Annotated in this window: 51 protein-coding genes and 2 pseudogenes (2 of these 53 only partly in view); 29 read left to right on the top strand and 24 right to left on the bottom strand. The window is 69.4% G+C overall.

What is annotated here, in order from left to right:
* Positions 1–948, top strand: partial view of a glycoside hydrolase family 13 protein gene (locus ACIBHX_RS27245; RefSeq protein ID WP_397070086.1) — the 3' portion only. 561 nt of this gene lie to the left of the window's left edge; the window shows 948 of its 1509 coding nt (coding positions 562–1509); its start codon lies off the left edge, out of view; the stop codon is at positions 946–948.
* Between the two features lie 73 nt (positions 949–1021).
* Positions 1022–1549: a carboxymuconolactone decarboxylase family protein gene (locus tag ACIBHX_RS27240; RefSeq protein WP_397070085.1), complete on the top strand. Its 528-nt coding sequence runs from the start codon at positions 1022–1024 to the stop codon at positions 1547–1549.
* Between the two features lie 7 nt (positions 1550–1556).
* Here ACIBHX_RS27240 and ACIBHX_RS27235 read toward each other — a convergent pair whose 3' ends face one another.
* Complete coding sequence (locus ACIBHX_RS27235) at positions 1557–2762, bottom strand: FAD-dependent oxidoreductase (RefSeq protein ID WP_397070083.1); 1206 nt, start codon at positions 2760–2762, stop codon at positions 1557–1559.
* A 104-nt stretch (positions 2763–2866) separates the two neighbouring features.
* Between ACIBHX_RS27235 and ACIBHX_RS27230 the strand changes: the two genes are divergently transcribed.
* The gene (locus tag ACIBHX_RS27230; protein WP_397070082.1) at positions 2867–3262 is read left to right on the top strand and encodes an ACT domain-containing protein; all 396 of its coding nucleotides are present in this window, start codon (positions 2867–2869) and stop codon (positions 3260–3262) included.
* A 300-nt stretch (positions 3263–3562) separates the two neighbouring features.
* Here the strand turns inward: ACIBHX_RS27230 and ACIBHX_RS27225 are convergent, their stop codons facing one another.
* The 6 genes from ACIBHX_RS27225 to ACIBHX_RS27200 form a co-directional block, all read right to left on the bottom strand.
* Positions 3563–4558 carry a LacI family DNA-binding transcriptional regulator gene (locus ACIBHX_RS27225; protein ID WP_397070081.1) on the bottom strand — a complete coding sequence of 332 codons (996 nt, stop codon included), beginning with the start codon at positions 4556–4558 and terminating at the stop codon, positions 3563–3565.
* Positions 4559–4767: 209 nt separating this feature from the next.
* The gene (locus ACIBHX_RS27220; RefSeq protein ID WP_397070267.1) at positions 4768–5763 is read right to left on the bottom strand and encodes a LacI family DNA-binding transcriptional regulator; all 996 of its coding nucleotides are present in this window, start codon (positions 5761–5763) and stop codon (positions 4768–4770) included.
* Complete coding sequence (locus tag ACIBHX_RS27215; RefSeq protein WP_397070080.1) at positions 5763–7106, bottom strand: GH1 family beta-glucosidase; 1344 nt, start codon at positions 7104–7106, stop codon at positions 5763–5765. The genes ACIBHX_RS27220 and ACIBHX_RS27215 overlap by 1 nt, the downstream gene beginning before the upstream one ends.
* A complete protein-coding gene (locus ACIBHX_RS27210; protein WP_397070079.1) occupies positions 7103–7906 on the bottom strand; it encodes a carbohydrate ABC transporter permease in 804 nt (267 codons plus the stop codon). The genes ACIBHX_RS27215 and ACIBHX_RS27210 overlap by 4 nt, the downstream gene beginning before the upstream one ends.
* A complete protein-coding gene (locus tag ACIBHX_RS27205; RefSeq protein ID WP_397070078.1) occupies positions 7903–8832 on the bottom strand; it encodes a carbohydrate ABC transporter permease in 930 nt (309 codons plus the stop codon). Before ACIBHX_RS27205 ends, ACIBHX_RS27210 begins: the two co-directional genes overlap by 4 nt.
* Positions 8829–10109, bottom strand: coding sequence for an ABC transporter substrate-binding protein (locus tag ACIBHX_RS27200; protein ID WP_397070077.1), 1281 nt, complete (start codon positions 10107–10109; stop codon positions 8829–8831). Before ACIBHX_RS27200 ends, ACIBHX_RS27205 begins: the two co-directional genes overlap by 4 nt.
* Before the next feature lie 149 nt (positions 10110–10258).
* Here ACIBHX_RS27200 and ACIBHX_RS27195 point away from each other — a divergent pair, with 149 nt between their 5' ends.
* Entirely contained in the window at positions 10259–10993 is a 735-nt protein-coding gene (locus tag ACIBHX_RS27195) for a poly-gamma-glutamate hydrolase family protein (RefSeq protein ID WP_397070076.1), read from the top strand.
* Here the strand turns inward: ACIBHX_RS27195 and ACIBHX_RS27190 are convergent.
* Both ACIBHX_RS27190 and ACIBHX_RS27185 read right to left on the bottom strand, forming a co-directional pair.
* A complete protein-coding gene (locus ACIBHX_RS27190) occupies positions 10990–11877 on the bottom strand; it encodes a serine/threonine-protein kinase (RefSeq protein ID WP_397070075.1) in 888 nt (295 codons plus the stop codon). The genes ACIBHX_RS27195 and ACIBHX_RS27190 overlap by 4 nt on opposite strands.
* Positions 11878–11964: 87 nt before the next feature.
* Positions 11965–13719: an N-6 DNA methylase gene (locus ACIBHX_RS27185; protein WP_397070074.1), complete on the bottom strand. Its 1755-nt coding sequence runs from the start codon at positions 13717–13719 to the stop codon at positions 11965–11967.
* A gap of 76 nt (positions 13720–13795) precedes the next feature.
* Between ACIBHX_RS27185 and ACIBHX_RS27180 the strand changes: the two genes are divergently transcribed.
* The 6 genes from ACIBHX_RS27180 to ACIBHX_RS27155 all read left to right on the top strand — a co-directional run bounded on the left by ACIBHX_RS27180 (position 13796) and on the right by ACIBHX_RS27155 (position 20913).
* Entirely contained in the window at positions 13796–14566 is a 771-nt protein-coding gene (locus ACIBHX_RS27180; protein ID WP_397070073.1) for a PP2C family protein-serine/threonine phosphatase, read from the top strand.
* Between the two features lie 169 nt (positions 14567–14735).
* Positions 14736–15722: a CHAP domain-containing protein gene (locus ACIBHX_RS27175; RefSeq protein WP_397070072.1), complete on the top strand. Its 987-nt coding sequence runs from the start codon at positions 14736–14738 to the stop codon at positions 15720–15722.
* A gap of 106 nt (positions 15723–15828) precedes the next feature.
* A complete protein-coding gene (icmF, locus tag ACIBHX_RS27170; protein WP_397070070.1) occupies positions 15829–19059 on the top strand; it encodes a fused isobutyryl-CoA mutase/GTPase IcmF in 3231 nt (1076 codons plus the stop codon).
* A gap of 20 nt (positions 19060–19079) precedes the next feature.
* Entirely contained in the window at positions 19080–19580 is a 501-nt protein-coding gene (gene tpx, locus ACIBHX_RS27165) for a thiol peroxidase (RefSeq protein ID WP_397070069.1), read from the top strand.
* Positions 19581–19628: 48 nt separating this feature from the next.
* Positions 19629–20261 carry a TIGR04282 family arsenosugar biosynthesis glycosyltransferase gene (locus tag ACIBHX_RS27160; protein ID WP_397070068.1) on the top strand — a complete coding sequence of 211 codons (633 nt, stop codon included), beginning with the start codon at positions 19629–19631 and terminating at the stop codon, positions 20259–20261.
* Positions 20262–20301: 40 nt separating this feature from the next.
* Complete coding sequence (locus tag ACIBHX_RS27155; protein WP_397070067.1) at positions 20302–20913, top strand: class I SAM-dependent methyltransferase; 612 nt, start codon at positions 20302–20304, stop codon at positions 20911–20913.
* A 3-nt stretch (positions 20914–20916) separates the two neighbouring features.
* Here the strand turns inward: ACIBHX_RS27155 and ACIBHX_RS27150 are convergent, their stop codons facing one another.
* Together ACIBHX_RS27150 and ACIBHX_RS27145 are read right to left on the bottom strand one after the other, a co-directional pair.
* Complete coding sequence (locus ACIBHX_RS27150; RefSeq protein WP_397070066.1) at positions 20917–21618, bottom strand: flavodoxin family protein; 702 nt, start codon at positions 21616–21618, stop codon at positions 20917–20919.
* A 46-nt stretch (positions 21619–21664) separates the two neighbouring features.
* The gene (locus tag ACIBHX_RS27145) at positions 21665–22453 is read right to left on the bottom strand and encodes an SAM-dependent methyltransferase (protein WP_397070065.1); all 789 of its coding nucleotides are present in this window, start codon (positions 22451–22453) and stop codon (positions 21665–21667) included.
* Positions 22454–22512: 59 nt separating this feature from the next.
* Here ACIBHX_RS27145 and ACIBHX_RS27140 point away from each other — a divergent pair, with 59 nt between their 5' ends.
* On the top strand, positions 22513–23262 hold the full coding sequence (locus ACIBHX_RS27140; RefSeq protein WP_397070064.1) for a helical backbone metal receptor: 750 nt from the start codon (positions 22513–22515) through the stop codon (positions 23260–23262).
* Positions 23263–23298: 36 nt separating this feature from the next.
* Here the strand turns inward: ACIBHX_RS27140 and ACIBHX_RS27135 are convergent.
* Positions 23299–23439, bottom strand: a pseudogene (locus tag ACIBHX_RS27135) (RNA-guided endonuclease TnpB family protein); the annotation flags it as partial.
* A 404-nt stretch (positions 23440–23843) separates the two neighbouring features.
* Between ACIBHX_RS27135 and ACIBHX_RS27130 the strand changes: the two are divergent.
* Positions 23844–24629, top strand: a complete 786-nt coding sequence (locus ACIBHX_RS27130; RefSeq protein ID WP_397070063.1) for a sugar phosphate isomerase/epimerase family protein — start codon at positions 23844–23846, stop codon at positions 24627–24629.
* Positions 24626–25954, top strand: coding sequence for an MGH1-like glycoside hydrolase domain-containing protein (locus tag ACIBHX_RS27125; protein WP_397070062.1), 1329 nt, complete (start codon positions 24626–24628; stop codon positions 25952–25954). Before ACIBHX_RS27130 ends, ACIBHX_RS27125 begins: the two co-directional genes overlap by 4 nt.
* Before the next feature lie 7 nt (positions 25955–25961).
* Here the strand turns inward: ACIBHX_RS27125 and ACIBHX_RS27120 are convergent, their stop codons facing one another.
* The gene (locus tag ACIBHX_RS27120) at positions 25962–26756 is read right to left on the bottom strand and encodes a universal stress protein (RefSeq protein ID WP_397070061.1); all 795 of its coding nucleotides are present in this window, start codon (positions 26754–26756) and stop codon (positions 25962–25964) included.
* 76 nt (positions 26757–26832) lie between these two features.
* Here ACIBHX_RS27120 and ACIBHX_RS27115 point away from each other — a divergent pair, with 76 nt between their 5' ends.
* Both ACIBHX_RS27115 and ACIBHX_RS27110 read left to right on the top strand, forming a co-directional pair.
* Positions 26833–27141, top strand: coding sequence for a hypothetical protein (locus ACIBHX_RS27115; RefSeq protein ID WP_397070060.1), 309 nt, complete (start codon positions 26833–26835; stop codon positions 27139–27141).
* 46 nt (positions 27142–27187) lie between these two features.
* Positions 27188–27724: a phosphatase PAP2 family protein gene (locus ACIBHX_RS27110; RefSeq protein WP_397070059.1), complete on the top strand. Its 537-nt coding sequence runs from the start codon at positions 27188–27190 to the stop codon at positions 27722–27724.
* Here the strand turns inward: ACIBHX_RS27110 and pip are convergent.
* On the bottom strand, positions 27687–28658 hold the full coding sequence (gene pip, locus ACIBHX_RS27105; RefSeq protein WP_397070058.1) for a prolyl aminopeptidase: 972 nt from the start codon (positions 28656–28658) through the stop codon (positions 27687–27689). The genes ACIBHX_RS27110 and pip overlap by 38 nt on opposite strands.
* A 23-nt stretch (positions 28659–28681) precedes the next feature.
* Between pip and ACIBHX_RS27100 the strand changes: the two genes are divergently transcribed.
* Entirely contained in the window at positions 28682–29593 is a 912-nt protein-coding gene (locus ACIBHX_RS27100; RefSeq protein ID WP_397070057.1) for a threonine/serine dehydratase, read from the top strand.
* Positions 29594–30004: 411 nt separating this feature from the next.
* On the opposite strand, the gene ACIBHX_RS27095 is transcribed toward ACIBHX_RS27100, so the two are convergent.
* Complete coding sequence (locus ACIBHX_RS27095; protein WP_397070056.1) at positions 30005–30577, bottom strand: hypothetical protein; 573 nt, start codon at positions 30575–30577, stop codon at positions 30005–30007.
* A 305-nt stretch (positions 30578–30882) separates the two neighbouring features.
* Here ACIBHX_RS27095 and glgX point away from each other — a divergent pair, with 305 nt between their 5' ends.
* The 9 genes from glgX to ACIBHX_RS27050 all read left to right on the top strand — a co-directional run bounded on the left by glgX (position 30883) and on the right by ACIBHX_RS27050 (position 45029).
* Entirely contained in the window at positions 30883–32979 is a 2097-nt protein-coding gene (gene glgX, locus ACIBHX_RS27090; RefSeq protein ID WP_397070055.1) for a glycogen debranching protein GlgX, read from the top strand.
* Positions 32972–35092 carry a malto-oligosyltrehalose synthase gene (gene treY, locus ACIBHX_RS27085; protein WP_397070054.1) on the top strand — a complete coding sequence of 707 codons (2121 nt, stop codon included), beginning with the start codon at positions 32972–32974 and terminating at the stop codon, positions 35090–35092. The genes glgX and treY overlap by 8 nt, the downstream gene beginning before the upstream one ends.
* Positions 35082–36794 (top strand): malto-oligosyltrehalose trehalohydrolase, encoded by a 1713-nt coding sequence (gene treZ, locus ACIBHX_RS27080; RefSeq protein WP_397070053.1) that lies wholly within the window; start codon positions 35082–35084, stop codon positions 36792–36794. The genes treY and treZ overlap by 11 nt, the downstream gene beginning before the upstream one ends.
* 163 nt (positions 36795–36957) lie before the next feature.
* Entirely contained in the window at positions 36958–37935 is a 978-nt protein-coding gene (locus tag ACIBHX_RS27075) for an ABC transporter permease (protein ID WP_397070052.1), read from the top strand.
* Positions 37936–38775 carry an ABC transporter permease gene (locus tag ACIBHX_RS27070; protein WP_397070051.1) on the top strand — a complete coding sequence of 280 codons (840 nt, stop codon included), beginning with the start codon at positions 37936–37938 and terminating at the stop codon, positions 38773–38775. It begins immediately after the preceding gene.
* Positions 38772–40841 (top strand): dipeptide ABC transporter ATP-binding protein, encoded by a 2070-nt coding sequence (locus tag ACIBHX_RS27065; protein WP_397070050.1) that lies wholly within the window; start codon positions 38772–38774, stop codon positions 40839–40841. Before ACIBHX_RS27070 ends, ACIBHX_RS27065 begins: the two co-directional genes overlap by 4 nt.
* Positions 40838–42547: an ABC transporter family substrate-binding protein gene (locus ACIBHX_RS27060; RefSeq protein ID WP_397070049.1), complete on the top strand. Its 1710-nt coding sequence runs from the start codon at positions 40838–40840 to the stop codon at positions 42545–42547. Before ACIBHX_RS27065 ends, ACIBHX_RS27060 begins: the two co-directional genes overlap by 4 nt.
* Before the next feature lie 211 nt (positions 42548–42758).
* Positions 42759–43994: a hypothetical protein gene (locus ACIBHX_RS27055; protein WP_397070048.1), complete on the top strand. Its 1236-nt coding sequence runs from the start codon at positions 42759–42761 to the stop codon at positions 43992–43994.
* A 96-nt stretch (positions 43995–44090) separates the two neighbouring features.
* Positions 44091–45029 carry a hypothetical protein gene (locus tag ACIBHX_RS27050; RefSeq protein ID WP_397070047.1) on the top strand — a complete coding sequence of 313 codons (939 nt, stop codon included), beginning with the start codon at positions 44091–44093 and terminating at the stop codon, positions 45027–45029.
* 337 nt (positions 45030–45366) lie between these two features.
* On the opposite strand, the gene ACIBHX_RS27045 is transcribed toward ACIBHX_RS27050, so the two are convergent.
* Complete coding sequence (locus ACIBHX_RS27045; RefSeq protein WP_397070046.1) at positions 45367–46962, bottom strand: FAD-dependent oxidoreductase; 1596 nt, start codon at positions 46960–46962, stop codon at positions 45367–45369.
* Positions 46963–47105: 143 nt separating this feature from the next.
* Here ACIBHX_RS27045 and ACIBHX_RS27040 point away from each other — a divergent pair.
* Together ACIBHX_RS27040 and ACIBHX_RS27035 are read left to right on the top strand one after the other, a co-directional pair.
* Positions 47106–47246, top strand: a pseudogene (locus tag ACIBHX_RS27040) (Tn3 family transposase); the annotation flags it as partial.
* Positions 47247–47403: 157 nt separating this feature from the next.
* Positions 47404–48603: an MFS transporter gene (locus ACIBHX_RS27035; protein WP_397070045.1), complete on the top strand. Its 1200-nt coding sequence runs from the start codon at positions 47404–47406 to the stop codon at positions 48601–48603.
* A 226-nt stretch (positions 48604–48829) separates the two neighbouring features.
* On the opposite strand, the gene ACIBHX_RS27030 is transcribed toward ACIBHX_RS27035, so the two are convergent.
* From ACIBHX_RS27030 to ACIBHX_RS26995, 8 genes are all read right to left on the bottom strand, one after another.
* Positions 48830–49123: an MTH1187 family thiamine-binding protein gene (locus tag ACIBHX_RS27030; protein WP_397070044.1), complete on the bottom strand. Its 294-nt coding sequence runs from the start codon at positions 49121–49123 to the stop codon at positions 48830–48832.
* 55 nt (positions 49124–49178) lie between these two features.
* Positions 49179–49487, bottom strand: a complete 309-nt coding sequence (locus ACIBHX_RS27025) for a hypothetical protein (protein ID WP_397070043.1) — start codon at positions 49485–49487, stop codon at positions 49179–49181.
* 51 nt (positions 49488–49538) lie between these two features.
* The gene (locus ACIBHX_RS27020; protein ID WP_397070042.1) at positions 49539–50216 is read right to left on the bottom strand and encodes a uracil-DNA glycosylase; all 678 of its coding nucleotides are present in this window, start codon (positions 50214–50216) and stop codon (positions 49539–49541) included.
* Between the two features lie 175 nt (positions 50217–50391).
* The gene (locus ACIBHX_RS27015) at positions 50392–51768 is read right to left on the bottom strand and encodes a M1 family metallopeptidase (RefSeq protein WP_397070041.1); all 1377 of its coding nucleotides are present in this window, start codon (positions 51766–51768) and stop codon (positions 50392–50394) included.
* A 73-nt stretch (positions 51769–51841) separates the two neighbouring features.
* Positions 51842–52741, bottom strand: coding sequence for a carbohydrate ABC transporter permease (locus ACIBHX_RS27010; RefSeq protein WP_397070040.1), 900 nt, complete (start codon positions 52739–52741; stop codon positions 51842–51844).
* Positions 52738–54105, bottom strand: coding sequence for an ABC transporter permease subunit (locus ACIBHX_RS27005; protein WP_397070039.1), 1368 nt, complete (start codon positions 54103–54105; stop codon positions 52738–52740). The genes ACIBHX_RS27010 and ACIBHX_RS27005 overlap by 4 nt, the downstream gene beginning before the upstream one ends.
* A 6-nt stretch (positions 54106–54111) precedes the next feature.
* Positions 54112–55431 carry an ABC transporter substrate-binding protein gene (locus ACIBHX_RS27000; protein ID WP_397070038.1) on the bottom strand — a complete coding sequence of 440 codons (1320 nt, stop codon included), beginning with the start codon at positions 55429–55431 and terminating at the stop codon, positions 54112–54114.
* A gap of 7 nt (positions 55432–55438) precedes the next feature.
* Positions 55439–56686 (bottom strand): ABC transporter substrate-binding protein, encoded by a 1248-nt coding sequence (locus ACIBHX_RS26995; RefSeq protein WP_397070037.1) that lies wholly within the window; start codon positions 56684–56686, stop codon positions 55439–55441.
* A gap of 128 nt (positions 56687–56814) precedes the next feature.
* Between ACIBHX_RS26995 and ACIBHX_RS26990 the strand changes: the two genes are divergently transcribed.
* The gene (locus ACIBHX_RS26990; RefSeq protein ID WP_397070036.1) at positions 56815–57321 is read left to right on the top strand and encodes a PadR family transcriptional regulator; all 507 of its coding nucleotides are present in this window, start codon (positions 56815–56817) and stop codon (positions 57319–57321) included.
* On the top strand, positions 57318–57671 hold the 5' portion of the coding sequence (locus ACIBHX_RS26985) for an ABC transporter ATP-binding protein (RefSeq protein ID WP_397070034.1). It continues 375 nt past the right edge of the window; only the first 354 of its 729 coding nucleotides appear in the window; it begins with the start codon at positions 57318–57320; its stop codon lies off the right edge, out of view. The genes ACIBHX_RS26990 and ACIBHX_RS26985 overlap by 4 nt, the downstream gene beginning before the upstream one ends.

The following is a 57671-nucleotide window of genomic DNA, read 5'->3' as shown; positions in this document are numbered from 1 at the left end:
TTCCGCATCGACTCGGCGGCGCTGCTGTTCAAGAGCGAGAACAGCTACGAGGACCTCGACGAGGTCCACGACGTCTACCGCCGCTGGCGGGAGATCGCCGACTCCTACGGCGAGCGCATCCTGATCGGCGAGGTGTGGCTGCCCGACCAGGAGCGCTTCGCCCGCTACCTCCGGCCGGACGAGCTGCACACCGCCTTCAACTTCGACTTCCTGTCCTGCCCGTGGGACCCGGCCGAGCTGCGCAGGGTGATCGATCTGACGCTGGCCACGCACGCGCCGATCGGCGCGCCGCCCACCTGGGTGCTGTCCAACCACGACGTCACCCGGCCCGTCACCCGCTACGGCAGGGCCGACACCACCTTCGCGCACGGCGGCGCGCTGCATGGCACGCCGTCGGACCTGGAGCTCGGCTACCGCAGGGCGCGGGCGGCCGCGCTGCTGGCGATGGCGCTGCCCGGCTGCGTGTACGTCTACCAGGGCGAGGAGCTGGGCCTGCCCGAGGTCGAGGACCTGCCCGACGTCGTCCGCCAGGACCCGATGTACGCCAGGTCGGACGGCGCCAACCCGGGCCGCGACGGCTGCCGCGTGCCGCTGCCCTGGTCGGGCGAGGAGCCGCCGTTCGGCTTCGGTACGGGTACGCCGTGGCTGCCGCAGCCGGAGACCTGGCGCAAGCTGACCGCCGAGGCGCAGGCCGCCGACCTCGGCTCGATGCTCAACCTCTACCGCTCGGCGCTGGCGCTGCGCCGGGACCTGCTCGGCGACGGCACGCTCACCTGGCTGCCGCTCGGCGGTCCAGGCGTGCTCGCCTTCACCCGCGAGTCAGGGCTGACCTGCGTGGTCAACCTCAGTTCGGAGCCGGTACGGCTGCCGCCGGGCGAGGTACTGCTGGTCAGCGGGCCGCTGGAGGACGGGACGCTGCCCCCGGACACCGCCGCCTGGGTGTCCTGACACAGGCAGCGGACGGACGCCTCCACGAGAGAGCAGACGGCCGCCCGCCAGACGATGGGCCTAGCATCGTCGGATGCCACGTCTGCCGCGCCTGACACCGGACGACCCCGCCTCCCGCGCCCTCTACGACAAGATCGTCGGGGGCCCGCGCGGCACCTCGATGCTCGACCAGGAGGGCGGGCTGGCGGGGCCGTTCAACGCGATGCTGCTCAGCCCGGCGGTCGGCGACGCGCTGCAGGAGCTCGGGGCCGCCATCCGCTACCGCTCCGCGCTCAGCGACAGGGCGCGGGAGCTGGCCATCCTGGTCGTCGCCTCCGCCTGGGACAGCGCCTTCGAGCAGCAGGTCCACGAGCCCATCGCGCGCTCGCTCGGCCTCACGGACGCGCAGCTCACCGCCATCAGGTCCGGCAGGCCGCCCGAGCTCGGCGACCCGGCGGAGGCGGCGGTCGTCCGGGTGGCCACGGCGCTGGTGACCGGGCGGGACCTGGACGACGAGGAGTACGCGCTGCTGCCGGAGAGCGTGGTCTTCGAGCTGACCACGCTCGTCGGCTACTACAGCACCCTCGCCCTCCAGCTCCGCGTCTTCCGCGTCACGGGTTAGAGCTCCGCTAACGGCGGGCGAAGGCGGGGGCGTGTTCGGGACGCGGGCCGTACGCGATCAGCCGTGAAGGGATCTGGCGGAAGCCGGGCACGTGCCTGATCAGGAAGAGGAGCGAGCGGGGCGGCCCGCTGCGGCGGCCCTCGAACGCGGCGACGAACAGCACCCGCTGCAGCAGCTGCTGGGCCGCCTGCACCAGCGCGGTCGGCGGCCACCTGCGCCGCTGGACCCTGGCCAGGTCGCGCACCGTGACCTTGCCCTGGCGCAGCGGCCGGGCAAGCAGTGTGGCGGCGGCGACCGCGTCCTGGAAGGCCAGGTTGATGCCCACCCCTCCGGCGGGCGACATGGCGTGCGCCGCGTCGCCGATGAACAGCAGCCCGTCGGAGTACCAGCGGCGCAGCCGGTTGAGCCGGACGTCGAGCAGGTGCACGTCGTCCATGCTCGCGATGTGCTCGACCCGGTCGGCGAAGCGGGGCATCAGCAGCCGGATCCGCTCGCGGAACCGCTCCACTCCTTCGGCCCGCAGCTGCGCGTCCCGGCCCTTCACCGTGAAGTAGGCGATCTGGTAGTAGTCCTCGCGCACCAGGCAGACACCCGCCTCCGCGTCGCGGAATTCGACCCGCAGCGCCGCGATCTCGTCCCGCTCGCCCTCGAACCGCGGCAGCCGGAACCACCACGTGTCGAACGGCACGGGGAACTCCCGCGGCGCTTCCTCCCGCAGGACCGAGTTGCGCCCGTCGCACGCCACGGTCAGGTCGGCGCGCAGCTCACCACGGTTCGTGCGGACGCCGACCACCTTGCCGCCCTCGCGGAGCAGCCCGGTCACCTCGGTGTTCATCCGCAGCTCGAACGACGGCTCGCGCCGCCCGGCCTCGGCCAGGAAGTCCAGCAGGTCCCACTGGGGGACCATCGCGATGTAGTTGTACGGCGGGGGCAGCCGGCCGAAGTCCGTCAACCTCACCCGGTCGCCCTCGGGCCCGGGCGCGGACAGATCCCCCAGCCGGCTCTGGGGCAGCTCGCGGAACCCCTTGCCCAGGCCCAGCTCGTCGAGCAGCCGGATCGTGGACGCGTGCACGGTGTCGCCACGGAAGTCGCGCAGGAAGTCGCCGTGCTTCTCCAGTACGGTCACCCGGATCCCGGCTCTGGCCAGGAGCAGCCCCAGCATCATGCCGGCCGGGCCGCCTCCGGCGATGGCGACCGTGGTCTTGTCGGTCATGTCATGCCTCAATTCCTCCCTTGATGAATTTCCCTCCTTCGAGAGTACGCCGCGGGCTCGCGCGGATCCACCCACTGTCAGTGCCGGTAAGTAGGCTGTGCCGCGTGTCTTCCAAAGCCCAGCGCCTCGGCGTCGTCCCGTCCGTGTTCGCCGTGGAGCACCTGCCGCACGCCACCTTCCCTGAGGACGACGAGTGGATCGCCCTGGTCCGCGCCCCTGAGGGCCTCACGGTCGTGCGCGAAACCTGGCCCACGGGCTCGGGCGAGCGCTGGATAGGCCTGTACGGCGCAGCCACCGCGCACGGCCTGGACGCCACCGGCATGCTGGCGGCCCTGGTCGGTCCCCTGGGGGAGGCCGAGATCTCCGTCTTCGTCGCCTCCACCTACCACGCGGACCTGGTCCTGGTCCCGGAACACCGCATCGACGAGGCCATCGCCACCCTCGAATCCGCCGGCCACACGGTCGACACCACCCACCTCAAACCCCGCCCCACGCCCTGACACCCCCGCCGCCCCGTCCGCAAGTGCCCGCCCGGGCCTCAGCCCGAGGAGCCTGCATGACTCCTGGCAACGGCGCCCCAACGAGGGAGTGCCGTGTCGCGAGTCAGTCGCCGGGCTTCGGGTCGGGAAGTGTGGATGACGGCTGGCGACGGCGCCCTCCTGGGGTGCCGGTGTCGTGCGTCGCGAGTTGGTCGCCGCGCTTCGGGTGGGGGAGCGTGGATGACGGCCGGTGAAGGCGTCCCGTGAGGGAGTGCGAGGTCGCGGGTCGGGTGCGGGGGTGTGGTCCTGATCCGGGGGCTCTCAGGCGGACTCGCGGAGGATGAGTTCGGTGGGGAGGATCACGGGTGGGGTGGGGGTGCCTTCCAGGTGGGTGAGGAGGAGGGTCACCATGGCGGCCGCCTGCTCCGTGATCGGGTGGCGGATCGTCGTCAATGGTGGGTCGGTGTACTTGGCGGCTTCGATGTCGTCGAAGCCGACCACCGCCACGTCGTCGGGGACGCGGCGGCCTGCCTGGCGCAGCGATTGGAGGGCGCCGACGGCCATGAGGTCGTTGGCGACGAAGACGGCGTCCAGGCCGGGGTCGTCGCGCAGGAGCTGGCGCATGGCGACCGCGCCGGACTCGCGGGTGAAATCGCCCACCGCGACGATCGAGCGGCGGTCCGAGTCGCGCAGGACGTTGCGATAGCCCGCCAGGCGGTCCTGCCCACCGATCATGTCCTGGGGACCGGCGATCGTCGCGATGCGGCTGCGGCCCAGCTCCACCAGCCGCCGCACGGCCGCCTCGGCGCCGCCCACGTTGTCGTTGTCGACGTAGGGGATGTCCACGGGTACGGCGGGCCTGCCGTACGAGACGACAGGGACGCGCAGGCGCGCGAGGGCGGCGGGAAGCGGGTCGGCGCCGTGCATCGAGATGAGCATCGCCCCGTCGACGTGGCCACCGGCGATGTAGCGCTCCACTCGGGCGTGGCTGCGCGCGGAGGAGGCGAGCATGAGCACGACCTGCTTGTCAGCGGCCTCCAGTTCGACGCTGGCCGAGCGGATCACGGTCGAGAAGAGCGGGTCCTCTGAGAAGACCCGGGTCGGCGGCTCGGAGACGACCAGCGCGATCGAGTCCGTGCGCTGGGTGACCAGGCTGCGCGCGGCCGAGTTGGGGACGTAGCCGAGCTCGTCGATGGCGTGCAGGACGGTCTCGCGGATGTGCGGGGCCACGGTCGACAGGCCGTTGACGACCCGGGACACGGTCGCGCGCGAGACCCCGGCACGGGCGGCGACCGCCTCCAGCGTGGGCCGCTTCATCCCGCGATCCCACGGACGGTGAGAGGAGCCACGCCAGGAGCCTAGCCCCCACCGCCCACCCACGCCGCCGCCCAGAACCGCCGGCCCAGCGAGCAGACCGGCAGAGCGGACACCAGGAGCACCGAGTGGCGGGGTGGACTCCGGGAGCGCCGGGCGGCAGGGCTGCTCCTGGGAGCGTCGGCAGCCGGGGGACGGCGACAGGGGGCAGGTCAGGCGGATTCGCGGGTGATCAGTTCGGTGGGCAGGATGATCGGGGTGCCGGGGCGGCCGGCGAGCAGGTCGAGCAGCAGCCGGACCATGGCCGCCGCCTGCTCGGGGATCGGGTGGCGGACCGTGGTGAGCGCGGGCTCGGTGAACCTGGCGGCCTCGATGTCGTCGAAGCCCACCACGGCCACGTCGTCCGGCACCCGGCGCCCCGCCTGCCGCAGCGACTGCAGCGCCCCGATGGCCATCAGGTCGTTGGCCACGAACACCGCGTCGAGCGCCGGATCGTCGCCCAGCAGCTGCCGCATCGCCGCGGCGCCCGACTCGCGGGTGAAGTCGCCGACCGCCACGATCGAGCGCCGGTCGGACCCGTTGAGGACGTTGCGGTAACCGGCGAGCCGGTCCTGCCCGCCGATCATGTCCTGCGGCCCCGCGATGGTGGCGATCCGCCGCCGGCCGGAGGCCAGCAGGTGCCGCACGGCCGTCTCGGCGCCGCCCACGTTGTCGTTGTCGACGTAGGGAAGATCGACGGGTACGGCGGGCCTGCCGTACGACACCACAGGGACGCGCAGGCGTGAGAGGGCGGCGGGGAGGGCGTCGGCGCCGTGCATCGAGATGAGCATGACGCCGTCGACGTGCCCGCCGGCCACGTAGCGCTCGACCCTGGCGTGGCTGCGTGCCGAGGCGACCAGCATGAGGATGACCTGCTTGTCGGCCGCCTCCAGCTCGACACCGGCCGAGCGGATCACCGTGGAGAACAGCGGGTCCTCGGAGAAGACCCGGGTCGGCGGCTCGGAGACGACCAGCGCCACCGAGCCCGTGCGCTGGGTGACCAGGCTGCGTGCGGCTACGTTCGGCACGTAGCCCAGCTCCTCCACCGCGCGCAGCACGGCGTCGCGGATGTGGGGGGCCACGGTGGGCCGGCCGTTGACGACCCGGGAGGCGGTCGCCCTGGACACTCCGGCCCTGACGGCGACCGCCTCCAGCGTGGGGCGCTTGATCACAGCCCGTTCCCCGCGATCACGTCGCGGAACCACAGGGCCGAGTCCTTCGGCGTCCTGGCCTGCGTGGCGTAGTCGACGTGCACCAGCCCGAACCGCTGGTCGTATCCGAAAGCCCACTCGAAGTTGTCCAGCAGCGACCACACCAGGTATCCACGCACGTCGGCGCCCGCCGCGATGGCGTGCCCCACCTCCCGCAGGTGCCCGGCCAGGTAGGCGATCCGGTCCTCGTCGTGCACCCTGCCGCCGGCCACCACGTCGTCGAAGGCGGCCCCGTTCTCGGTGACCATGAAGCCCACCTCCGGGTAGTCGCGCGACAGCCGTACCAGCAGCCTGGACAGGCCGTCGGGCACGATCGGCCAGCCCATCGCGGTGGTCGGCGCGTCGGCCGCGGCGAACCTGATGCCCTCCGAGCCGGGCCAGGCCAGGTCGGCGGGCTCGCCGGGGGCGGCCTGCACCACGCACGGGTTGTAGTAGTTGATCCCGACCAGGTCGATCGGCGCGCTGATGATCTCCAGATCGCCGTCGCGCACCTCGTGCCGGACCTCATCGGGGTAGCTCCCGCGCAGCACCGGATCGAGGAACCGGCGAGTCAGCAGCGCGTGGATGCGGTCGACGGCCGCCGCGTCCGCCTCGCTGGGCACCGAGCAGGGGTCGTTGACCTGCGCCGGAGTCAGCACCGGAGCCGAGTTGACCACCAGCATGAGGCTGCGCGCCCCGAGCTCGCGCAGCCTCCCCGCGGCCAGCCCGTGGGCCAGCAGCAGGTGGTGGGCCGCCCGCTCGGCATCGCCCGCGTCCTTGTGCCCCGGCGCGTGCACGCCGTTGCCGTAGCCGAGGAAGGCCGACACCCACGGCTCGTTCAGCGTCGTCCAGTGCTCGACGCGGTCTCCCAGCCTGTCGTGTACGGCTACCGCGTAGTCGGCGAAGCGGTAGGCGGTGTCTCTGACCGGCCACCCACCCCGATCTTCGAGGGACTGGGGAAGATCCCAATGATAGAGAGTCACATACGGCGAAATTTCGGCTTCTAGGAGTGCGTCTACGAGTTTGTCGTAGAAGGCGAGACCTTTCGGGTTTGCCGGACCTGTGCCGTCGGCCTGGATGCGCGGCCAGGCCACCGAGAACCGGTAGGCCTTCAGCCCCAGCTCGCGCATCAGGCGGACGTCGGACCGGTAGCGGTGGTAATGGTCGCAGGCCACGTCCCCGGTGTCGCCCATGGCGACGTTGCCGGGAGTCCGGGAGAAGGTGTCCCAGATCGACGGGCCCCGCCCGTCCTCGTCGACCGCCCCCTCGATCTGGTAGGAGGCCGTGGCGGCGCCCCAGACGAAGCTCTCCGGAAATCTCATCCCTTAACGGCTCCTTGCATGATTCCGCCAATGATCTGCCGACCGAACAGCGTGAAGACCACCACCAGCGGGAGCGTCCCGAGCGCCGTGCCCGTCAGCCCCAGCACGTAGTCGTTGACGTAGCCGCTGGCCAGCGTGGACAGCGCCACCTGCACCGTCGGGTCGTCCGGGGTGAGCACGACCAGCGGCCAGAAGTAGTCGTTCCAGGCCGACATGAACGTCAGCATCCCCAGCACGGCCGCCGCCGGCCGGGCGGCCGGGATCACCACGTGCCAGAACAGTCCCCAGGTCGTGCACCCGTCGACCCGCCCCGCCTCGAGCAGCTCGCTCGGCAGCGCCTTGGACAGGTACTGCGTCATGAAGAACACGCCGAACGCGTTGACCAGCGCGGGGACGATCAGCGCGTAGGTGGTGCCGGTCCACTCCAGCTTCACCATCAGCATGTACAGCGGGATGATGCCGAGCTGGGTCGGCACCATCATGGTCGCCACCGTGATCAGCAGCAGCGCGCTCCTGCCGCGGAAGCGCAGCTTGGCGAAGGCGAAGCCGGCCAGCGTGGAGAAGAACATCACCGCGATCGAGATGGAGCCCGCCACCAGGACCGAGTTCGCCAGCGCGAGCCCGAACGGCACGGTGTCGAACACCCGGGCGACGTTGGCCAGGAAGTTCCCGCCCGGCCACAGCGGCGGCGGCACGTCGGCCAGCGCCGAGTTGTGCCGCGAGGCCACAACCACGCTGTAGTACAGCGGGAAGGCGGAGAAGAAGGCCACCGCGATCAGCGTCAGATACCGCAGTCTCATCGCATCCGCCTGGTGAGCGCGTAGTTGATGCCCGCCACGACCGCCACGAACAGGAACATCACCCAGGAGGCGGCCGAGGCGTATCCGAAGTCGAACTTGGTGAAGCCCTGCTCGTAGACGAACAGCGCGAGCGTCTGGAACTGCCTGTCGGGCCCGCCGCTGGCGATGCCGCCCCCGCCGCCGCTGCTCGCGCCGTACAGCAGCGGTTCGGCGATGATCTGCATGGCGCCGATGGTGGAGACGATCACCACGAACACGATCGTGGGCCGGATCATCGGCAGCGTGATCTTACGCAGCTGCGTGAAGCCGGAGGCGCCGTCGATCGTGGCGGCCTCGTACAGCTCGCGTGGCACGGCCTGCATGGCGGCCAGGAAGATCAATGCGTTGTAGCCGGTCCACCGCCACATGATCATCGTGGAGAGCGCGAGGTGGGAGGTGGCCGTGCCGGCCGCCCAGTCGATGCTGCCCACGCCGAACCACGACAGCACCCAGTTGATCAGCCCGTAGTCGCGGCCGAACAGCTGGCTGAAGATCACCACCACGGCGACCACGCTGGTCACGTTGGGCAGCAGGAGCGAGATCCGGAAGAAGGTCTGCCAGCGCAGCGGCCGGTTCAGCAGGTGCGCCAGCCAGATGGCCAGCAGCAGCTGCGGCACGGTGGACACGACGCCGATCGACAGCGTGTTGAAGGCGGCGTTCCAGAAGTAGCCGTCGGACAGCAGCGTGCCGAAGTTGTCCAGCCCGACGAAGGCGTGCTCGTCGGAGGTCAGCGTCCAGTCGTGCAGGCTCACCCACGCCGTGAACAGCAGCGGGAACAGCCCGAACGCGCAGAACAGCAGGAAGAAGGGCGCGACGTAGGCGTACGGCGACACCCTCACCTCGAGGGTGCGCCGCCGCCTGGGGAGAGCCACGGACAGCGCGCTCATTTGATTTTCTTGACGTCCTCGAGCACCTGGGCCCACGCCTGGTCGGGCGTCTGCTTGCCCTGCTCGACCCGGCCCAGGCCGTCACCGATCGCGGTGCGGACGTCGGGCTCCTTGGGGCCGAGGTGCTGCGGCTTGAGCGCCTTGGCGGCGTCGGAGTAGATCTTGCCGATGGGGGCGTCGCCGAAGAACGGCTTGGTGAAGTTCTGGATCGACGGGTCGTCGTAGAGCGCCGGGATCGAGGGGAACGTGCCCTCCTCCTTGAACACCCTGGCCTGGTTGTCCTTGGAGGTCAGGAAGTCGATCAGCTCGGCCGCCTCCTTCGGGTGCTTGCTCTGCTTGGGCACCATCAGGTGGGATCCGCCGCTGTTGCCCGACCCACCGGGCACGGTGGCGATGTCCCACTTGCCGGTCGCGTTCTTGGCCTGCTCCTGGATGAAGCCCGTCATCCAGGCCGGGCAGATGATCGTGGCGAACGACCCCTTGGCGAAGCCGGTGTTCCACGGCGGCGAGAAGGCGGCCAGCTTGGCGGTCAGCCCGTCCAGGCTGAGCTGGTTGGCCAGGTCCCAGGCCTGCTTAACGGCCGGGTTGCTGCCCACGACGATGGTGTCCTGGTCGTCGTAGAGGCCCTGCGGCGCCTGGTTGACCATGGCGCGGAAGATCTCGCCGGGAGAGTCGACGAACTTGGCGCCGGCGACGTCGGCCGCGGCGAACTTCTTGCCCGTCTCGATGTACTGCTGCCAGGTCGGCCACAGCTCGGCCACCTTGGTCCGGTCGGTCGGCAGGCCCGCCTTCTTGAACAGGTCCTTGCGGTAGCACATGGCCAGGCCGCCCACGTCGGTGCCGAGGCCGAGCAGCTGCTTGCCGTCCTTGCTGAGCCCCTGCTGCCACTTCCAGTCCAGGTAGTCGCTCTGCCGCCTGCCCAGCCCGAACTGGTTGAGGTCGTTGAAGCGGCTCGCCTGGGCGGTGAACGTGCTGATGTAGCCCACCTCGACGGCCTCGATGTCGGCCGCGCCGGAGTTCGTGGCCAGCTGCTTGATCAGGTTGTTGTGGTGGTCGTTGAACTGCGTCACCTGCTCGGTGATCTCGATGTCGGGGTGGGTCTTCCTGTACTCCTCGTAGAGCGGCTTGAAGCCGAAGTCGCCGAAGAGCGCGACGGTGAGCTTCACCTTCTCGCCCGGCTTGGCCGCGGGCGGCGTGGAGCCGCCGCCGCCACCGCAGGCGGCCGCCAGGGCCACCACACAGGCACTGATCAGGGGTACGGCGAGCCGCGGTTTCATGGCAACCCTCCAGGGGGCGGGGGAACGGGTTGAGAGAGCGCTCTCTCGAAAGGGTGCTGCGCGTCACAGAGTGCGTCAACGAGTGCGAGATAACGATGAGAGAACGCTCTCTCGAGAGCTCGAGCCCGCGGGCTTGAGAGAATGTGCCCGTGCAGATCCTGATCCCCGCGCTCGTCGCGGCCCTGTTACCGCTGGCTCCCGCCGCCTCCACCGCCGGCACCGCCACCACCTCCACCGCGACCGACGCCGGCTCCACCGCGACCGCCACCGACGTCTACCGCGACTACGCGCAGCTCGCCGCCCACGAGGTCGAGGGGAAGGACTACCTGCGCGTCCAGCGCTTCCCCGCCGGCGCCAAGGTGGCGCACATCGCCATCCACGGCGGCGCCATCGAGGCCCCCACCACCCAGCTGGCCGACCAGGCGGCCGCCTCCACGCGCCAGGCCTTCTACTCCTTCGAGGGGATCAAGGCCGCCGGCAACAGCAGGCTCCACATCACCTCCACCCACTTCGACGAGCCGAAGGCCGTCAAGCTGGTCGGCGCCGTGGACTACACCGTGTCCTGGCACGCCGCGTCAGGCGCCAACGCGACCACCTACGTGGGCGGGCGGGACAAGAAGCTGATCCGGCGCGTCACCGCGGCGCTCAAGGCGGCCGGGTTCGGCGTGGCGGCGACCGTACCCGAGGAGATCGGCGGCGACAGCCCGCGCAACATCGCCAACAGGAACCGCCGCGGGATGGGCGTCCAACTGGAGATCAGCCGCGGCCAGCGCGAGCGGTTCTTCGCCGACGGCAGGCTGGGCCGCGCCTGGGTCGAAGACCCGTCTCACCGGACCAAGGCGTTCTACCGCTACATCGCCGCCGTCAACCGGGCCCTGTCTTAGAACAGGACGCGGCCTACCAGCCTGGAGTACATGCGGCTCGGGCTCGGGGTGGTGACCAGGAAGCCGGGGAGCATCGGCAGCTTCACTGCGAAGGGCTGCAGGCGCTCGTAGAGCTCGTTGGCGTCGGCGGGGCGCTCCTCCGGCTTCTTGGCGAGCAGCTCCGACAGCAGCACACCGAGCCCGTCGGGCAGATCGGGCACGCTCGGCGGGCTCTCCTTGACCTGCTTCTCGAAGACCACGTAGTCGGTTGGCCCGGTGAACAGCTGGCGGCCCGTCAGCATCTCGTGCAGGACGCAGCCCAGCGAGTACAGGTCGCTGCGGGGCTCGGCGATGCCGTGCTGGATCTGCTCGGGCGCCATGTAGGCGGGCGTGCCGAGGATCTGTCCGATCCTGGTGAACGTGGTGACGTCCGCGTCGCGCAGCATGGCCAGGCCGAAGTCGAGCACCTTCACGCTGCCGTCGGGGCAGAGCATGAGGTTGGTCGGCTTGAGGTCGCGGTGGCAGATCGACAGCGCGTGCGCCGCCGACAGCACGGCGGCCGCCTGTGCGGCGATCGCCGCGGCCCAGGGAACGGGCAGCGGGCCGTGCTCGCTGACGACGTCGGCCACCGTGACGCCCTCGATGAACTGCATCACCTGGTAGAGCCGCTGCTCGTGGGTGCCGAAGTCGTACAGCACCGGCGCGCCGGGGTGCTCCAGGCGGGCCAGGATGCGCGCCTCGCGGATGAAGCGCCGCTCCATCTCCTGGTCGGGGCCGCTGGGCAGGCGCAGCAGTTTGATGGCGATCCGGCGGTCGAGGTGGCGGTCGTGACCGGCGTAGACCGCGCCCATGCCGCCCTGCCCCAGGGGAAGGTCGTCGAGCTCATAGCGGTCGCCGATGACCATTCGCCCCTCCCCGCATCCTTTCCGGAAAAACTACACCGTCCTGCCGTTCCAGGAGAGCGGCATCGCCTGTCCGCCCGAGGCTCACGGTCAGGAGGAGTGGGGGTGGAGGTGGCCGTCGGTGAGACCGTCCAGGCCGAGGCGGATCAGCGTCTGCCCGAGCGCCGCGGTCTCGCGCAGGGCGTCCTCCAGTACGGCCAGCTGTCTGAAGGCCGCGCCGTACTGCCGCTGCTCGTCGAGCGAGAGCCGCGGCAGGCGGGTGCGGCGCACGTCGAAGCGGCTGGAGCCGGTCGTGGCGCGCCCGCCCGCGGCACGCAGGAAGCCGGCCAGGAAGTCGGGGTCGAGCCGCCTGGCGTCGACCCGGTAGAGCGTCAGGTGCGGGCCGAGCACCGCGCCGCCCTCGGTGATCACCCGGACGCTGGAGTAGGACGCGACCACGTCGAAGGGCTCCACGAAGACCAGGCCGTCGGGTACGGCGGTGCGGCCCGAGGCCGTGGCGCCGGTGGCCACGTCGTCGGCCGTCAGGACGGGGATGTCGCCCCCGTCGGCGACCATCTTCGGCGGCGCCTGGAGCGCGGTCACCAGGCCCTCCTTGATGAGGTCGCCGACCGTCGTCATCGGCTGGTCGAGCGGCTGGTCCAGCACCTTCAGGTCGGGCGGCGTGGCGGCCGCGGCCATGAAGCGGTCTCTGGCCTCGGTGAAGGCCCTGCCCAGGTCGTCGCGGCGCTGGTGGCGGGCGGGGGTCATGTCGACCTCGTCGGCCAGCAGGTCGATAATGCGCACCGTCTGGTCGGAACGGTCCTCCAGGTAGGCGCGCCAGGCGGGCTCGACGCCCTTCAGATCCTCCGTGGCCTCCAGGATGAGCACCTCGGACGGCGGGCGCTCGCCGGCCATGGGCCTGCGCAGCAGCCACAGGTCGCTGCCGGGGAGCGCGATCACGGCCCTGAGTGCGCCCGCGCGCAGCAGGTTGGCCCTGATGCGGCGGCCTGCCTTGCGGCTGGCGGCGGCCGGCGGCATCAGGATGGCCACCAGGCCGCCAGGGAGCACGTGGCCCAGGCAGTGCTGCACCCAGGCCAGCTCGGGCTCGCCGCGTGGCGGCAGACCGTACTCCCAGCGGGGGTCGCCGGTGAGCTCCTCGTAGCCCCAGGTCCGCTCGTTGAAGGGCGGGTCGCAGACGACGGCGTCGGCCCGCTTGCCGGGGAACCCGTCGTGGCGCATCGCGTCGCCCGCCACGATCTCCGCCTGGACTCCGCGCAGCCGGAGCCGGGCGGCCGCGATGCAGGCGGAGTCGTCGCTGAGGTCCTGCCCGAGCACGCGTACGGAGTCGCCGGCGGCCAGCAGGAGCGTGCCCACTCCGGCGGCCGGGTCGAGGACCGTGCCACGGTCCGCGGTGGCCAGCCGTACCATCAGCGCGGCGATGTCGTCCCGGGTGACGGAGAGCTGGCGGGAGTGGGCCTCCAGGTAGCGCTCGACCAGGAACTCGTAGGCGGTGAGCGCGCCGAGCTGCTCGGCCAGCTCGGTCATCAGGCCCGCCGTCTCGGGCTCCAGCGTGCTCTCGCCCACCGTGAGGAGGGCGCCCGCCTCGGCCACGAGCTCGCCCAGGCGCAAATCGCCAGCGGCTTTCAGTCGTTGCCACACCCGATCACCCAGTGATACCTGGTAGGACTTCCCATAGCGGCGCAGCCACGCCTCGACCTGTCGCAGCGAGAACAGGGGCTGGTTGGCGGTGCCGCCGATGGGTGCGGGGAAGTCGTCGTGGCGGCGGCGCCAGTTGCTCACCGCGGCCCGCCCGACACCGGCGAGCCGGGCGATGTCCCCGGCATTGACGGTCGGGTCGTGGCTCATGGAGCCCACAGTAGTTCACAAGAGTCTTCAGCGCATCTGCTTGTGAAGTCTTTCAACCAATGATTTACTGCAGGGTATGAAGCACAACATCCGCTATGCCGCCGGATCAGACGTGGGCCGCCGCAGGGAGCAGAACGAGGACTCGGGCTACGCGAGCGCCCGGCTTCTGGTGGTTGCGGACGGGATGGGCGGGCACGCGGCGGGGGAGCTGGCCAGCTCCGCGGCGATCGCAGTCATGCGTGAGCTGGATGGGACGCTTCCCGAGACGGGCGCCGACCTGGAGGTCGCGCTGGAGGGCGCGGTGCACGAGGCGGGGCGCCGGCTGGTCGAGCTGGCCGACATCGACCCCGCGCGCAGGGGGATGGGGACCACGGTGACCGCCATGCTGTTCGACGGCTACCGCTTCGCCCTGGCTCATCTCGGTGACTCCCGCGGATATCTGCTGCGCGACGGCGCTCTTTACCAGATGACCAAGGATCACACACTTGTCCAGTCGATGGTGGACGAAGGGCGGATCACGGAGGATCAGGCGGCCGTCCATCCCCGCCGGTCGATGGTGCTGCGGGTGCTGGGCAGCGAGGGCAGGGCGGAGCCCGACATGGCGTTGCGCGAGGCTGAGCCCGATGATCGCTACCTCCTCTGCTCCGACGGTCTCACCGCGGTGCTGGGCCCCGAGGCCCTGCACGAGGTCCTGACCACGGTGGCAGACCCGGCGGCCGCGGTCCAGCGTCTCATCGACCTGGCCAATCAGGGCGGTTCACCGGACAACGTGACCGTCATCGTCGCCGACGCGGTGGCCCCGGGTGACGGTGACACGAAGGTCTACAGGGTGGGCGCGGGCTCCTAACATGGATCGTAGATAGCCTCAGCTGCCTCAGGAGTCACAAAGCCGAAATTTCAGCTGATATGTAGACACTTTCCGGGTGTGGCGCGCGGATTCGCGATCGTACTACTACAGTCCATCGTGATCTGCTTGGCCTACGGGAGGAGTCGCCCTGGACCCGATCGCGGAGGCGTTGCTCAAGGAGATCCGCTCGGAGCTCGGCTATCGCGAGAAGGGCGGGGGACTCAGCAAGTTCGGTCAGTGGTACGCCACGCGCGTCCAGGACACGCAGTACCGGGACGGCCCATGGTGCGACATGCTCATCGCCTGGGCCGCCGACAGGGCGGGCGTGGGAAAGTACGTCGGCCAGTTCGCCTGGACGCCGTCCCACGCCAAGTGGTTCATGACCATGCACGCCTGGACCAGCAAACCCGAGCCGGGCGCGCTGGTTTTCTTCGACTGGAGCGGCGGCAAGAGCTACCAGGGCATCGACCACGTCGGCATCGTCGAGAGCGTGTCGGGCTCCAAGATCCACACCCTTGAGGGCAACATCGACCGCGGGGTGCTCAAGGCCAAGACCCGCGACACGGGAAAGATCGTCGGGTACGGCGTGCCACGCCTGGTCAAGGCCTACCTCGACGCCGACGGGATCCGGGCCACCGAGCGGCCCTTCGTGATGGCGCAGCCGCGGCCCGAGCGGCCGGTGTCGCTCGACTTCGGGATGATCCCGCAGGTCGTGTTAGCGACGATGGTCCTGTTGACCGTGATGCTGTCGATGAGGTGGGTCCGGTCCTCCGGCCGCCACCGCCGCGGTCTGCTCGCCCTCCTGCCTTTCTTCAGCCGGGCCGCCGCCAAGCCCGCCCCCGCCGCCGTCCCCCGGCCTCGCAGTGCCCCCTCGTCGGGTGTGAAGCGGTCGTCCGGGGTGAAGCGGGCGGATGCCTCGTCCGGGGTGAAGCGGGCCGGTGTGCGCAAGCCCGAGGTGCGGCGGACCGGCAGCCCGATGCCCGGGGTCGAGCGCGTGCACGCCACGCCGTCCGGCATCCACCGCTCCAGCCTCCGGACGGACCGGGAGATCGACGACACCGGCCGTTTCCTGCCTTACCTGGAACGTTCTCCCGAGGACAAGCCCGTGCGCCTGCGCCCCTACGAGCCCAAACCCAGGAAGCGCACTCCCGCCTGACTCGGTGCTGCCCCGGCGTGGGGATTGCTAGGACGTCCTACTATCCATTTAGTAGGACTTCCTAGTACCTTCGGAAGGGAAGCCCCTCACAAAGGAGTGATCTGGCGTGCACGTTCCGGCGCATCCCGTTCGTTTCGTGACCGCCGCGGCCCTGTTCGACGGCCATGACGCGGCGATCAACATCATGCGGCGGATCCTGCAGTCGCAAGGCGCCGAGGTGATCCATCTCGGCCACAACCGCTCCGTCGACGACGTCGTCACCGCGGCCATCCAGGAGGACGTCCAGGGCGTGGCCATCAGCTCCTACCAGGGCGGGCACGTCGAGTTCTTCTCCTACCTGGTCGAGCTGCTGCGCGAGCGCGGCGCCGGCCACGTCAAGGTGTACGGCGGTGGCGGCGGCGTCATCGTCCAGGACGAGATCGACCTGCTCCACGAGCGGGGCGTGACCCGGATCTTCTCTCCCGAGGACGGCCAGCGGCTCGGGCTCCCCGGCATGATCAACAAGCTGATCGAGGAGTGCGACCACGAGCTGACCGGCGAGCCGTCGGTCGAGGCCGTGGTCTCCGGCGACCAGGCCGCGCTGGCCCGCGCCATCACGCTGATCGAGTCGGGCCGCGCCTCCGACTCCCTCCTCGAGGGGCTTCATACGGCCAGCCGTACGGCACCCGTGCTGGGCATCACCGGCACCGGCGGGTCGGGCAAGTCGTCGCTGACCGACGAGCTGGTACGCAGGCTGCGCGTGGACAACGACGACAAGCTGCGCATCGCGATCGTGGCCATCGACCCGACGCGCAGGCGTGGCGGGGGAGCGCTGCTCGGCGACCGGATCCGGATGAACAGCCTGAGCGGGCAGACCTACTTCCGCTCGCTGGCCACCAGGGGCGCGGCCAACGAGGTGCCGGCCTGCCTGGACGACGTGATCACGGCCCTCCGCGCGGCCGGCTACGACCTGGTGGTCGTGGAGACGCCGGGCATCGGGCAGGGCGACGCGGGCATCGTGCCGCACGTGGACGTGCCCATCTACGTGATGACGCCGGAGTTCGGCGCGGCCTCGCAACTGGAGAAGATCGACATGCTCGACTTCGCCGAGGCCGTGGCGATCAACAAGTTCGAGCGCCGCGGGGCCGAGGACGCGCTGCGCGACGTGCGCCGCCAGCTCGTGCGCAACCGCGAGGCGTTCGGCGTCAAGCCGGATGACATGCCGGTCTTCGGCACGATCGCGGCCCGCTACAACGACGCCGGGGTGACGGCGCTGTACCACCACCTCAAGGGGGTTCTGGTGGACAAGGGCATGCCGGTGGGGCCCGGGCTGCTCACGCAGGTCGAGGGGCGCACGTCGAAGGCGGGCGCGGCCATCGTGCCGCCCGCCCGCGTCCGCTACCTGGCGGAGATCGCCGAGTCGGTACGCGCCTACCACGCCGAGACGCTGGAGCAGTCCGAGCTGGCCCGCCGCCGCCAGCAGCTCGCCGCCGTCAGGCAGTTGCTGGCCGCCCCGGGCGAGGCCGCCGGCGAAGCCGGTGACGCCACCGCGGCCCGTCTCGCGGAGCTGGCCGAGCAGGCCGACCGCGAGCTGACACAGGAGAGCAGGCACCTGCTCGACGAGTGGCCGTCGGTCAAGGAGCAGTACTCGGCCGACGAGCTCGTCGTGAAGGTGCGCGACAAGGAGATCCACACTCCGCTGTGGCGCGAGACCCTGTCAGGTAACCGGATCCCGCGGGTGGCGCTGCCGCGCTTCGAGGACCACGGGGAGCTGCTGCGGTTCCTGCGCGCTGAGAACCTGCCCGGCCGGTTCCCGTTCACGGCCGGGGTGTTCTCCTTCAAGCGGGACGACGAGGACCCGACCCGGATGTTCGCCGGGGAGGGCGACCCGTTCCGCACGAACAGGCGCTTCAAGCTGCTGTCGGAGGGGCAGCCCGCCACCCGGCTGTCGACGGCCTTCGACTCGGTGACGCTGTACGGCCACGACCCCGACGTCCGCCCCGACATCTACGGGAAGGTCGGCACCAGCGGGGTCTCGATCGCGACGCTCGACGACATGAAGGTCCTCTACGACGGGTTCGACCTCCAGGCGCCGAACACCTCGGTCTCGATGACGATCAACGGGCCGGCGCCCACGATCCTGGCGTTCTTCCTCAACGCCGCCGTCGACCAGGCCGTCGAGCGGTTCACCACGGAGCACGGCCGCCCGCCGTACGAGGAGGAGGAGCGCGAGCTGCGCGCCAGGACCCTGGCCACCGTCAGGGGGACGGTCCAGGCGGACATCCTCAAGGAGGACCAGGGGCAGAACACCTGCATCTTCTCCACCGAGTTCTCGCTGCGCATGATGGCCGACATCCAGGAATGGTTCATCAGGAACCGGGTGCGGAACTTCTACTCGGTGTCGATCTCCGGCTACCACATCGCCGAGGCGGGCGCGAACCCGATCAGCCAGCTGGCCTTCACGCTGGCCAACGGGTTCACCTACGTCGAGGCGTACCTGGCGCGTGGCATGAAGATCGACGACTTCGCGCCCAACCTGTCGTTCTTCTTCTCCAACGGCATGGACCCCGAGTACAGCGTGCTCGGCCGCGTCGCACGCCGGATCTGGGCGGTCGCGCTGCGCGAGAAGTACGGCGCGGCGGAGCGGGCACAGAAGCTCAAGTACCACATCCAGACCTCCGGCCGCTCGCTGCACGCCCAGGAGATGGACTTCAACGACATCCGCACCACGCTGCAGGCCCTCATCGCGATCTACGACAACTGCAACAGCCTGCACACCAACGCCTACGACGAGGCCGTCACGACGCCCTCCGCGCAGTCCGTACGGCGGGCCATGGCCATCCAGCTGATCATCAACCGCGAGTGGGGCCTGGCACGCAACGAGAACCCGCTGCAGGGCTCGTTCATCATCGACGAGCTGACCGATCTCGTCGAAGAGGCCGTGCTGCAGGAGTTCGAGCGGCTGTCGGACCGCGGCGGCGTGCTCGGCGCGATGGAGACCGGCTACCAGCGCGGCAAGATCCAGGACGAGTCGATGCTCTACGAGACCCGCAAGCACGACGGCTCGCTGCCGATCATCGGCGTGAACACCTTCAGGAACGGCGACGAGGGCACGTCCAAGACCCCCGAGCTGGCCCGCGGCACCGAGGACGAGAAGCAGTCGCAGCTGCGGCGGCTGCACGACTTCCACGAGCGGCACCGCACCGAGGCGCCCGAGGCACTGGCCAGGCTGCGCGCCGCCGCGATGTCACAGGAGAACGCCTTCGAGGTGCTCATGGACGCGGCCCGCGTCTGCTCGCTCGGGCAGATCACCGAGGCCCTGTTCGAGGCCGGTGGCCAGTACCGGCGCAACGTGTAGCCCTCGATAGGATCGATCGCATGTCTACCATCACCCTCAAGGGCAACCCGGTCACCGTGGGCGGCACCTTCCTCCAGCCGGGTGACGCCGCGCCGGCCTTCTCCCTCGTGGGCAAGGACCTCTCCGACGTCACCCTGGCCGACTTCGGCGGTCAGCAGAAGGTGCTCAACATCTTCCCGAGCATCGACACCGGCGTGTGCGCCGCCTCGGTGCGCCGCTTCAACGAGGTCGCCTCCGAGCACCCCGAGGCCGTCGTGCTGTGCGTCTCGGCCGACCTGCCGTTCGCGCAGAACCGCTTCTGCGGCGCCGAGGGCCTGGACAACGTCGTCACGCTGTCGACGATGCGCGGCAGCGAGTTCCTCACCGAGTACGGTGTGGCCCAGGAGACGGGGCCGATGGCCGGCCTCGCCGCGCGGGCCGTGGTCGTGCTCGACGGCGACAACAAGGTCGTCCACTCCGAGCTGGTTCCGGAGATCGCCCAGGAGCCCGACTACGAGGCCGCGCTCAAGGCGCTGCGGTAACGACCTTGTAAGGGTTGACCCCGGCATTCGGATCTAGGGTCAGATGACATGACACAGTTCGTCGTCATCGCCAAGGAGCCGGTGCCGGGGCGCGTCAAGACGCGGCTGACTCCGCCGTTCACGCCGGCCCAGGCGGCGCGGCTGGCGGAGGCCGCCCTCTCCGACACGCTCTGCGCTGTGGGCACCGGCGTGCTGGCCCTGGAGGGGTTGCCGGGGATGTGGCTTCCGCCGGGTTTCACGGTGATCCCGCAGCGCGGCGACGGGCTGGACGAGCGGCTCGCCTGGGCCTTCGCCGACGCCTCCCGGCTGCAGGCCGGGCCCCTGGTGCTCATCGGGATGGACACCCCGCAGGTCACCCCCGGACTGCTGCACTCCGCGGCGGACGCTCTCACCCGCTGCGACGCGGTCCTCGGCCCTGCCACGGACGGCGGCTTCTGGCTCCTCGGGTTCCGCCGGCCGGATCCTCGGCTGGTGCTCGGGGTGCCCATGTCACGGGCGGACACGGGGGCGCTGCAGCTCGCCCGGCTGGTCGAGGCGGGCCTCGACGTCCACCGCCTCCCGACCCTCACGGACGTCGACACGGCCGCCGACGCCTTCCACGTGGCATCCCACGCTCCCGACTCCCGCTTCACAGCGACCCTACGCAGCCTCACAGCCCCCCTGGAAGCCGCGCACCGATGACCGGCAATCTCTACGTGCCCCGCCCGGAAGCGGTGGGGCGGTGATCGGGGAGATCTACGGGGACGCGCTCGCTGGGGCGGCGGTCGAGATCGAGTACGTGAACGGCGACGTCGTCCCGCTCGAGGCCGCCCAATGGTTCACCCCGATCCCTGGGGACGAGGCGATCCTGCGGCACTGCACGGGCCCCACGCTCGACATCGGCTCCGGTCCCGGCCGCCTCACCGTGGCGCTCACCCGGCGCGGCGTCCCGGCGCTCGGCATCGACATCACGCCGCACGCCGTACACCTGACCCGGCTGGCGGGAGGATTCGCCCTGATCCGCGATGTCTTCGCCGAGATCCCCGGTACGGGCCGCTGGTCCACCATCCTCCTGGCGGACGGCAACATCGGCATCGGCGGCCACCCCCGAGCCCTCCTCCGCCGGGTCAAACAACTGGCCCGCCCCGGCGCCCTCGTCATCGTCGAACTCGCCCCGCCCACCACCCCCAGCCGAGTCGACCAGGTCCGCCTCCGCCACGCCACCTCAACGGGCCCCTGGTTCCCCTGGGCCACGGTCTCGGCCACCGACATCCCCCGCCTGGCCACCGACACAGGCTTCGCCCTCACCCACTGCCACCCCCACAACTCCCGCTGGCTGGCCCACCTCCGCTGACGGTCAGCGGTGTTCGGGGTTGGGGGAGTCGAAGCGGCACCCTGCATCCCAGAGTGAGCGCTGGTTACCGTGGGCCGGGATGCCGCCCGCGTCCTTGAGCAGGCGCGCCAGGTGCATCAGGTTCCACGTCATGAAGGTGGTGTTGCGGTTGGTGAAGTCGTTGGTGGGGCCGCCCGAGCCGGGATCGAGGTAGGAAGGTCCGGGTCCCGCCTCGCCGATCCAGCCGGCGTCCGCCTGGGGCGGGATCGTATAGCCGAGATGCTGCAGGCTGTAGAGCACGTTCATGGCGCAGTGCTTGACGCCGTCCTCGTTCCCGGTGATGAGACACCCGCCGACGCGCCCGTAGTAGGCGTACTGCCCGGCGTCGTTGAGCAGGCTCGAGCACGCGTAGAGCCGCTCGATGACCCGCTTGGTGACGGAGCTGTTGTCACCCAGCCAGATGGGCCCCGCCAGGACCAGGATGTCGGCGGCCAGCACCCGCTCGTAGATCGCCGGCCACTCGTCGGTGGCCCAGCCGTGCTCCGTCATGTCGGGCCACACGCCGGTGGCGATGTCGTGGTCGACCGCGCGCAGCTGCTCCACCTGCACGCCCTGCTCCCGCATGAGGTGGACGCTGCGGTCGATCAGCCCCTGAGTGTGGCTGCGCTCCGGGCTCTTCTTGAGCGTGCAGTTGATGATCAGCGCACGCAGGTCGTCGTAGGTCATGGCACGATCCAACAATCCCGAGAGCGACAAAGCCATTACATGAGGCTTACCGCTTCCGGCCAACGGCGCAGAGGAGGAGGGAGGACTCGGGGGTGGGGCCGAAGTCGACCGTGGTGGTGTCGTCGGGGTGCCACTGCGGGAGCCACACCAGGCCGGGATCCACCAGGTCGAAGCCGGAGAAGAGCTGGGCGATCCGGCGGCGGCTGCGCAGGGTGAGGGGAGAGGTGGCCGTCCGATACACCTCGACGCCCTTGCGGACCACCTCCGGCCGGGCGTCGCTGGTGCCGTGGGACATGACGAGGTAGCTGCCCGGCGCCATCGCCTTGCGCAGGGTGGCCAGGATCCTGTCCGGACCCTCGGTTTCCGCGACGAAGTGCATGATGGCCGCCAGCAGGACCCCCACGGGACGGGTGAAGTCGATGGCCTGCCGTACGTCCGGATTGTGGAGGATCTCGTGGGGTCTGCGCAGGTCGCCGGGGACGATCGTGGTGTGGCCGTGGCCCGACAGCAGCGCGCGGGCGTGGACGAGCACCACGGGGTCACGGTCGACGTAGACCACGCGGGAGCCGGGCGGGGCGATCTCGTGCACGTTCTGGCGGGTGGGGAGCCCGGTCCCGATGTCCAGGAACTGCGTGATGCCGGCCTGGCCGAGGAATCGTATGGCTCGTCCGAGGAAGGCGCGGTTCGCCCGGGCCGCGGCACGGACCTCGGGCGCCACGCGCAGCAGCCGGTCTGCGGCCTCCCGATCGGCGGGGAAGTGGTCCTTGCCGCCTAGGTAGTAGTCGTAGAGCCGCGCGACGTTGGGCGTGTTCGGATCGAAACCCCGTGTTTCCAATCGATCCCCCGATCTGATCTTTAGCCCGGAATCATATGGTCAAGCGGGATACTGGATCCATGGACGACCTCGGCAATCCGGTACCTCTACCCACCCACGTCGAGCGAATCGTCTCCCTCGTCCCCTCCCTCACCGAGTCCGTGGCCGCCACCCTCCCCGAGGCCCTCGTCGGCGCCACGGACTGGTGCACCCACCCGGCCGACCTGTCCGTCACCCGCGTCCGCGGCACCAAGAACCCGGACCTGGACGCCATCAAGGACCTCAAACCGGATGTCGTGCTCGCCAACGAGGAGGAGAACCGCGTCCCCGACCTCGACGCGCTCCGCGAGGCCGGGATACCGGTGTGGGTCACGCGCATCCGGACCGTGGACGAGGCCTTCACCTCGCTGGACCGCATGCTCCGCATCGCCTGCCGGGCGCCCCGACCGGCGTGGCTCGACGAGGCCCAGGCCGCCTGGCGCGAGCCGTGGCACGGTCCGCGGCGCACGGCGATCATCCCCATCTGGCGGCGCCCCTGGATGGTGGTCGGCCGCGACACGTTCACCGGCGATGTGCTGCGACGCCTCGGTGTGGACAACCTCCACGAAGGCCACGCCGAGCGCTACCCCAAGATCCCGCTGCCCGACCTCGTGGCGAGCGCGCCCGACCTGGTCGTCCTGCCGGACGAGCCGTACCGCTTCACCCCGGACGACGGCCCCGAGGCCTTCCCCGGCCTCCCGTGCGCACTGGTCAGCGGCCGCCTCCTCACCTGGTACGGCCCGTCCCTCACCACCGCCCACCCCACCCTCACCCGCGCCCTCCAGACCTAACTCCTCTCTCCCGTAAGGCCCTCTCCCGTAAGGCGGCGAAGCGAAGCCCGCTTGCAGGTGTCGGAGCGCCTGCTGCAACGGGACGCTGGAAACCTCGTTCAGGAAGGCGAATTCCTCGGTCTTCTTCCATTGGGTGAGCGTCGCCGAAGATTCCACATAGGACACCTTCCGGCCTTCCAGCGTGTAGATGAAAATGTCCCGAAATGTACGGCAGGCCGCGACCGGATCGATGCCCAGCGCGACCAGGTGGGCGCCGTAAGGCGTTTGACGTGCGCGTTCACCTGTGGCCCTTGCTCAGGGTGCAGATTGTTCGCGTAGTAGGCGATCGAGGAAAGCGTGAGTCCGGTCTCCGTGAAGATTCGCCCGACGCGGCGGCATTCGGCGTCGTCGAACCGATCTATCCTGATGTGATTTCGGTCATCCGTAGAGGGCCACCCGGTCACTTCGAGCGCTTCGAATTCCGGCAAATCGTGGACTTGAGCGTGTTGTGCGGGCGTCTCCGCGGGCGCCGCGCCCGACGTAACGGACCCGCCGCGCCCCGCCGAGGTTCTCCAGCTCGTCTTCGGATTTCAGGAGGAATGATGAGGCTCGCCGTACAGGAACAGCTGCTGCCCGGCAGGACGCTGCAGGAGAAGTTCGTCTTCGCCGTCGACGCCGGGTTCGACGCGATCGAGCTGCGCGGGAAGGGCGACTTCCAGTTCGCCAACCGGCTGACCGAGCTGAAACGGGCGCTGGCCGACGGCGTGGTGATGCCGACCGTCTGCGTGGACATGCCGCACTTCATCGGCGACTTCGACCCGGCCAGGCGCACGGACGCGATCCAGCAGCTCAGATCGCAGCTGACGGTGATCGGCGAGCTGGGCGGGATCGGCGTGATGACGCCCGCCTCCTGGGGGCAGTTCTCGCGCCGCCTGCCGCCGTTCGAACCGCCGCGCGCGCCGCGGGAGGACCGCGAGGTGCTCGCCGAAGCCCTGGTGACGCTGGGGGAGCACGCCCAGCGCTGCGGCGTGCTGATCATGCTGGAGCCGCTCAACCGCTACGAGGACCACATGGTCAACACGCTGGCCGAGGCCGTCTCGTACTGCTCGATGGACTCGATCAGGGTCGTCGGCGACACCTACCACATGAGCCTCGAGGAGGACGATCCCTGCCGCTCGCTGGCGGAGGCCGCACCGTACCTGGCGCACATGCAGGTCAGCGAGTCCAACCGGAACCAGCCGGGCACCGGTCACCTCGACTGGGCGGCGCAGCTGGCCACGCTGGACGCCATCGGCTACGACGGCTACCTGGCACTGGAGTGCCGCCTGCGCGGCGAACCCGAGATTGTCCTGCCCCAGACCGCGACCTTCATCAGGAAATTCCTATGATCGGGCACCTCGGACAGCGTGCTGTCCGAGTCCTCGTCGCCAACTGGGACCGCAGCTACACCGTCCCGTCCAGGCGGCTGTACCCCCACCAGTGGAGCTGGGACTCGGCGTTCGTGGCGATCGGCAGCGCCCGCTGGTCGCCGCGCCGGGCCAGGTCGGAGCTGCTGAGCCTGTTCGGCTCGCAGTGGCGTGACGGCCGGGTGCCGCACATCGCTTTCAACCCCGAGATTCAGGACGGCTCCTACTTCCCCGGGCCCGAGTTCTGGGACGTGCGCGCCCCGTCCGGCTCGGCCACCTCGGGCATCGTGCAGCCGCCGGTGCACGCGCTGGCCGCCTGGCGGGTCCACCTGGCCGACCCCGACTCCGGGTTCCTGCGCCGGATCTATCCTCGCCTGGTCGCCCAGCAGCACTTCCTGCGTACGGCACGCGGATCCGAGCAGGGCCTGATCCACATCGTCCACCCCTGGGAGTCGGGCATGGACAACAGCCCGGCCTGGGACACCCCGCTCGCCTCCGTCGAGCCGGGACCCGCCGGGGCCTCCCGTCGCGACCTGGGCCATGTCAGCGCCGACGAGCGCCCGACCGACCAGGACTACGCGCGCTACATCGCGCTCGCCCGCGCCTACCGCGACACCGGCTACCGCAGGGCGGGCGCGTTCTGCGTGGAGGACCCGCTGTTCAACGCGGCCTACGGGGTGGCGGAGGTGACGCTGGCCAAGATCGCCAAGGCGTGCGGGCTCGACCCCGAGCCGCACCACCAGGCGGCCGCCGCGATCACCGCGGCGATGGTCGAGCACCTCTACGACGACGGCCTCTTCCACGCCCGTGACGCCCGCAGCGGGATCCTGCTCCGCTCGCACAGCGCGGCGGGGCTGGTGCCGCTGATGCTGCCCGACCTGCCGCGCGACCTGGCCAACGCGCTGATCGGCAGCGCGCTCGACCGCTTCGGGATCAAACAGGGGACACTGCCCAGCTACGCGCCCGGCGCCCCCGAGTTCGACCCGGCGCGTTACTGGCGCGGGCCGAGCTGGATCAATCTGACCTGGCTGGTCTGGCAGGGCCTGCGGCACCGCCGTCCCGACCTGGCCGACGTCCTGGCGGACGGCATGATCGCGGCGGTGTCGCGGTCGGGCTTCCGCGAGTACTTCGACCCGTTCACGCTGCACGGGCACGGGTGCGCCGACTTCAGCTGGTCAGCCGCCCTCGTCCTCGACGTGATCGCGGAGCACGGCCTGAACGGTGTGCCGGCGGCCGGCGGCCAGATCCGCCAGGAGACCGGGGGCATCGGCGAACCCGGCGAGATCGGTGATCACGTGCTCGCGTAGGGCGTGGCTAGGAGAAGCCCCGTGGCAGCACCGTGACCGGGCAGGCGGACGCGCGCAGCACCTTCATCGCCAGCTCGCCCAGGAACACCCGGTGCGGCTGCGCGTCCTCGCTGGCCGCGCACACCAGCAGTTCGCCGGGCAGCCACTCGATGCCCTCGATCGCCGCCGCCACGTCGTGCCCCTCGGCGATCTCCGACTCGGCCTCGATCCCGGTGGTCTCCCAGGCCAGCCGTACGGCCAGCGCCAGGTCGTCGCCCAGCCGGCCGGGGTCCTCCGTGCGCAGGTCCAGCGTGATCAGCCGCAGCGGCACGCCCAGCCGCAGCGCGGCCTGCGCCACCCGCTCCACCGCCTCGTCGCACTGCGGCCGGTGCACGTAGGCCAGCGTGAGCCGGGAGGTCGCCTCGGCCGGAACGTGGTCGCGCGGCGCCAGCATGACGGCCTCCGACGACAGGTGCAGCAGGTGGTCGGAGGTGCTGCCGATGGAGATCCGCCCGTGCTGCCCGCTCTGCGCGGAGCCCACCACGATCAGGTCCGCCCTGATCCTGCTGGCCAGCACCGACAGGCCGCGGCCCACGCCCCGGCTCTCGAAGGCCATGTACTCGGCCGGGACGTCGCCCAGCTCCATCGCCGCGTGCGCCAGGTTGGCCTGCGCCTCGACCGCCAGTCCCGGGCTGCCCGGCGGGTAGATCGTGGCCACGGTCAGCTCGCCGCCGGTGATCCGCGTGATCGCGGAACCAAGTGCCAGAGCGTCCCGACCACCCTCGTCGTCGGTGTATCCGACGACCACGTGCTCACCGATCACGCTGCCTCCCTACCCGCTGTGAACTGGGAATACGCGGCGATTTTCGTGCGTTCTGATCTTTTGGAGGCGCTAGAGAGTGAAGATCACGCTTGACACCGAGTTCAATGGTTCCCTCGGCCGGATCACCCTGGCAGAAGCCGTAAAGCATCTCAAGACCCGCGACCTCGCCTGTACCGTCCCACCGGAGACGGTCGAGCAGAAGGTCAGCGTCTTCTCCGACTGCGTGGAGCGTGGGTTCACGCCGCTCCGCAGCGAGATCATGGCCGCGTACTACGTCGCCGCGCGGGACTCCACCACCGAGGCCTTCGACCGCGGCCTCATCACCGAGGGCGAGTGGCGGCAGCGCCGGCTCGACCTGGACCGACTGGTCCTCGGATCGTCCTGATAGCTCTTAAGGTCGTGTCCATCGCCTGTTAACCGATTGGACACGTGTGTACCGCGACATCGTCGACTTCTCCCTGACCACCCCCGCCTGGCTGCGCTCGCTGGCCGAGATCGGCACCGACGCGGGGCTGTTCGTCTTCGCCGCGCTGTTCGCGCTGACCTGGTGGCGGCTGCGCCGGGCGCCCGCCCGCGACCTGGCGATCGCCGTCGCCGGGCCGGTCGGCGTCGTCTTCGCCTACGCGGTCAGCGAGGTCGTCAAGACGTTCGTCAGGGAGGGCCGGCCGTGCCGCGGCATCACCACGATCGCGGCCTGCCCGCCCGCCGGCGACTGGTCGTTCCCGAGTAACCACTCGGTGATCGCCGCCGGCGCCGCGGGTGCCCTCGTCCTGGCCTGGCGCGCGCTCGCCTGGGTGGCGGTGCCGCTGGCGGTGCTGATGGCGTTCTCACGGGTGTTCGTCGGAGTGCACTACCCGCACGACGTGGCAGGCGGCTTCCTGCTGGGGCTCGTGCTCGCGCCGCTGTTCACGCTGCTCGCGGTGGGTGCCGTCACTCCTGTGGTACGGCTCGCGCGTAGCCGTCCGTAGCCGCGACGAGCCGGTCCACGATCCCCGGCTCCGTGGACGCGTGCCCGGCGTCGTGCACCACCTGGAAGTCCGCCTCCGGCCAGGCCCTGTGCAGGTCCCAGGCGGTGGTCATCGGGGTGCACGCGTCGTAGCGGCCCTGCACGATCACCGCGGGGATGTGCCTGATCCTGTCGACGTTCCTGATGAGCTGGTCGGGCTCGAACCAGCCGAGGTGCGCGAAGAAGTGGTTCTCGATCCGGGAGAAGGCCAGCGCCATCTTGTCCTCGCCGAACTCGGCCACCAGCTCGGGGTCGGGCAGCAGCGTGATCGCGCCGCCCTCCCACTGTGCCCACGCCTTGGCCGCCGCCAGCCTGGCCTCCTGGTCCTCGCCCTCCAGCCGCCTGCGGTAGGCCGCCATCAGGTCGTCCCGCTCATCGGCGGGGATGGGGGCGAGATACCCCTCCCACAGGTCGGGGAACAGGAAGTTGGCGCCCTCCTGGTAGAACCAGTGCAGCTCGTGCGGGCGCAGCGTGAAGATGCCGCGCAGCACCAGCTCCGTCGTGCGCTCCGGATGCGTCTGCGCGTAGGCCAGCGCGAGCGCGCTGCCCCACGAGCCGCCGAACACCTGCCACCGATCGATCCCCAGGTGCTCGCGCAGCTTCTCCATGTCCGCCACCAGGTTCCAGGTGGTGTTGGCCGCCAGCGAGGTCGCCGGGTCGCTCGCGTGCGGCAGGCTGCGGCCGCAGTTGCGCTGGTCGAACAGGACGATCCGGTACAGCTCCGGGTTCCACTGGCTACGGTGCTTGGTCGAGCAACCGCCGCCGGGGCCGCCGTGGAGCATGACCGCCGGCTTCCCCTCGGGGTTCCCGCACACCTCCCAGTAGATCTGGTTGCCGTCGCCCACGTCGAGCAGGCCGGAGTCGTACGGTTCGATGGGCGGGTACAGGGTTCGCATATCGGCGATCCTAGAGTGGGGCCATGGAGCTCGTGACGATCGATGACATCCAGGCCGCAGCCTCCAGAATCGAACCCGTCGTCGTACGGACACCGGTGGTGCCCATGGGCGAGGCGTGGATCAAGCCGGAGAGCCTGCAGCGCGTCGGATCCTTCAAGATCCGCGGCGCGTACAACGCCGTCGCCCTGCTGAAACCCGCCGGGGTGGTCACCCACTCCTCCGGTAACCACGGTCAGGCCCTCGCCTACGCAGCCTCGCGCTTCGAGATCCCGTGCACCGTGGTGGTTCCCGAGGGGACTCCGCAGGTCAAGATGGACCGGATCACCGGCTTCGGCGCCTCGCTCGTCGTCGTGCCGCCGCCTGAGCGGATCTCCGCCGCCACCCGGCTCGCCGCGGAACGCGAGCTCACCATGATCCCGCCCTACGACCATCTGGCGGTCATCGCCGGGCAGGGGACGATCGGGCTGGAGATCCTCGCCGACCTGCCGTCCGCCGAGGTCGTCCTCGTGCCGGTCAGCGGGGGCGGGCTCGCCTCCGGCATCGCCTCGGCCATCAAGGCCCTCGACCCCTCGGTCCAGGTGATCGGCGTGGAGCCCGAGCTGGCGGCCGACGCCCAGGAGAGCCTGCGCGCCGGGCATCCCGTGTCCTGGGACACCTCGCGCACCTTCCGCACGATCGCCGACGGCCTGCGGGCCGACCTCTCCGAGCTCACCTTCGCCCACCTGCGGGACCGCCTGGACGCCATCGTCACGGTCACGGAGGACCAGATCCGCGACGCCATGGCCTACATCGCCCGCACCACCCGCCTCATCGCCGAGCCCAGCGGCGCCGTCACCACCGCCGCACTCCTGGCCGGCCTCACCCCACCCGGCCGCACGGTCGCCCTCCTGTCAGGCGGCAACGCCGACCCCACCCTCCTCCGCTCAATCCTCTAACCCTCACACGGCAGTCCCCCGAGACCGCTGAGCGCGCCCGCTACCGGGGTAGCGGGACGTACTTGTCGTGGCCACGCAGGTGTACCCCAAGATCGCTGGGCGCGCTTGTGCGGCCACTCGGGCTACCCTCGGGCGCCGGGGCGGCGGGAAGGTGTACGGCGGAGCTCGGCGCCCTTGTACGGCGGGTCACCGGGACCGTGGTGCCCGGAAATGAAGCGTCGTAGCGGCGGTCAGCCACGCATCACCGGAGGAGCGTCTCCCTGGACAGGGCCCGGCCGAAGTGCGGTGACTGGCGGTGGCGGTGGCCCGCCGTACAGAAGGAAGAGCCCGCCGAGCCGAAGTGCGGTGGCCCGCCGTACAGAAGGGAGAGCGCGCCCAGCCGAAGTGCGGTGGCTCGCCGTACAGAAGAGATCATGTCCAGACATTGCGGGACAGGAAATCGCGTGCGCCGGTGGCGTACTCGTGGAAGGCGCGCTGCACTTCGGCGAGGTCGTCGACCATCGTGCTGCGCAGGGTGCCCTCCTTGTACTCGAGCTCGTACCCCGGCGCCACCTGGATGAAGTGGTGCCCGAAGACGACGAGCGCGACGAAGGGGTTCTGCGGCGAGAGCGTGGCGAGCGTGTCGCGGACCAGCCCCAGGTCCGGGTCCGTGACGATCATGCCGTCGCCGGTGTGGAGCTGCATGCCCTCGTAGACCCCCAGCGGGGCGAGGTTGTGGACGAGGTCGCGCTGCGGGTCGTAGCAGGCCAGGCCGTGGGCGCGGGCGATGGCGAAGACCTGGGTGGACATCTCGTCCATGGAGTCCATGTCCATCGTCACCAGCACGTGGTCCTGAAATATCGTGACCTGTCCGGGTAGCTCCTTGGCGTACGCGGGCACGGGCCCCTCGGCGGGCCGGGTCTTCTTGGTCGCCAGATAGGCGGCCCGGGCCCGATCGCGGGGGATCGGCTCCGGTTCCCGCCAGACCATCAACTCAGCGCTCACCCGTCCATTCTGGTGGAAGCGCCGCCGAACTTCGCGGACCGCCCGCCCCGGGACCCGGGAACACCTGCCCCTACCGGGCTCTCCCCGCGAGTCGGGAGGCTACTCGTCGAAGCGGCCACGCCTGACGTCGTCGAGGAAGCTCACCCATTCTTCCCTGCTGAACGACACAGGTGGAGGAGGCATCTGGAGGGGGTTCTGGGGGAACCGTTGGTGGGGTGAGGGATGAGGGGGGTTCGGTGGAACTTGATGATCTTGCCTTTGCGGAGGGCAGCGCGGAACATGGGGGGGACCGCAAGGGAGCCTCGATGATCGAGATCTGGCCGGGAGACCCCTACCCGCTCGGGGCCACCTATGACGGGGCGGGCACCAACTTCGCCCTGTACACGGAGCTGGCCGAGGGGGTCGAGCTGTGCCTGTTCGACGAGGAGGGCGCCGAGTCCAGGGTGCCGCTCAGCGAGGTCGACGGTTTCATCTGGCACGGCTACCTGCCAGGCGTCGGCCCGGGGCAGCGTTACGGCTTCCGGGTGAACGGTCCCTACGATCCGGGCCGCGGGCTGCGGTGCAACCCGGCCAAGCTGCTGCTCGACCCGTACGCCAAGGCCATCGAGGGCAAGATCACCTGGAACGAGGCGGTCTACGGCTACCGGTTCGGCCAGCCCGACAGCCGCAACGACCTGGACTCGGCGCCCTACGTCCCGAGGTCGGTGGTGACGAACCCGTTCTTCGGGTGGGGCCACGATCGCCCTCCGGCCACGCCGTACCACGACACCGTGATCTACGAGGCGCACGTGCGGGGGCTGACGATCGCCCACCCCAAGATCCCCGAGCAGATCAGGGGCACGTACGCGGCGCTCGGCCACCCGGAGATCCTCGACCACCTGACCAGGCTGGGCGTGACGGCGCTTGAGCTGATGCCGGTGCACCAGTTCGTCACCGACGACATCCTGGAGCAGCGCGGGCTCGCCAACTACTGGGGCTACAACTCGATCGGCTACTTCGCCCCGCACAACCTGTACTCCAGCCAGGGCCAGCGCGGCAGCCAGGTGCTGGAGTTCAAGGCGATGGTCAGGGCGCTGCACGAGGCGGGCATCGAGGTGATCCTGGACGTCGTCTACAACCACACGGCGGAGGGCAACCACCTGGGGCCCACGCTCGGCTTCCGCGGCATCGACAACCCGAACTACTACCGGCTGGTCGACAACGATGCCCGCTACTACCTCGACACGACGGGCACCGGCAACAGCCTGAACATGCGCTCACCGCACTCCCTGCAGTTGATCATGGACTCGCTGCGGTACTGGGTGACGGACATGCATGTTGACGGGTTCCGCTTCGACCTGGCCTCGACGCTGGCCAGGGAGCTGCACGAGGTGGACCGGCTGAGCTCCTTCTTCGACCTGGTCCAGCAGGATCCGGTGCTGTCGCAGGTCAAGCTCATCGCCGAGCCGTGGGACGTGGGGCCAGGCGGATACCAGGTGGGCAACTTCCCCTCCAGATGGACGGAGTGGAACGGTCGCTACCGCGACACGATCCGCGACCTGTGGCGCGGCCAGCCCGCCACGCTGCCGGAGTTCGGCTCCAGGTTCACCGGCTCCAGCGACCTCTACCAGGACGACAGCCGCCGCCCGGCCGCCTCGATCAACTTCGTCACCTGCCACGACGGTTTCACCCTGCAGGACCTGGTCTCCTACAACGGCAAGCACAACGAGGCCAACAAGGAGGACAACCGCGACGGCACCGACGACAACCGCTCATGGAACTGCGGCGCCGAGGGCGAGGACGCGGGCCCGTCCGTGATCGCGCTACGCGAGCAGCAGAAGCGCAACTTCCTGACCACGCTGTTCCTGTCGCAGGGCGTGCCGATGCTGTCCCACGGCGACGAACTGGGGCGTACGCAGAAGGGCAACAACAACGCCTACTGCCAGGACAACGAGCTGAGCTGGGTCGACTGGTCGGACGTGCGGGAGAACTGGCTGCTGCTGGAGTTCACCCAGCGCCTGGCCGAGCTGCGCAAGAAGCACCCGGTCTTCCGCCGCAGGCGCTTCTTCTACGGCAAGCCCGCTCGCGGGCTCAGCGACATCGCCTGGCTCAAACCGGAGGGCTCCACGATGACCGACGCCGACTGGAACGCCGGATTCGCCAAGTCCCTGGCCGTCTTCCTGAACGGCGAGGCCATCACCGAACCCGACCGGCGCGGCCGCAGGATCGTGGACGACTCCTTCCTGCTGCTGTTCAACGCCCACTACGACACGATCAGGTTCACGATCCCCAAGGACTACGGCGAGATGTGGCAGACCGAGATCGACACCGCCATGCCGATCATCGTGGAGGCCCGTACCTGCCGGGCCGGCGAGGGCGTCCCGGTGCCGGGCCGCAGCGTGCGGGTGCTGCGCCGTGTCTGACCCGATCTCGACCTACCGAGTCCAGCTGACCCCCGCCTTCGGCTTCGACCGGCTCGCCGAGATCGCCCCCTACCTGCGCGATCTCGGCGTCAGCCACGTCTACCTGTCGCCGATCCTGCAGTCGACGCCCGGCTCGCTGCACGGCTACGACGTGACGGACCAGACCAGGATCCGAGAGGAGTTCGGCGGCGCGAAGGGCCTGCGCCGGCTGGCCGAGACCCTGGCGGCGCACGATCTCGGCATCGTCCTGGACATCGTGCCCAACCACATGAATACCGACAACCCGCGCTTCCTCGAGGTGCTGCGGGATGGCCCGGCCTCGCCGTACGCGAAGTGGTTCGACCTGGACTGGCAGGACGGGAAGATCGCGGTCCCCGGCATGCGCCCGCCGGGTGAGCACGCGAACCTGGTCGACTTCCGTGAGGGGCCGGGCTACCGGCGCTTCTTCGACGTGTCGTCGCTGATCGGGCTGCGGGTCGAGGACCCCGAGGTGCTCGCGGCCACGCACGAGGTGATCTTCTGGCTGCTCGACGAGGGCCTGGTCGACGGCCTGCGCGTGGACCACCCCGACGGGCTGGCCGACCCGCGCGGCTACCTGCGCACGCTGCGGGCCAGGTCGGGCGGCGTGTGGACGATCGTGGAGAAGATCCTCATCGGTGACGAGCGCCTCCAGGACGACTGGCCGTGTGAGGGCAGCACCGGCTACGAGGTGCTCAACCGGGTCAACGGCCTGTTCGTCGATCCGGCGGGCAGGGCGCCGCTGATCGACCTGTTCACCCGCCTGACCGGACAGCCCGCCGGCTACGCCGAGGTCGAGGAGCGCGCCAAGCGCGAGGTCATCGACCTGTTCTTCACCGCCGAGGTCGACCGCCTGGCCAGGGCCACCGGCTGCGCCACCGAGCCGATCAGGGAACTGCTCACCGCGATGCCCGTCTACCGCGCCTACGTCAACCCGGGCGAGCCCCCGCCGCCCGCCTCCGTCGAGATCGTCGAGAAGGCCGCCGCCCGCTGCTCTCCCGCCGTCGCCCCGCTCGTCCAACAGGTCCTGTACGGCCCGGCAGAGGCGATCACCCGCTTCCAGCAGACCACTGGACCCGTCATGGCCAAGGGCGTGGAGGACACCGCGCTGTACCGCTGGTACCCGCTGGCCTGCCTGAACGAGGTGGGCGGCGAGCCCGACTCCTTCGGCGTGACCGTGGGGGAGTTCCACGACTTCTGCGGCGGGATGCGGCCGGCGACGATGACCACGCTGTCCACGCACGACACCAAGCGCTCGGAGGACGTGCGGGCCCGCCTGTCGGTGCTGTCGGAACTGCCCTCGCCGTGGGCGGCCGCGGTGACCGAGTGGTCGCGGGCCGTCGGCTTCGACCCGCTGCTCGACTACCTCGGCTGGCAGAACCTGATGGCGGCCTGGCCGATCTCGCTCGAACGCCTCACCGCCTACCTGCTCAAGGCCGCCCGCGAGGCCAAGACCCACATCTCCTGGGTCAACCAGGACCCCGCCTACGAGGAGGGCATCCGCGAGTTCGCCCGGCGGGCCCTCGAGCTGCCCGTGGGGGAGTTCACGGCCAGGATCGACCCCTTCGCCCAGGTCAACTCGCTGGGCGCCAAGCTGGTGCAGCTGATGATGCCCGGCGTGCCCGACGTCTACCAGGGCAACGAGGTGACCGACTTCTCCCTGGTCGACCCGGACAACCGGCGGCCCGTCGGTTATCCGCCCGTGCCCGTCACCGGGTGGGACGCGGCCAAGCTGCGCGTCACCAGGCAGGCGCTGCACCTGCGGCGCCGGTTGGACGCGGCCACGCCGTACCAGCCGCTGTACGCCGAGGGGGAGGCGGCCGAGCACGCGATCGTCTTCGCCCGCCCGGGGCGGCGCGTGCGCGCGGTGGCCGTGGCGACCCGGCTGCCCGTGGGCCTGGCCAGGCGCGCCGACCCGGAGGCCGAGTGGCCCGACCCGGCGCGCATGCGGCACGGCTGGGGCGCCACCACCTTGACGTTGCCTCGTGGCGCGTGGCGGGATCTGCTCACCGGAGGGCTCTACACCGGGCGGATCCCGCTCGCGCACCTGCTCGGTCAGCATCCCGTCGCACTCATGGAGAGTCATGATCTTTGAGGTCTGGGCGCCGAGAGCCACCGTCGTCGAGGTCGAGGTCCAGGGGACGCGTCACCCCATGCGTCCGGGACAGCAGGGCTGGTGGTCGGCCGACGTGCCGGCGGCCGGGCACGGCGACCGGTACGGGTTCGTGCTCGACGGCGACGGCCCCTACCCCGACCCCCGCTCCCGGCGGCAGCCCGAGGGCGTCTTCGGCCCGAGCGCCGTCTACGACCACGCCCGCTTCACCTGGTCCGACCATGAATGGACAGGGCGCGACCTGCGCGGCTCGGTGATCTACGAGCTGCACGTGGGGACCTTCACCACGGAGGGCACCTTCGAGGCGGCCGTCGAGAAGCTGGACCACCTCGTCGAGCTGGGCGTCGACCTGGTCGAGCTGATGCCGGTCGCGCCCGTCCCCGGCGGGCGCAACTGGGGCTACGACGGCGTCGACCTCTACGCCGTCAACGAGACGTACGGCGGGCCCGACGGGCTGAAGTCGTTCGTGGACGCCTGCCATCGGGCCGGGATCGGGGTGATCCTGGACGTCGTCTACAACCACCTGGGGCCGTCGGGCAACTTCCTGCACCCGTTCGGGCCCTACTTCGGCGGGTTCGCGGGCAGCTACTGGGGCGAGGCGGTCAACCTCGACGGTCCGGGTTCCGACCAGGTCAGGCGCTACTTCATCGACAACGCGCTGCAGTGGCTGCGCGACTACCACGCCGACGGGCTGCGCCTGGACGCGGTGCACGCCCTGCACGACAGCCGCGCCAGGCACCTGCTGGCCGAGCTGTCGGCGGAGGTGGACGCGCTGGCCTGCTCGGTGGGGCGGCCGCTGTCACTGATCGCGGAGTCGGACCTGAACGATCCCCGCATGGTCCGCTCGCTGGAGGCCGGCGGGATGGGCATGACCGCCCAGTGGGACGACGACGTGCACCACGCCCTGCACGCGGCCGTCTCGGGGGAGAGCCACGGGTACTACGCCGACTTCGCCGACATCTCGGCGCTGGCCAAGGTGCTCACCGGCGGCGTTTTCCACGACGGGACCCATTCCAGCTTCCGCGGGCGTGCGCACGGCCTGCCGTACACCGGGATCGCCGGCTACCGGCTGGTGTGCTGCCTGCAGAACCACGACCAGATCGGCAACCGGCCGCGCGGCGACCGGCTGCCGGTGACCGCGCTCAAGCTCGGCGCCGGGCTCCTGCTGACCTCGCCCTTCACCCCCATGCTGTTCATGGGCGAGGAGTGGGGGGCGCGCACGCCGTTCCTGTTCTTCTCCGACCACGTCGAGCCGGGGCTGCGCGCGGGCGAGGCGGCCCGCAGGCAGCGCGAGTTCGAGGGGTTCGGCCACGACTGGGACGCGCCCGATCCGTCGGAGGAGGAGACGTTCCTGCGTTCCAAGCTCGACTGGAGCGAGCTGAAGGACGAGGAGCACTGGTCGCTGCTGTGCTGGTACCGCGATCTCGTCGCGCTGCGCAAGGCGCTGCCCGAGCTTTCTGACCCTCGCCTTGACAGGATTCGGGTCGAGGCGGACCCCCTCGGAAAATGGCTGGTCATGTGGCGAAGCTCACTTTGCGTAACCGTAAATTTTTGTCCAGATTCTGTGACATTGCCACTACCTGACGGTGTTGTCCTACTCGCCTCGGATGATCCTGTATCCGCAGGTCAGGACGGCCTGCGCGTGCCTGGTCAGACCATGGTGATCTATCGCCCGGTGATCTGACCGTTATAGTCAACGGTTGCCCACCGTTACGTTTGCGCAGATATTCTGCTGCCCGTCCGTCATGAGCGCGTCAAGTGACTTTCCCACTACGCGAGACGGCGTTTTCCTAAGGCGGGGGCCCCTTTCCTGAACCATGACCCCCGTTTGGTGCGAACGGAGGGCGATGGGTAAGTACCTGCTGCGCAGGTTCGCGGTCAACCTGCTTCTCGTGGTGATCGCGGCCAGTCTGGCCTATCTCCTCGCCGCGTCGAGCATCAATCCACGGGCCAACTACGAGCAGCGCAACCCGCGCCCGCCTGCGGCCGTCGTCGAGGCGACGCTGACGCAGTACAACATCAACGACAAGACTCCGATCCTGGAGCGCTACGCCACCTGGGTGTCCGGCGTGGTGCACGGCGACTTCGGCAGGACCTGGGACGGCGGTTCCGTCAACGACGAGATGGGGCGTCGCGTCGGGGTGAGCCTGCGCCTGCTGCTGGTGGGAACGATCCTGGGCTCGGCGATCGGCGTCGGAGTCGGCGCGTTCGCCGCGGTGCGGCAGTACAAGATCAGCGACAAGGTCATCGGCGTCAGCTCATTCGTGATCATGGCCGTGCCGGTCTTCGTGATCGGAACGATGCTGACCATCGTCGCGGTCAACATCAACGGCGCGGCCGGGACCAAGGTCTTCGAGTACCTGGGTGAATACAACCCGGCGCTGTCCGGCTGGGACCAGTTCGCCAACCGGATAAACCACCTGATCCTGCCGACGATCTCGCTGTGCCTGGGGCAGATCGCCTTCTACAGCCGCATCCAGCGCAACATGATGCTCGACGTGCTCGGCCAGGACTTCGTCCGCACCGCGATGGCCAAGGGCCTGCGGCGCAGGACGGCGCTGTTCAAGCACGCGCTGCGCACCGCGCTCATCCCCGCGGCCACCTACTTCGCCTTCGCCTTCGGCACCCTGCTGACAGGAGCGACGTTCACCGAGAAGATCTTCAACTGGCACGGCATGGGCGCCTGGCTGGTCGACTCGATCAACGCGCACGACGTCAACTCGGTGGCAGCGGTCAACGTCTTCGCCGCTGTCTGCATTCTCTTCGCCGGGCTGCTCTCCGATGTGATCATCGCGGCCCTCGACCCCAGGGTTCGGGTGAGCTAGATGCGTCGCAAGGTAGTCATCGGCCGCCTGCTGCGTAACAGGCAGGCGCAGTTCGGCCTGGCGGGCGTGCTGCTCCTGCTGCTGCTGGCCTACGTGGGCCCGTTTTTCGGCCCCTACGACTGGAGCGACAAGGACTTCCTGAACTTCCTGTCGCCTCCGTCAGGCGACCACTGGTGGGGCACCACCCAGATCGGCCAGGACGTCTACGCCGTCACCCTGCACGGCATGCAGAAGTCGATCATCATCGGCCTGCTGGTCGCGCTGATCTCGACCGGCATGGCCGCGATCGTCGGCGCCACCGCCGGATACTTCGGCGGCTGGGTCGACCGGGTGCTCACCTTCGGCGTCGACCTGCTGCTCGTCCTGCCCAGCTTCCTGATCATCGCGATCATCTCGCCCCGGCTCAAGGGCGGATCCTGGCTCTGGTTCGTGGTGCTGCTCGCGGCCTTCTCCTGGATGATCACCGACCGGGTCGTGCGCAGCCTGACGATCTCGCTGCGTGACCGGGAGTACATCCAGGCCGCCCGGTACATGGGCATCCCCGGCTGGCGGATCATCCTGCGGCACGTCGTGCCGAACCTGGCCTCGCTGCTCATCATCGACGCGACGCTCAACGTCAGCGCCGCGATCCTGGGCGAGACCGGACTGTCCTACTTCGGATTCGGTGTCCAGCCGCCCGACGTCTCGCTCGGCACGTTGATCGCCGACGGAAGCGACAAGGTCACCGGCTACCCGTGGCTGTTCCTCTTCCCTGCGGGGCTGCTCGTGCTGCTCGTTCTCAGCGTCAACCTCTTCGGCGACGGCCTGCGTGACGCGCTCGACCCGGGGAGCAACTCATGAACATCCTTGACGTTCGGGACCTCACCGTCACCTTCAAGGGCGGGATCGAGGCCGTGCGCGGCGTCAGCTACCAGCTGTCCCGCGGCGAGGTGCTCGGCATCGTCGGCGAATCCGGCTCAGGCAAGTCGGTGACCTCGCTGGCCGTGATGGGCCTGCTGCCGCGCAGCGCCGTGGTCAGCGGCTCGGCCAAGCTGCACGGGCAGGAACTGCTCGGCATGCCGGAAGACGAGATCATCCGGCTGCGCGGCAAGACCGTCAGCATGATCTTCCAGGACCCGCTGTCGGCCTTCACCCCGGTCTACACGATCGGCGACCAGATCGCCGAGGCGGTGCGCATCCACCAGAAGATCGGCAGGGACAAGGCCGCCAAGAAGGCCGTCGAGCTGCTCGACCTGGTCGGGATCCCGCACCCGAGCGCGCGCGCCAAGTCGTTCCCGCACGAGTTCTCCGGCGGCATGCGGCAGCGGGCGATGATCGCCATGGCCATCGCCAACGACCCCGACGTGATCATCTGCGACGAGCCGACCACCGCGCTTGACGTCACCATCCAGGCGCAGGTCCTCGAGGTGCTCAAGACCGCCCAGGCGGAGACGGGCGCTGGCATCGTGATGATCACCCACGACCTGGGCGTCGTGGCAGGCATGGCCGACCGCGTGCTGGTGATGTACGCCGGCAAGCCGGTCGAGCAGGGCACGGTGGACGACATCTACTACCGGCCGCGCATGCCGTACACGATGGGACTGCTCGCGTCGATCCCGCGGATCGACGGCGAGGACGGGCCGCTGGTGCCGATCGAGGGCAACCCGCCCTCGCCGTCGGCGCTGCCGCCCGGCTGCCCGTTCGCGCCGCGCTGCCCGATGCGCGTAGACGCCTGCCAGGAGGAGGAGCCCGACCTCGTCGAGATCAGCGGCGCCAGGCACGTGGCCTGCATCCGCTCGCGCGAGATCGAGCACAAGGGCCTGACCGGCGCCGACGTCTTCCCCGTGCCGGTGATCCCGCCGAGCGAGGTCGTGCGCGTGCCGCGTGAGCAGCGCGAGACCGTGCTCGAGCTCAACGACCTGGTCAAGCACTTCCCGCTGATGAAGGGCGCGGTGTTCAAGCGCCGTGTGGGCACCGTGCACGCGGTCGACGGCATCAGCTTCGACATCGCCGAGGGCGAGACGCTCGCGCTGGTGGGCGAGTCCGGCTGCGGCAAGACCACCACGCTGCAGCAGATCATGCAGTTGGAGGCGCCGCAGAGCGGCCGGATCGTGGTGCTCGGCAAGGACAGCTCCGCGCTGGACCGGGCCTCGCGCAAGTCGCTGCGCAGGGACCTGCAGATCGTCTTCCAGGACCCGATGGCCGCGCTCGACCCGCGCATGCCGGTCGGCGACATCATCGCCGAGCCGCTGCGCGCCCACGGCCGCAAGGACATCGACCGGCGGGTGTCCGAGCTGCTTGAGCTGGTGGGCCTGTCGCCGGAGCACGCCGCGCGCTACCCGCAGCAATTCTCCGGCGGGCAGCGCCAGCGCATCGGCATCGCCAGAGCCCTGGCTCTCGAGCCGAAGGTGCTGGTGCTCGACGAGCCGGTCTCGGCGCTGGACGTCTCCATCCAGGCAGGCGTGATCAACCTGCTGGAGGAGCTGAAGACCACGCTCGGGCTGTCGTACCTGTTCGTGGCGCACGACCTGGCCGTCGTCCGTCACCTGGCCGACCGTGTCGCCGTCATGTACCTGGGGCGGATCGCGGAGATCGGCTCGGTGGAGAACGTCTACGACCACCCCGCTCACCCCTACACGCAGGCGCTGCTGTCGGCGATCCCGCTGCCCGACCCCGAGGTGGAGCGCACCCGTAAGCGCATCCTTCTCGAAGGCGACCTGCCCAGCCCGGCCGACCCGCCCTCGGGTTGCCGCTTCCGTACCCGCTGCCCGAAGTTCACCCGCCTCATGGCGGGCGAGCAGCAGCTGTGCATCACCCAGGAACCTGCCGTTACCCGGCTCGCGAACGCCGCCGATCATGGGGCTGCCTGCCACTACGCGGAGGAGATCGAGGTCATTCCGGCCTCGAACGATCAGGAGGAAGAGTGAAGGTTCGTTACCGGGTCGCGGCTGGTGCCGCGATCCTCGCCATGGCCGCGTCGGCCTGTGGCGGCGGCGGCGCGGACAAGAACAAGCCGAACGCCCAGTCCTCGCAGCAGGCCCAGAAGCAGGCGGCCGAGCTGCCCGGCGCGACGATCAACGAGGTCGCCTACGACCAGGTCAAGCAGGGCGGCACCGTCCAGCTGGCGCTGACCGCCTGGCACAACCAGTGGAACTACCACGAGCTCGACGGCACGCACGCGGACGTCAGCGCCGTCATCGAGCCGCTCATGCCCACGACCATGCTCGTGGACGACAAGGGCACGGTGACCAACGACCCGAACTTCATCTCCGAGTACAAGATGGACAACTCCTCGGGGAAGCAGGTCGTCACCTACAAGATCAACGAGAAGGCCGTGTGGTCGGACGGCAAGCCGATCAGCGCCCAGGACTTCATCTCCCAGTGGAAGGCCCTGAACGGGTCGAACAAGAAGTTCAAGGTCTCCTCGACCGAGGGCTACGACAAGATCGCCGACATCAAGCAGGGCGCCACCGAGAAGGACGTCATCGTCACCTTCTCGGCGAACTACCCCGACTGGACCGGCCTGTTCGCCCCGCTGTATCCGGCCTCGACCACCGGTACCCCGGACGCCTTCAACAAGGGCTGGGCCACCGAGTTCCCCGTCACCGCCGGCCCGTTCAAGGTGGACAAGGTCGACCAGACGGCCAAGACCCTCACCCTGGTCCCGAACGACAAGTGGTGGGGCAGGAAGGCCAAGCTCGACAAGATCATCTTCCGGGTGGTGGACTCCTCGGCGACCACCAACGCCTTCGCCAACGGCGAGCTCGACGCGGTCGAGATCCCCTCCAACTCCGCTGACCTCAAGCGGGCCAAGGAGATCCCCGGCGCCGACATCCGCAAGGCCGCCGCGCCGTTCCAGCGCCACTTCACCGTCAACGGCACCAGCCCGATGCTCCAGGATGTCAAGGTCCGCCAGGCCGTGTCCATGGGCATCAACCGCGACGTCATCTCCCAGTCCGACCTGAAGGACATGGACTGGCCCGTGCAGACGCTCGGCAACCACTTCTACGTCAACACGCAGAAGGGCTACCAGGACAACACCGAGCCGTACGCGCAGTACCACCCCGACAAGTCGAAGCAGATGCTCGACGAGGCCGGCTGGAAGATGGACGGGGACTTCCGCAAGAAGGACGGCAAGGTCCTCACGCTGCGCTGCATCGTCCCGAACTACGCGCTGTCCAAGCAGGAGTGCGAGCTCGCCCAGGCGATGCTGAAGGAGGTCGGCGTCAAGGTCGACGTCCAGACGGTCTCCGACGACGACCAGTTCCCCAAGTACATCACCCCGGGTAACTTCGAGCTCGCGCCGTTCACCTGGCTCGGCACGCCGTACCCGATCTCGTCGACCTCGAACATCTACAAGAGCATCAAGGCGGGCGTCGAGGACCCGGGCCAGAACTTCGCCCGCGTCGGCAGCCCCGAGATCGACGCCAAGATGGACGCGGCCAAGACCGAGCTCGACCCGGCCAAGGCCATCCAGCTCACCAACGAGGCGGACAAGATGATCTGGGAAGAGGTGCACACGATCATGCTGTACCAGCGCCCCGAGATCTACGCCGCCAAGAAGGCGTTGGCCAACTATGGCGCCTTCGGCTTCAAGAGCAAGGACTGGACGGCGGTCGGCTTCACCGGCTGACCCCACCCCAGGCCCTCCAAGGCCCCGGCCATTCCCCTGGCCGGGGCCTTCCCTTGTGGGTGGCTCGCGTTCTGGCGGGTCCGGTACGGCCGGCCGTATCCACAGCCATGCGGCGGGATCCCGGCGTTGTCCACAGAACCGCGCTCTACCGCACCCGGGCAGCCGAGCTTTGCCGATCCTGGGGCCTCACCCCACCCACCCGGAGGCCCTCGTGACGATCACCCTGCCGCTACCCGCCGAGCTGACCTCGACGTTCGTGGTAGCCGTCGAGCGTACCCCCGCCGACCTGGAAACCATCGCCCCCTGGCGCGTCGCCGCCCCGTACCGCAGAGCCGCCGTCGAGGCATATGGCACGCCCGCCCTGCGCGTGGTGACCCGCCGGCGCTCGCAGTGGAAACCCATCGGCGTCACGCTGGCCGAGGAAGATCGCCGCCTGCTGCGCCGTACCCGACATCACCTGCTCGTCACGACCACGTGTGCCCTGTACGAGCTGCCACACAACCTCCAGGTGGCTCGCGCCACCGCCAGAGCCCTGGCCAAGGAATACTCCGGCCTGGTGATCGACCCCGTCGCGGGCACGCCGGTCCTGAGCTGCGACCGCTGCGTGGGCGAGCCCGCCGACTTCCGCCTGGCCGACGACTGGCTCGGCTGGGACGTCCAGGTCCACGACGACGCCACCTGCCCGCCCTGGGACCCCGCCGGCACGGGCTCCTGCTCGTGCCTCCGCGTGACGTCGCGCGGCCTCAGCCGCTTCGCCCTCCCGGAGATTACCCTCGACGGCGCCGCCTGCGCCCACAACCTGTGCGCGATGACCCTCCTCCGCACAGTCGCCACCCGCCTCCTGGCGGACCATCTGACCTTCCTCACCACCCACCCCACCGCCACGGAACGCACGATCGACGACCACCTCCGCATCGACCAGGCCTTCTTCCCCGGCGGCCCACCTTTCAACGTCCACCTAACCCCCTACGCCCCCCAACCCCCCACCCCTGGATCCCACCCCGCTCCCATCACCACGCACGACCCCGAGCAGCGCGCCAACACAGCAAGGCCCGCCCCTGCGCCCGGCAGACCCGCAGCGGCACCCCCTCACGCCGGCCCCACCGCCCTTCCCGGGGGCGTCACCAGGCACGGCCTCAAGCAGTCTGATATGGCCGGACACTCTCACGTCGCCCCTCCTGAGGGCGTCGCCATGTACGGCCCCGAGCGGCTGGATACGGTGGGACACTCTTACGCCGCCGCTTCCGAGGGTGGGGGGAGTTCGGGGGCTCGCCTCAGGGTAGCTCCGGTGCCTGCGCCGGAGCCGATCACGCATCTCAAGGTGGGACCGGCTTCTGGCTCTGGGCAGGTCACCTGCTTGAAGGTCGGCCCACCCTCCGACTTCGCCGGATCACTCAACGACTGGCTCTGCGTCACCCAGAGCCCCGCTCCAGCCCTCGTGGCGTGACCACCGCATCCGAGCGGTCGCCGTAGAACTCCGGGGGCTTCGATTGCGGCCTCGGTGGCCGAGGAACACCGGCCGCATGCCGTTCGTCGAAAGGATGTGGACTCATTCGAAGATCTCGACAGTGACCTGCTGGAGACCAGAGAGCGCGTGCGCAGGTTCGACTACCTGGCCGGGCAGCGGACTGCCGTGGGCGCCCAGATCAGCGAGGTCACCCAACTGATCGGGAGCCTCGAGACCCAGTTAGCCAAGGAGGAGCGCGACGTCACGCGCCTGGAGAAGGGCTTCCGTGGGGTCCTGGCCGGGCTGGTCGGCTCCAAGGAGGAGCACCTAGCGCAGGAACGCGCCGAGGCGGTCGCCGCTGCCGAGCGTCTGCACGGCCAGCGCGCCCGCGTGACGAGCCTGCAAGCCGACCTCGACGGGATCGAGCGGGAGCTGGCGTCGCTGGCAGGTGCCCACGACGCCTACCAGCGCCTGCTCGCCGACAAGGAGCGCCGCCTGGTACAGCTGGGCGACCCGCGCGGCCGCGAGCTGCTGGACCTCACGCGCCAGCTGGCCGACGCGGAGTCCGATCTCAGGGAGTACGGCGAGGCCTGGCAGGCCGGCAACGTGGCTGGTCAGGCGCTGAAGCAGGTTCTCGCCTTCCTGGGGAGTGCAAAGGGCGCCTCGACCTGGGACCTCCTGGGCGGTGGCGTCATCGCCGACTCGGTCGAACACGGGCGCCTGCAGCAGGCCGACCAGGCTGCCTGGCACGCGCAGCGCGCTCTCGACGTGTTCGCGCGCGAGCTGGCGGACGTCGGCTGGGCCGCCAACCCGCGACTCCCCAAGGTCGACACCCGCTGGTTCGTGGACACGTTCTTCGACAACATCATCACGGACGCTCTCAAACACCAGCGCATCACCAAGACCCGCGACGAGGTGGCCGCCACCGCCCAGTGGGTCGCCCAATCACTCCAAACCCTGGCCGCCCACCGGGACCAACTGACCCGCCACCGACACACCCTCCACCAGAACCGCGAACGCCTCCTCACCTCCTGAGCCGGACCCCCTGCGGCGCGGGATTCCGGGATGGAATCCTGTGGGGTCCCTGCATGGTGGTGCTGTGGACAAGGGGTTCCCCAGGTTCCCAGGGCCGCGTGGCCAGGGGGGCGCGGTGCGGTGCCCGGGGCCGCGCGGCCAGGAGGGCAGCGAGGCTCCCGGGGGGAAGCTGAAAGGAGCCGCCAGGGGAGTGGCGAGGTTGCCTGGGGAAGTCGCCTGGGGACAGCTGGTTGCCCTGGCGAGGCTGCCGTAAGAGGAGCGGTGGTTAGCCAAGGGGAGTGGTGGTTGGCGGGGTGTGGCCGGCCCCGGGTGCGGTGGGGGCCGGAGCAAAGGGGCGTTAGCGGTGGAGGATCTGGGTGAAGGCGTGTTCGAGGGTGGCCGCGGGGTCCGGGGCGGGGCCTTGGGAGCGCCAGGCGACGTATCCGTCGGGCCGGATCAGGACGGCGCCGCCCTCGCCCACGCCGTACCGTTCGCGGAAGCATCCCTCGACGTCCTTCATTTCCCCGTTGACCCGCAGGCGCATGAGCTGCACCCCGATCCGGTCCTTGACCAGCCGGGCCGCGTCCACCCACGCCTGCCCCGCCTGGTCGGCCATGAGGACGAAGCCCGAGCCGAACAGGTCGATCGTGGAGATCGGCTGCCCGTCCCAGTCGAGCGGGACGTGCGGCGCCCTGCTCCCCGGCCGCCCCGTCGGTACGCGGGAGTTCTCCAGGAGCGAGCCGTCGTCGCCGGGTTCCTCCACGATGCCCGGGGAGTGATACCGGTAGGAGATCAAGAGAGAGATCTGATCCTCCAGCGGCTCCGGGTAGCCGTCCCGGGCGGCCGGCGGCATGCGGACTCCGAGGTTGGCCAGCTGGTTGTCGGCCGTCAGCGCCCCGATGGGACGGCGTTCCGCATCGTAGGTGTCGAGCAGGCCGGGACCCGCCTGCCCCGAGATCACCAGCCAGAGCCGCCACGCGATGTCGCAGCCGTCCTGCAGCGCCGTACTGCCGCCCTGCCCGCCGGTCGGCGGCATGGTGTGGGCTGCGTCGCCGGCCAGGAAGACGCGCCCCTCGCGGTAGCGCTCGGCCAGGACGTGCGCCATCGCGAACGAAGTCGTGTCGATCAGCCGCACGGCCAGGTCCGCCCGCCCGGTGGCCTTGCGCACCAGGTCCAGGCACCGCTGCGGGGTGAAGTCAGCCTCGGTCTCGCCCTTGGCGGCGTCGTAGTTGACCCCCAGCACGTGCGCTCCGACCCCCGTGCCGGTGACGATCACGCCGGTGAACTCGTCGTTCCGCAGGTACCAGAGCGTGACCTCGCGATCGCGCACCAGCTCGCTCAGGTCGGCGTCGAACATGATCGCGCACATCTGGCCCAGCTCGCCCTTGCCCACGACGGGAATGCCCAGCATCGAACGCAGCGGGCTGTGGTAGCCATCGGCGGCCACCACGTAGTCGGCCCGCACGACCGTGTTCTCGCCGCCTGACCTGACCACCGCCGTGACCCCGTCGGCGTCCTGCTCGAGCGAGATCAGCTCGGTGGAGAAGCGCAGGTCGGCGCCCAGCTCCTCGGCCTTGTCCCGCAGCACCCGCTCCACCTCGGCCTGCGGCGCGCCCACCTGCGGCGCCGGGCTGACGTCCGCCAGGAACGCGAGCTCGTCCGAGTTCTCCATGATCATGTGGGGATTGGGATCGTCCAGGCTGCGCCCGATCGCGATCCGCATGCCGTCGCCGATGCCCTCCCAGATCGAGGTCAGCGACTGCTCGATGCCAGGAACGGTCCGCAGCATCTCCACGGCCCGCGGCCCCACGCCAAACGCCTTGGGCTGGATCGACGTGCTCGGGTGCTTCTCGACCACCATGACCGGTACGTCCCGCCACGCCAGCAGCGTCGCCGCACTCAACCCCGCATAGCCGGCACCGACCACCAGCACGGGAACCCGCTCGTGTCTCATCTCCACCTCCGGAACGCGTAATATCGCGTCGATCTCGCTCGACACGATATGTCGCGTCCGACGAGACGGTCAAGACATATCTCGAAACCCACCACCCCCCGCTTCCCGCATGGGCGCCTCCTCGCACGCACGCGCCTTCCGCGGTGCATGTCGTACGGCGGCTTCTCCGCAACTGGAACGACCTGATCTTCTACCGCCCGGACCCCGAGGTCTGCTACCAGCACATCGACTCGTTGTTCGGGAAGGAGGCGATCGCCTGGCGACTGATCGAGTCCCACTGGAGCGACCTACTGCGCCCAGGTCCTCAGAGGCGATCCAGAACCTCGTCCGGAATCAATGCCATAAATCAGCCGTCACAGAGACGGGTTTCGGTACATGATCGGGACCATGGGCCTTCCCGGACATCCTCTCGCCGGCCAGCGTGTCGGCTAGCGAACCGGCATGAGCGCTGCTCACGATCGCACCGTGGGCGTGCTGCTGACGTCGCAGGCGTTTCGCGGTCTCGGGTACGGCGTGGCCGCCGTCCAGCTCGGCGCCCTCATGGGCAGCGATGGGCTCTCGGCCACCGAGGTCGGTCTGGTGCTGGCTGCAATTCTGGTCGGCAGCTTTCTCGCCAGTCTGGTCCTGGCTCGGTGGGGCGACCGCCTCGGTCGCCGCCGTGCCTACGCGGGCCTGTACGCCGCCCTGCTCCTGTGCGGCCTGGTCATCGCCACCGGCCTGCCCTGGTGGCTGCTGGCCGTGGCCGCCTTCAGCGGAGCGATGTCGGTCGAGGTCATCGAGTCCGGGCCGTTCACCACGCTGGAACAGGTCATGCTGGCCGGCACCGGCCGCCCCCAGAAGCAGATCGTGCGGGGATTCGGCCTCTACAACGCGATCGCCGCCGTCGCCGGGACGTTCGGCGCGCTCCTGGGGAGCCTGCCCGCCGACCGGGGACTGCTCGGCGGCATACTGGCCGGCACGGCCGCCGCCGGAATGCTCCTCACCCTCCGGCTGCCCGCCACCGTCGAAGCTCCGGCTCCGGCACCCGGACTACCGCAATCGCGCACACTGGCCCGCTCGCGCGGCCCGGTGGCCCGCCTGGCGGGCCTGTTCGCCACCGACAGTCTCGCCGGCGGGTTCGTCATCCAGGCCTACGTCGGCTACTGGCTCGCGGTCCGCTTCGGGGCCACCACCCACACGATCGGGATCACCTTCGCCGTGGCCGGGATCCTCCAGACCGCCTCGCTACTGGCCGCGCCGCGGGTGGCCAACCGGATCGGGCTGCTGCCCACGATGGTCTTCACCCACCTGCCCGCCAACGTCATGCTGGCCGCAGTGCCGTTTGCTCCCTCCCTCCCGCTGGCGATCGCCCTCCTGCTCGGGCGTTCCTGCCTGTCGTCGATGGACGTGCCCACCCGGCAGGCGTACGTGATGGCGATGGTCCCGCCCGAGGAACGCACCGCCGCCGCCGCGATCACCAACACCGCCCGCTACCTCACCAGGCCCCTGGGGCCGGCGCTGGCAGGCGTGCTGCAATCGGTCAGCCTGGCCGCGCCGTTCCTGTTCGCCGGGGTCGCGAAGATCGGCTACGACCTCGCCCTGTGGCGGAGCTTCCGCCACATCCCGCTGCCCACCGACCCCCCGCCCCGCCAGGCGCACTGAACACCCTGGATCACCCAAGGTCTGCTTGCCCCGGGTGACGCTGACCCGAGCACCGGGCCTCGTGGGGCGGGTTCCCGCCGCAGGCGTCTTGCCCGTACGGCTGCCTGGCGTGAAGTGGAGTGGGAAACCCGCGTCGGCGAGAAGCGGCCCACCAGGCTCGCCGTACGACATCAGCCACCGGAAAGCGCGAACCGGCGAGCAGGGACGACGGCGTCATGAGAAGAGGTCACTCCGCGAGGTGGCGTTCTACGGCCTCGACCTTGGCGTGCAGGGCGTCCGTGACGCCGGGGCGGAGGTCGGCCTTGAGGACGACGCTGACGCGGGGCGCGACCTCGGCGACCGCGTCGACGGCGGCCTTGATGACCGCCATGACCTCGTCCCACTCGCCCTCGATCGTGGTGAACATGGCGTCCGTCCGGTTGGGCAGTCCGCTGTCGCGGACGACCTTGACGGCGCGGGCGACCGGCTCGGAGACTCCCTCGCCGACGCCGAGCGGGGTGATCGAAAAGGCGACCAGCATGAGGCGATCGTAGCGAGGGGCCGCGAGAGCGAATCCCGCGACCCCTACAGGAAGCTCATACTTCTTCGTCGTCCTCGCTGGGACCGTCGGAGGGCTCCACGCCCAGAACGGCCTCGCGCGGCTCCACCTCGTCGATGTGGTCGACCAGGGAGAGCACGTGGTCCGGCTCGATCAGCCACTGCAGGGCCGTCGCACCGGTCTCGTCCGAGTTGACCAGCTCGGCCTGCTCGGCGCGTTCCTCGTCGGTGAGCTCGGCGTCCGGGTGCCGGATTTCGGCCAGCGCCGCCGCCTGAAGCGCGTCGACGTCGAGCACTTCGACGGTCAGCTCGACCGTGAGGCGCAGGAACTTCTCGTTATCACTCATGGCGACGATGCTAAGCCCGTCAGAGGGCCGGAGCTGACCCACGCGCCGGTTTTAGGGCAGCTTCCACTCCACAGGCGTCGCACCCTGCTGGACGAGGAGCTCGTTGGCCCGGCTGAACGGCCGTGAGCCGAAGAACCCGTTGCGTGCCGACAGCGGCGACGGGTGTGCCGACTCGATGCGCGGAACCCGGCCCAGCATCGGCGCGAGGTTGCGGGCGTCGCGCCCCCACAGGATCGCCACCATCGGCTTGTCGCGGGCGACGAGTGCGTGGATGGCCTGCTCGGTGACCTCTTCCCAGCCCTTGCCGCGGTGGGAGGCGGGCTTGCCCGGCATCACGGTCAGCACCCTGTTGAGCAGCAGCACGCCCTGCTCGGCCCACGGGGTCAGGTCGCCGCTTGCGGGCCTGGGCAGGCCGAGGTCGGTCTCCATCTCCTTGTAGATGTTGACGAGGCTGCCCGGCAGCGGCCGCACCTCGGGCGCGACGGAGAAGGACAGCCCGACGGGGTGCCCCGGCGTCGGGTACGGGTCCTGGCCCACGATCAGCACCTTGACCTCGTCGAAGGGCTGGTTGAACGCGCGCAGCACGTTCTGCCCCGCAGGCAGGTACTGACGGCCTTCGGCGATCTCTTTTCGCAGGAACTCGCCCATCGCGGAGATCCGCTCGCCGACGGGCTCCAGCGCACGCGCCCATCCGGCTTCGACTACTTCATTCAGGGGACGACCGACCACCGCGCAAACTTACCAGAACAAAGATCATTTTGTACGGCAAAGCCGAAGATACGCCAGTCACCGCACTTCGGCTGAGCCCTGTCCAGGGAGACGCTCCTCCGGTGATGCGGGGCGGGCCGCCGTGACGACGCACGGAACCCGCCCCAGAGGTTCAACCGGAACGCGCCCGAGCAGGTCAGGTGAGCGCCGGTTTGCCAGGCTTGAAGAGCCAGGCGTCGAACAAGCTCGTCAGATCCTTACCGGAAATACGCTGAGAAAGCGCGATAAATGCGGAAGTGTCGGCATTGCCAAACTTGTGCTCGGCGATCCAGGTCCGCAGGATCCGGAAGAACGCGTCGTCCCCCACGGCCTTGCGCAGCATGTGCAGCGTCATCGCCCCGCGTTCGTAGACGGGGCTGTTGAAGAGGTTGGCCGCGCTGCCGGGATCGGCGGTAGGCGTCTGCCAGAAGGCGTCACCGGCGGCCGTGGCGTAGGCCGAGTCGAAGGAGTCCTGCAGCGGCGTCCGCCCGAGCTTGTCCAGCCACAGCCACTCGGCATAGGTGGCGAAACCCTCGTTGAGCCAGATGTCCTTCCACCGGGTCGGCGTCACGGTGTCGCCGAACCACTGGTGGGCCAGCTCGTGCGACATGAGCGAGTCGCTGGGCACCTCCGGGTAGATGGGCCGGGTCTGGACCTCGAGCGAGTAGCCGACGTTCGGCCCGAAGTCCACGATGCCGCCGGTGGAGGAGAACGGGTACGGCCCGAACAGCGAGCTGAAGTAAGTGATTACCGCCCCGTGACGCTCGGCGAAATTCGCCGCTTTATCGGCAAATTTCGGGTCAACTGCGGTAATAACTCGCAACCCGTCCACTTTCTTGTCTACCAGCTGGAACTTCCCGACCGTGACCGTGGCCAGGTAGCTGGCCATCGGCTCGCGGGCGTCCCAGACGTAGGTGGTCCTGCCGCCGCCGGACCGCCTGGAGACCAGATCCCCGTTGGCCACGGCCACCCGGTCGTCCGGCACGGTGACCGTGAAGCGGTAGGTGGCCTTGTCCGTCATGTGGTGGTTACCGGGGTACCAGGTCATGGCTCCCTGCGGCTCGTCGGCGTTGAACACGCCGTCGTTGGTGCGGATCCACCCGTCGCGGGACCCGTCCGGGTCGACGACGTGGGTGGGCTTGCCGTCGTACCTGACCACGACGGTCAGGTCCTCGCCCGAGTCCAGCGCGCTGCCCGGGTCGACGACGAGTTCCTGCCCGCTCTGCGAGAACGCCGCGGCCTCGCCGTTCACGGTCACCTTGCGCACGCTCAGCGAGTCGACCAGGTCCAGGTCGAAGGCGCTCAGCTCCTGCGTGGTCTTCGCGGTGATGGTCGCCACGCCCGTGAGCGTGTTCGAGCTCGGGTTGTAGTCGAGCGCGAGGTCGTAGTGGCCGACGTCGTAGCCGCCGTTGCCCTGGTTCGGAAAGTACGGGTCCCCGGCCCCCGGCGCGCCTGGCGCGCCGTCGAACGCGGAGGCGGGTGTCAGCGGAATGGCCACGAAGGCGGCTGCCGCGAGTGCGAGGAGTCGCTTCATGCCCAGGATCATCGCACGACGACGCCCGCCTTCCCCGGTGAACCCCGGGAGAAGGCGGGCGTGTTGTCGCAGGCTATTTGACCGATCCGGCCATCATTCCCTGCACGAAATACCGCTGGAACGCGAAGAAAAGGACCAGCGGGATGATCAGCGACAGGAAGGCACCCGAGGAGAGGATGTCCATGTTCGAGCCGAACTGCCGCATCTGTGACTGCAAATACTTGGTCATCGGCTGGTTATCGGTGTTCGCGAAGACCAGCGCGATGAGCATGTCGTTCCACACCCACAGGAACTGGAAGATGCCCAGCGACGCGATCGCCGGCTTGCCCAGCGGGAACACCACCGAGGCGAAGATCTTCCACTCCGAGGCGCCGTCCATCCTGGCTGCCTCCAGCAGCGAGGAGGGGATGCCGATGAAGAAGTTCCGCAGCAGGAAGATCGCGAACGGCAGGCCGAACGCGACGTGGAACAGCACCACGCCCGGGATCGTGCCGAAGATGCCGACCCCGCCGTAGAAGGAGGCGACAGGGATCAGCGCGATCTGGATGGGCACGATCAGCAGCCCGACCACGATCAGGAAGCCGGTGTCGCGTCCGCGGAAGTCCATCCAGGCGAAGGCGTAGGCCGCCATCGCCGCGATCCCGATCACCAGGACCGTGGTCGGGACCGTGATGAGGATGGTGTTCCAGAAGGACGCGCTGAACCCGCTGGACAGCAGGTTCTTGTAGCTGGAGAACGTCAGCTCGGCAGGCTTGGTGAAGATCGTCCACCAGCCCTCGCTGCCGTTGACCTGCACCGAGCGCAGCGAGACGATGAGCAGGCCGAAGGTCGGCACGAGCCAGAACAGCCCGAGCAGCACCATGATGACCTGTACGGCGCCGCCGCCGAGCTTGTCGGTGATCTTGCCGATGACGCCGCGCCGTGGCGCGCCCGCGCTGACAGTGGTGGGAGCCGTGGCCGTCGCGGTTGTCATGAGTTCTCCCTCCTGAACCGGCGGATATTCATGATCATGAAGGGGAGTACCAGGATCAGCAGGAAGACGGCCATCGCGCTGCCCATGCCCTGGTTGTTCCCGCCGCCGAACGACACCCGCCACATCTCCAGCGCGATCACGTTCGCCTGTGGCTGGACCGAGGAGGGGGCGATGATGAAGACGAGGTCGAACACCTTCAGCGTATTGATGATCATCGTCACGAAGACGACGAGCAGCACCGGCGACAGCAGCGGAATGGTGATCTTCCTGAACACCTGCCACTCGGTGGCGCCGTCGATCCGCGCCGCCTCCAGCGCGTCACGCGGGATGGCCGACAGGCCCGCCGCGATCAGCACCATGGCGAACCCGGCCCACACCCAGACGAAAGCGAAGATGATCGCCGGCGTGATCAGCGTCGGGCCGAGCCAGGTCAGGCCGCGGAAGGAGGCCTGGAAGTTGTCCTGCGGCAGCCGTACGGTGTAGGACCCGGAGGACAGCCCTTCGAAGCGGAAGGAGCCGTCGTCGGCGGTGGTCGTCGTGTCCACCACCTTGCCGTCCTTCAGTGCTTCGACGGTCATCCCCGGCAGGCCCTTCTCGCTGCCGTCGATGGCGCCCTTGGTGCCCCCGCCACCAGGGGTGAAGTCGAACCACACCGCGCCCGACAGGCCCTGGCCCCCCGATGGTGCCCTGGCCGGCTGGGCGTTGGACGGCATGATCTCCTTCTTGATGCCCAGGATCGGCAGCAGCACCGGCTGGCCGGGCTGTGCGGGCTGGGCGGCCACGACCGCGCCCTTGTCGTCGGTGACCTTGGACGGGTCGCCGGGGCGCGCCTCCGGGTAGCCCTTGGAGGAGGAGAACGTGTCGTGCACCGTGGTCATGATCGCGTTGGCCACGCCCTTGGACGGGTCCTCGTCGTAGACCAGGCGGAAGATGACGCCGGCGGCCATCAGCGAGACGGCCATCGGCATGAACACGATCAGCTTGAACGCGGTGGACCACTTGATGCGTTCGGTGAGCACCGCGAAGATCAGGCCGAGCGTGGTGACGATGATCGGCGCGACCACCACCCAGATCAGGTTGTTCCTGATCGTGGTGAGCGTGCCCGAGTCGGTGAAGATGCTGACGTAGTTACCCAGCCCCACGAAGCCGGTGCCGTTGGCGTCGAAGAGGCTGCGGAAGATGGAGTAGACGATGGGGTAGACCACCCAGATGCCCAGCAGCACCGCCGCGGGCAGGATGAACAGGATGGCCATCGTGGGGGATGGACCTAGGCGTCGTTCTGCGTGGGGGGTATCGGCCCGAGGAGAGGTGGCCCCCTCTTCCGAGGGGACCTGCGGGCCGTCCAACCGTTCGGTCACGGCCATACCTCTTTACTTCCAGGCCTTCTTGGCGTCTTCCTCGAGCTTGGCCTGCGCGCCCTTGATGTCGCTGGGGTTGCGCAGGAAGTCCTGCAGGTCCTTCCACTCGCCCTTGCCGTCGGTGCCGCCGAAGGCGCTGGGCGCCAGGTCCGACATGTCGTAGCGGACCGCGTCACCGGCGGAGACGATGGTCTGGCCGAGCGCCTTGGTCAGCGGGTCGGGGTAGTTGTCGGGGGAGACGTTCTTGTTCGGCGACAGGTAGCCGGGCAGCTTGGCCCAGATCGAGCCGCCCTCGGTCGAGGCGAGGAACTGCAGCAGCGCCATGGCGCCGGGGGAGTCCTTCATCGCTACCGCGACGTCACCGCCCAGGACGACCGGCTGGGTGTCGCCGACCTTCGGGAACGGCACGTACTTGGCCGAGTCGCCGACCTTGGCGCCGTCCTGGACGGCCTGGGTGGCCACGAAGTCGGCCTCGATGACCATGGCGGCCTTCTTCTGGCCGTAGACCTTGGTCACGCAGGTCGGGAAGTCCGTCTGCAGCGCGCCGGAGGCGCCGTCGAGGATGAACTCCTTCTTGCCGACGAGCTGCTGGATCTTCTGCAGCGCGGTGGCGACCGACGGGTCCGTCCACGGGATCTCGTGCTTGGAGAGCTTGTCGTAGTTCTCCGGGCCGGCGCTGGACAGGTAGACGTTCTCGAACAGGTCGGTCAGCGTCCAGCCGGAGGCGCCGCAGAGGGACAGCGGGGCGGTGCCCGAGTCGGCGATCGTCTGGGAGGCCTTGATCAGCTCGTCCCAGTTGGTGGGCGGCTGCACGCCGGCGTCCTCGAAGGCCTGGCCGCGGTACCACACGAGCGACTTGTGCGCGGCCTTGATCAGCACGCCGTACACCTTGCCGTCGGCGGAGCCGAGCTCCTTCCAGTACGGCGTGTAGTTGGCGTCGATCTCCTTGGTGACCGCGTCGGTCAGCGGCTTGAGCGCGTTCTGCTTGGCGTACTGCTGGACCAGGCCGGGCTGGGGGAGGATCGCGACGTCGGGCGGGCTGCCGCCCTGGATGCGCGGGCCGAGATAAGCGCCGGTGTCCTCACCCGTGGAGGCGTAGGTCACCGTGGCGCCGGTCTTCTCCTGGAAGGCGTTGAGCACCTTCTGGAAGTTCTTCTGCTCGTCACCCGTCCACTTGGCGGCGACCTCGAGCTTGACGCCCTGCAGCGGCTTGGCGCCGCCGTCGGACGCGGAGCTCGAGGCGGACGGCTGGGTGGTCGTCGGCGCGTTACCGCACGCCGCGACGGCCACCGCGAGCCCGGCCAGGACCACTACTGCACTGGCTTTGCGCATGACTGCCTCACTGGGTTCTGATGATCTCTTCAAGTTCCGTCTTCATGGAGGCCGCCGCATCGTCGGGGGACTCGCTGAAGGGGGGAGTGATGGCCTTGGCGACCGAGCTGGCGATCACCAGGCTGAGCTGGTTGTAGTTCGCGCTCACCGGTCGCGGCTTGGCCGCGAGGATGCTCTGCTTGAGCACCGGGAGATAGGGGAAACGCTTGATCAGCTGGGGGTCGTCGTAGAGCTCCGTCCAGACTGGCGGGAACGACCCATCGGTCAGGACCCTCCGCTCGTTCTCCAGGCTGGTGAAGTAGCGGATGAATTCCTGTGCGGTCTGCTGATGCTTGGAGTAGGCGCTGACGGCCAGGTTGACCCCGCCGAGCGTGCTGGCGCCAGGTCCGTCGGGCCCGGGCAGCCTGGTCACCGCGAACTTGCCGCCGAGCTTGGACATTGCGGGTCCGTAGGCGTGCGGCCAGTTGCGGGCGAAGGCGAGGTGTCCGTTCTGGAAGGCCAGGCGGGACTCCTCCTCCTTGTAGGTCAGCGATTCCTTGGGGATCCAGCCTTCGCGCAGGCCCTGGACGAAGAAGTCCAACGCGGTCCTGGCCTTGGACTGGTCGAGGATCACCTCCGTGCCGTCGGGGCTGAGGATCTGCCCGCCCGCGGACTGCACGGCCTCGGAGAAGTTCACGGTCAGCCCTTCGTAAGCAAGGAACTGGCCCGCGTATCCTTCGATGTTGTGTTTCTTTGTTACTTGTAGTGCCTGTTCGCGAAGTTCCGCCCAGGTGCGGGGCGGCTTCTTGATCAGGTCAGACCGGTAGTACAGCAGCCCCGCGTTGCTGGTGTACGGCACGGCCCAGAGCTTGCCCTTGTAGACCGCCGTGTCCACGACGGGCGGCAGGAACCTGTCGAGCGGGAAGAGCCCGCGCTCCAGGGGGATGATCCAGCCGTTCTCCGCGAACTCGGCAGTCCACACCACGTCAAGTCCGAGCACGTCGTAGCGGGTGCTTCTCGCCTGAAGATTGGCCACCATCTGCGCGCGCTGCTCGTCGGCGGCCTCGGGCAGTTCGAGGAGCGTCACCTTCTCGGCCGGGTGGGCCTGGTTCCAGCGATCCAGCAGGGGTTGCAGGTACGCCGTGGTGTCGCGCCCGGTGGCGAACGTGATCGGGCCTGTTCCGCTCGATCCCTTGTCGCCGCCGTCCTCGTCGCCGGCCGCCGCGCATCCAGCCGCCAGGAGGACGGCGAGAGCGATCGACAGCTGACGAAACACCGGGGTTTCCTCCACGTTTTCGGGGGCTACATACGTGTTATGTAGATGCATTCATGTTATGCACACATGTAATCTGGCGGTCAACGGATAGCCACGTAACGCATGCGTAACTTAAACGGAGGTGGGGCGTGCGGTTGCACCTTCTGGCGCTCCTGGCCAAAGAGCCCGCCCACGGCTACGAGCTCAAACAGGCGCTGGAACAGACCTTCGGCAACGCCTACCCCTCACCCAACATCGGCCAGATCTACGTCACGCTGAGCAGGCTGGAGAAGGACGGCCTGGTCAGGGCGGTGGACGTGGAGCAGTCCAACCGGCCGAACAAGAAGGTCTACTACCTGACGGTCAAGGGCCGCGACCTGCTGGAGCAGTGGGTCGACGAGCCGACCGAGGGCCCGCGGGTCCGCGACGAGTTCTTCATGAAGCTGGTGCTGGCCCCGCTGACCGGCATCGCCGACCGGATGGCGCTGATCAACCGGCAGCGCAGGCACTACCTGTCGATCATGGGCGATCTCAACGATCTCATGGGCCGGACCGACCCCGACGACCGCGTCGCCGCCCTGCTCATCGAGGGCGCCATGCTGCACCTGCAGGCAGATCTTGACTGGCTGCAACGGTGTCAGGAGGATCTGGTATGACCCCGGTCCTCAAATCGGTCAATCTAGTCAAGATCTACTCGGATGGCGGCGTCCCCGTGCCGGCCGTCCGTGGTGTCGACCTGGAGGTCGAACCTGGCGAGTTCGTCGCCGTGATGGGTCCGTCCGGGTCGGGCAAGTCCACGCTCGTGCACATGCTCGGCGGGCTCGACACGCGCACGAGCGGGGAGATCTGGCTGGACGGGCAGCGGGTCGACACGCTGTCCGAGAGCGCGTGGGCGCTGCTGCGGCGCAAGAAGGTGGGCTTCGTCTTCCAGTTCTTCAACCTGGTCGCCAACATGACGGTGGCTGACAACGTCGAGCTGCCCGCGCTGCTGGGCGGCGCCTCGGCC

Source organism: Nonomuraea sp. NPDC050536 (assembly GCF_044457685.1).
GTDB lineage: Bacteria > Actinomycetota > Actinomycetes > Streptosporangiales > Streptosporangiaceae > Nonomuraea.
Note: the sequence above shows the minus strand (reverse complement) of the source record. Positions and strands in the feature narration are given on the sequence as shown.

Coding starts and splice junctions, on each gene's coding strand:
- ACIBHX_RS27240 (WP_397070085.1), top strand. CDS start 1,022: ATGCCACGTCTGCCGCGCCTGACACCGGACGACCCCGCCTCCCGCGCC.
- ACIBHX_RS27235 (WP_397070083.1), bottom strand. CDS start 2,762: ATGACCGACAAGACCACGGTCGCCATCGCCGGAGGCGGCCCGGCCGGC.
- ACIBHX_RS27225 (WP_397070081.1), bottom strand. CDS start 4,558: ATGAAGCGGCCCACGCTGGAGGCGGTCGCCGCCCGTGCCGGGGTCTCG.
- ACIBHX_RS27215 (WP_397070080.1), bottom strand. CDS start 7,106: ATGAGATTTCCGGAGAGCTTCGTCTGGGGCGCCGCCACGGCCTCCTAC.
- ACIBHX_RS27210 (WP_397070079.1), bottom strand. CDS start 7,906: ATGAGACTGCGGTATCTGACGCTGATCGCGGTGGCCTTCTTCTCCGCC.
- ACIBHX_RS27205 (WP_397070078.1), bottom strand. CDS start 8,832: ATGAGCGCGCTGTCCGTGGCTCTCCCCAGGCGGCGGCGCACCCTCGAG.
- ACIBHX_RS27200 (WP_397070077.1), bottom strand. CDS start 10,109: ATGAAACCGCGGCTCGCCGTACCCCTGATCAGTGCCTGTGTGGTGGCC.
- ACIBHX_RS27190 (WP_397070075.1), bottom strand. CDS start 11,877: ATGGTCATCGGCGACCGCTATGAGCTCGACGACCTTCCCCTGGGGCAG.
- ACIBHX_RS27185 (WP_397070074.1), bottom strand. CDS start 13,719: ATGAGCCACGACCCGACCGTCAATGCCGGGGACATCGCCCGGCTCGCC.
- ACIBHX_RS27180 (WP_397070073.1), top strand. CDS start 13,796: ATGAAGCACAACATCCGCTATGCCGCCGGATCAGACGTGGGCCGCCGC.
- tpx (WP_397070069.1), top strand. CDS start 19,080: ATGTCTACCATCACCCTCAAGGGCAACCCGGTCACCGTGGGCGGCACC.
- ACIBHX_RS27160 (WP_397070068.1), top strand. CDS start 19,629: ATGACACAGTTCGTCGTCATCGCCAAGGAGCCGGTGCCGGGGCGCGTC.
- ACIBHX_RS27150 (WP_397070066.1), bottom strand. CDS start 21,618: ATGACCTACGACGACCTGCGTGCGCTGATCATCAACTGCACGCTCAAG.
- ACIBHX_RS27140 (WP_397070064.1), top strand. CDS start 22,513: ATGGACGACCTCGGCAATCCGGTACCTCTACCCACCCACGTCGAGCGA.
- ACIBHX_RS27130 (WP_397070063.1), top strand. CDS start 23,844: ATGAGGCTCGCCGTACAGGAACAGCTGCTGCCCGGCAGGACGCTGCAG.
- ACIBHX_RS27125 (WP_397070062.1), top strand. CDS start 24,626: ATGATCGGGCACCTCGGACAGCGTGCTGTCCGAGTCCTCGTCGCCAAC.
- pip (WP_397070058.1), bottom strand. CDS start 28,658: ATGCGAACCCTGTACCCGCCCATCGAACCGTACGACTCCGGCCTGCTC.
- ACIBHX_RS27100 (WP_397070057.1), top strand. CDS start 28,682: ATGGAGCTCGTGACGATCGATGACATCCAGGCCGCAGCCTCCAGAATC.
- glgX (WP_397070055.1), top strand. CDS start 30,883: ATGATCGAGATCTGGCCGGGAGACCCCTACCCGCTCGGGGCCACCTAT.
- treZ (WP_397070053.1), top strand. CDS start 35,082: ATGATCTTTGAGGTCTGGGCGCCGAGAGCCACCGTCGTCGAGGTCGAG.
- ACIBHX_RS27075 (WP_397070052.1), top strand. CDS start 36,958: ATGGGTAAGTACCTGCTGCGCAGGTTCGCGGTCAACCTGCTTCTCGTG.
- ACIBHX_RS27070 (WP_397070051.1), top strand. CDS start 37,936: ATGCGTCGCAAGGTAGTCATCGGCCGCCTGCTGCGTAACAGGCAGGCG.
- ACIBHX_RS27065 (WP_397070050.1), top strand. CDS start 38,772: ATGAACATCCTTGACGTTCGGGACCTCACCGTCACCTTCAAGGGCGGG.
- ACIBHX_RS27045 (WP_397070046.1), bottom strand. CDS start 46,962: ATGAGACACGAGCGGGTTCCCGTGCTGGTGGTCGGTGCCGGCTATGCG.
- ACIBHX_RS27035 (WP_397070045.1), top strand. CDS start 47,404: ATGAGCGCTGCTCACGATCGCACCGTGGGCGTGCTGCTGACGTCGCAG.
- ACIBHX_RS27030 (WP_397070044.1), bottom strand. CDS start 49,123: ATGCTGGTCGCCTTTTCGATCACCCCGCTCGGCGTCGGCGAGGGAGTC.
- ACIBHX_RS27025 (WP_397070043.1), bottom strand. CDS start 49,487: ATGAGTGATAACGAGAAGTTCCTGCGCCTCACGGTCGAGCTGACCGTC.
- ACIBHX_RS27015 (WP_397070041.1), bottom strand. CDS start 51,768: ATGAAGCGACTCCTCGCACTCGCGGCAGCCGCCTTCGTGGCCATTCCG.
- ACIBHX_RS27010 (WP_397070040.1), bottom strand. CDS start 52,741: ATGACAACCGCGACGGCCACGGCTCCCACCACTGTCAGCGCGGGCGCG.
- ACIBHX_RS27005 (WP_397070039.1), bottom strand. CDS start 54,105: ATGGCCGTGACCGAACGGTTGGACGGCCCGCAGGTCCCCTCGGAAGAG.
- ACIBHX_RS27000 (WP_397070038.1), bottom strand. CDS start 55,431: ATGCGCAAAGCCAGTGCAGTAGTGGTCCTGGCCGGGCTCGCGGTGGCC.